The following is a 56174-nucleotide window of genomic DNA, read 5'->3' as shown; positions in this document are numbered from 1 at the left end:
TGGGCGAGACGTCAGTTGCCGGAGCCGGAGTGGGAGGCGGAGTCGGTCACCAGCTCGAGCCCCACGCTGCGGGCGGCTTCGAAGGAGTCGTCGACGGCGACCACCTCCCGGCCCGCCGCGTCCAGGAGGGACGCGGCGATCCCTGCGCGCATCCCGCCGGCGCAGTGCACCCACACCGCTCCGGCCGGAACCGCGGCCAGACGTTTGTGCAGCAGGTGGATCGGGATGTGCACCGAGCCCTTGATCCAGCCTTCGGCGCGCTCGGAGTCCCGCCGGACGTCCAGCACGATCCGGTGCTCGTACGGGTCCTGGGCTGCGAGATCGGCGAACGTGGCCCGCGGGAAGCCACGCAGTTCGCCACCGGCCGGTATCCACGCGGCGGGGTCGCCGGTGGCGGCGGCGGCCGGGCGGTCGATGCCCACGCGGGCCAGTTCGCGCTGCGCCTTCGCCAGCTGCTCGGGCGACTCGGCCAGGAGCGTGACGGGCTTGCCCCAGGGGATCATCCAGGCGAGGTAAGTGGCGATCTTGCCGTCTGCCTCGAAGTTGAAGGATCCGGCCACGTGACCCGCCGCGAACGCGATGCGGTTGCGCAGGTCCACCACCCATTCCCCGGCGGCCAGGCGGGCCGCGATGTCGGCGGAGTCCGCCACGGCGGGTGGGGTGAGGTCGATCGGCGTCGGTCCCGCGGCGTTGGTCGGTCCCATGTGGGCGTAGTAGGCAGGCACGTCCTCCAGTCCGGCGAGCAGGGACGCGACGAAGGTGTCGACGTCTTGGACGAGGGCGTCATTGCCCGCCTTCTCCTTGCCGATGGTGGTGGCGTCGCCGTCGGCCTGGGCGGAGGAACAGAAGCTGCCGAAGCCGTGGGTGGGCAACACCTCCGTTTCGTCGGGCAGCTCGGCGGCCAGTCGGTGCGCGGAGGCGTGCTGGGCGCGGGCCAGTTCCTCGGTCAGCCTCGGCTCGACGAGGTCGGGGCGTCCGACCGTACCGATCAGCAGGGACCCTCCGGTGAACGCCGCGACCACCGTGTCGTGCTCTTCGAGGACGTAGGAGGTGTGGTGCGGCGTGTGGCCGGGGGTGGCCAGGGCGCGCAACGTGATCCCCTCGTCCACCGTGACGGTGTCGCCGTCGTAGACGGGGGTGCGGGCGAAGGCCACCCGGGCGGCGGCCGGTACCAGGTAGGCGGCGCCGGTGACGCGGGCCAGGTGCAGGCCGCCGGTGACGTAGTCGTTGTGGATGTGGGTCTCCACGACGTGGGAGATCCGCACCCCCCGCCGAGCCGCCACGGCGAGCACCTGGTCGATGTCGCGGGGCGGATCCACCACCACTGCGGTGTGTGCGCCACCCGCCAGGTAACTGCGGTTGCCGAGCCCTTCCACTGCAAGGGTGTCGATGAAGAACACGCTGTCGCTCCGTCTCGGAAAATTACCCCCTGGGGTATACATACGAGCGTAGCATGGGTACCCCAGGGGGTATTTTCCGGCGTAACAGGAACCACGGAAGCCCCATGGCCAGCCCCTATCCGCGGGCCACGCCGCATCACGCACGAAAGGGACGCCCCATGCGCTACGACCGCACTGTCCGCCTCACCAGCGACTTCACCACCACCGTCGCCGCTGTCCGCGAGGCCCTGGCCGCACAAGGCTTCGGGATCCTCACCGAGATCGACGTCACCCACACGCTGAAGGCCAAGCTCGGTCACGACATGGAGGACTACGTCATCCTCGGGGCCTGCAACCCGCAGCTCGCCCACCGGGCACTGGACACCGACCGCACCATCGGCCTCCTCCTGCCCTGCAACGTCGTGGTCCGCGCCGAGGGCAGCGAGACCCTGGTCCAGGCCCTCGATCCGGACACCATGGTCACCCTCACCGGTCTGCCCGCACTGCAACCGATCGCCGAAGAAGCCGGCCGGCGACTGGACGCCGCACTGGCGGCCCTGACCGACCGCACCTGACCCCCGTTACGCCGACGTCACCGCCCGGCCCCGGCCATGACGGCCGGGGCCGGGCGGTGCAGAGTGTTCAGGCGGTCGCGGCAGGTGTACGGGCGAAGTGGCGCGCCGTGGGCACCAGCGCCGCGGCAGCCGGGACGAGGAAACAAGCGGCGGCGCACACCGCGAGTACGGGTGTGATCCCGAAGACGTCGATCGCCGGCGCGATGAGGGCAAGGCCGACTGGGGCCAAGCCGTAGGAGACCAGGAAGTCCAGCGAGGAGACGCGCGCCAGCTTGTCCGGTGCGACCTCTCGTTGCGCCGCGGTGAACCACGGCACGTTGAACAGCTCGATCCCGATGCCGGCGACGGCGTACGCGACGATCACCACGGCGGGGTGCACGGGCAGTGCGAGGCCGAGGGGCGCGAAGCCGTAGGAAGCAAGACCTGCGAACGCGGCCCAGCCCTGCGCGCGGGGCCGCCAGCGGGCGATGACCAGGGCTCCGGCGAGCGCACCGACGGTGTACGCGGTCATGGCGGCGGCCAGCACCCATTCCGTGCCGTAGCGGTCGCGGCTGACCAGGGGCAGGGCGACGCTGGTCGCGGAGTAGCCCAGCGCGATGACCGCCGTCAGCGCGCCGAGGCCCGCGAGGAACCACGGATGGCGCCGGGCCTCGCGTATGCCGTCCACGAATTCCGCGCGCAAGGAAGCCCGCGGGGCCGGTTCGCTGGCGGAGGCGGCCTCGGCGCCCCGGCCCGGCACGAGGGCGGCGACGAGCCAGAGCAGGCCGATGCCCAGCAGTAGCGTCCGGATGTCGAGGTGGGCGGCGAGCAGTGCGGCCAGGGCGGGGCCGGCCAGGGTGGAGCTGCGGACCGCCAGAGTCATGGCGGCATTGGCCTGCTGCCTGCGGTCCGGGGCGACGGTCTCGGCGGTGAGTGCCTGGAAGGCGGGTCGGCAGGCGCCTTGGCCGGCTCCCGCCAGGACGGCGGCCAAGGTCATCAGCGGTACGGACCGCCCCAGTCCGGCGGCGAGCAGCGGGGCGGCGACCGCGGCGGCCAGCGCCGCCCAGAGGACGACCGCCCGGCGGGAGTGACGGTCGGCGAGTACCCCGCCCACCGTGACGGAGGCGAGGAACCCGGCGGTCCGGGCGGCGAGGACCAGGCCGAGGCCGGCCGGGCTGAGCTCCCGGTGCAGCACGGCCAGGCCGAGGACGAAGGGCAGCGCCCAGGTGGCGAGCCCGGAGGCGGTGGTTCCAGACCACAGGCGCAGAAAGGCGAGGTCCCGCAGGACGGAACGCTTCGGGGGCGGAACCGTATCGGTCACGGTGGGCGCGGATGAAGTCGCCACGGGGTGGTGCTCCTTTGTTCAGGGGTCGGCGCGGTCGGCCCGCTCGGGGGTCGAACGACCATCGCCGCCAGGGCTGTTGGCACGGAACTCGTCGGCGTGCGCGCGGGCGTGCGGCTCGGTGAACTGCACCCCGGAAGTCGTTAATGAAAACGACAACCATTACAGTACCCTTCGAACGCGGCACTCCTGCCCGGTGCACGACAACACCCACGCCCTTTCAGACCGGAGAACCCATGCGTCATCCCGCCCGCTTCGGCATAGCCCTCGCCGTCGCCCTCGCGACCGCGGGCTGCTCGACGAGCACCAACGGATCCACTTCGGCCGACCAGTCCGCTGCATCGACCGCTAACAGCGCGAGGTCCGTCACCAGTTGCGGCCGACAGTTGTCCTTCGAGGACCCGCCCGAGCGCGCCGTGGCCCTGGACCAGACGTCGACCGAGATCCTGTTGGAACTCGGACTCCAGGACCGCATGGCCGGAACGGCCAACGTGAAGACGAAGATCCCCCCACAGTACGGGGCCGCCTACGCCAAGATCCCCGTCCTCGCCCCGAAGATCGTCACCAGCGAGCAACTGCGCGCCGCCACGCCTGACTTCGTCGTCGCCGGATCCGCCGACCTCTACACCAAGGACCGGGCGGGCACCCGAGAGGAGCTGGGCGCCCTCAAGGTCCCCACCTTCGTGAGTGCCGTCGACTGCCCGCAGCAGAACGAGGCCGGCAAGGGCCCCTTCGACCTGCTCTTCGCCGACTACGAGAACCTGGGCACGGTCTTCGGCGTCGAGGCACGCGCCGGAAGGCTCGCCGCCGAGCAGCGCACGGCGCTCGCGCGGGCCCGGGAGCACGGCTCGAAGGTCAAGGACCGGCCGACCGTCGTCTACCTCTACTCCGTCTTCAACGGCATGCCCTACGTCGCAGGCAAGACCGGTCTGCCCAGTGAGATGAGCCGGATCATCGGGGCGCAGAACGCCTTCGACGACCTAAGCGAGGACTGGCCGGAGGTTTCCTGGGAGGAAGTAGCCGAGCGCAACCCCGACGTCATCGTCATCGGCGACCTTTCCGAGCGGGGCCGGCCGGGTGACAGCGCCGCCGAGAAGCGCGCGGCGATGGCCGGACACCCGGTGATCTCCCAACTGGCCGCCGTACGCAGCAACAAGATCATCGAAGTCCCGGGAATCGAACTGGACCCGTCCGTACGCTCCGTGCACGCGCTGGACCTACTGGCGGCGGGAATGAAGGACCTCGGGTATGACCGCTGACCCGACCGCCCGTACGGGGCCCGTGGATCTGCTGCACCCGGCGGCGCGCCGGTCGGCGATGCTGACCGTGACGGCCGAGACGACGGACGCGAAGACGGACGCGACGGCTGCGGAGTCTCCGCCACCGCTCGCGCCCGGCCGGTCAGGACCCGCCCGGGCGGGCCTGCTCCTCCTTTCGGCGAGCGTGCTGGCCGCCTCGGTGGCCGCATCCGTACGGATCGGCACGACGCACGTGGGGTGGGCCGACCTCTCCAGGGTGCTCGGCGCCCGACTCGGCCTGGCCATACAGCCGTTGCCGCCGCTCGTGGACTCGCTCGTCTGGGACCTGCGGGTCCCGCGCGTACTGATGGCGGCCCTGGTCGGCGCGTCGCTCGCCGTGTGCGGCACCGTGCTCCAAGCCCTCACCCGCAACGCACTCGCCGACCCCTACCTCCTCGGCGTCTCCTCGGGCGCCTCCACCGGCGCCGTGACCGTCGTCGTCCTCGGCATCGGGGCGGGCACGCTCGGCATCACCGGTGGCGCACTGACCGGTGCACTGCTCTCCTTCGGACTGCTGATGCTGCTGCTGCACCGGACCGGGTTGGACTCGCACCGGATCGTGCTGACCGGTGTGGTCGTGGGCCAGCTCTTCACGGCACTGACCTCATTGGTCCTCATGGCCTCGGCGGACGCCGACACCACGCGCGCGGTCACCCACTGGTTGCTGGGCTCGATGGCCCCGGCCCGCTGGGACGCCGTCGTGGTCGCCGCGATCGTCACGCCGCTCGGGCTGGCAGTGGCCTGGAGCTGCTCGCACGCCCTCGACGGGCTCGCCTTCGGCGCCGACACCGCCGCGTCCCTCGGCATCGGCGTACGGCGCACCCGGCTGGTGCTGCTCGTGGTGACCGCCGTGCTGACCTCGGTGGCCGTCGCGACCGTGGGCGCCATCGGGTTCGTCGGACTGATCGTGCCCCACGGGGTGCGGTTCCTGATCGGCCCGCTGCACCGGCTGCTGCTCCCCCACGCGGCGCTCGCGGGCGCGGTCTTCCTGGTGTGGACGGACGCACTGGCGCGCGTCGCCTTCGCACCGCGCGAGGTGCCGGTGGGCGTGATCACAGCCCTGCTCGGTGTACCGCTCTTCCTCGTCGTGCTGCGCAGGAGGGGGGAGCTGTGAGGATCACCGCCGAACGGCTGAGCTGGTCGGTGGCGGGCAGCCGTCTAGTCCACGAGGTCACGCTGGACATAGCCCCCGGCGAGACCGTCGGGCTCCTCGGACCCAACGGGTCGGGGAAGTCGTCCCTGTTGCGCTGCCTGGCCGGCCTGCGCACCCCGGACGCGGGCACCGTTGCGTACGACGGCCAGTCCGTACGCGGGTGGGACGCCCGCCGCATCGCCCGGCACGTCGCCTTCGTCGAGCAGGACTCGGGCCCCGACAGCGATCTCCGCGTGGTCGACGTCGTGGGCCTGGGACGCACCCCCTTCCGGGACCGCTGGCGCGGCGCTGATGCCGCCGACCGGGCCGTCGTCGCCGCCGCCTTGGACCGCGTGGGACTCAGGGCGCTCGCCGGCCGTTCCTGGCGGGCCCTGTCGGGCGGCGAGCGGCAACGCGCCCACATCGCCCGCGCGCTGGCCCAGCAGCCGTACTGCCTGCTGCTCGACGAACCCACCAACCACCTCGACGTCAAACACCAGTTGGAACTGATGGAGCTGCTCGCCGGCACCGACCAAACGGTCCTGGTGGCGCTGCACGACCTGTCACTGGCAGCCCGGTACTGCGACCGGCTGCTGCTGATGCAGCACGGGCAGTTGGTCACCTCCGGCACCCCCGAGTCCGTACTCACCCCTGAGCGGCTCGCCGAGGTCTTCGAGGTCGATGCCGAGCTCGCAGCCGACGCTCTGGGCAACCTGACGGTCGCCTACAGACGCCCCGCACACACCTCCCCCGCCGAACCCAGCCCATGAGCGCCATGAGAACCACGGGTCCATGACGACTGCAACCACGACAACCCCTGCGACCTCTACGACCTCTACGACCTCTACGACAAGGAATCCTGCGATGAGCACATCCAACACCGCGGTACAGACCGTGGCATCCCTGACGGACTCCGTACTGGCCGGCGAGCACGGCCCGTTGCCCCGCGAACGCGTCGCGACGAGCGTGTTCTGGATCCACCACGGCACCCGGCTGGCCGGCGGCGACACCACCTACCTCAACCAGTACGTCCTGGTCCGCCTCGGTGGCTCCTTCGGCGGCTGTGCCTTCGAAGCCGGCGAGATCGACCCGGCCATCTGCCGGGAACACACCGGCGCCCCGCTCGACGTGCTGCTGCGCGAGGCACCCCGCCCCCTACGGATGGCGGCGCTCGACGCCTACCTCGCCGAGGTGCACCCGCACCGTGCCGCTGCCGAAGCGGGCGCGGCCGAGCAGGTCATCCTTCCGGCCGGGACCCCCGAGGTCCGCGCGACGGCCCGGGACGCGGCCATCGCCGGGTTGCTCGACATCGAGGAAGGTACGAAGGTCGGGCTCATCGGCGTCGTCAACCCGCTGGTCGCCGCGATCCGCGCGCGTGGCGGCGTACCGCTGCCCTGCGACTTCAACCTGAGGTCAACCCAGTGGGGCGACCCGGTCACGACGGACATGCACGAGGTCCTGGAGCGGGCGGAAGCCGTCGTCGCCACCGGAATGACGCTCAGCAACGGCTCGTTCGACACCATCCTCGAACGCTGCCGCACGCGCGGCATCCCGCTGGTCGTATACGCGCAGAGCGGCAGCGCCGTGGCCCGCGCCTTTCTGGGGGCGGGTGTGACCGCGCTCTCCGCAGAACCCTTCCCCTTCTCCCAGTTCAGCGCCGACCCGACCCCGCTGTACCGGTACCGGACGGCGGTGAACGGCGCGTGATCCCGGCCGCCCGTCGGGCCGTATCCGGTGCCGGTGCCGGTGTCCTTCCCACTGGTACCGGGTACGCCTCCTGCCACCACGGCGAGATCTTGCAGGGCGTCTTCCGCGACGCCGCCGGGCAGCGGTGCGCCGGGCTGGTCACGTTGCCGATGGCCGGACTGGGCAGCCGTGCCACGTTCGTACGCGATCAAAACGCGGCTGCGGAACAACTCGCCGTCCTGCCCACCGACCGCACGAAGGCCCGGCGGGCGGCGGCCCTGGCCGTCGAGGAATGCGCGCGGCAACGCCGGGAGCCGTCCTGTGGCGGAGTACTGCGACTGACGGGGGACGTACCCGTGGGGCTCGGCATGGGCAGCTCCACCAGTGACGTCATCGCCGCCATCCGCGCGGTCGCGGGGTCCTACGGCCTGTCCCTGGGCCCCGCTACGGTCGCCCGGCTGGCGGTGCGGGCCGAGCTGGCCTGCGATCCGCTGATGCTCGACGACCGCCCGGTGCTGTTCGCCCAACGCGAGGGGCGGGTCCTGGAGGTCCTCGGCCCCGCCCTGCCGGACCTCGTCATCGTGGGCTGTGCGCTCGGTGGGGGCGCGCCGGTGGACACCCTCTCGCTGCCCGTCCGGGTCCACGACGACCACGACGTACGCGCCTACGAACGGCTGCGCACGCTCCTACGGCGGGCCGTGGCCACCGGCGACGCCGTGCTCCTCGGCGAGGTCGCCACCGCCAGCGCCTGGCGGGGTCAGCAGATCCTGTGCCACCCGGAGTTCGAAACGCTCGCCGAAATCTCCCGCCGGGTGGGGGCGACGGGCGTGCAGATGGCCCACAGCGGCGCGGTCGCCGGCCTGATCTTCGATCCCGCAGCGCCGGGCCTGGAGCACCGCGTCCGCACGTGCGTACGCGCACTGGACAGCAATGGCATCCCCGCCACCCGGATCTTCACGACCTTCCCCACGAGCAAGGAGCTCCGAAATGGACCAGCACATCGCGGAGTCGATCGGCCGGCCGGACCTCGTACGTCTCGACGACCGACTCGTCTGCCTTCGCTTTGAAACCATGAAGGTGGTCTCCGCCCTGGCAGCGGTCCGTCACCTGCTCGACTCCGGAGCCGTCCGCCGCGGGGACACCCTGCTCGACAGTTCGAGCGGGATCTACGCCTACGCCCTCGCTCTGGCCTGCCACCGCTACGGGATGCGCTGCCACATCGTCGGCTCCTCGACCGTGGACCACACCCTGCGCACCCAACTCTGCGTGCTGGGGGCGACGCTGGAGCAGATGGAACCGTGCAGCGACCTCAAACTCGACCAGAAGCGCCGGGTCGAACGCATCCACGAGATCCTCGTCGCACACCCCGAGTACCACTGGATGCGCCAGTACCACGACGACATCCATTACCTCGGCTACCGCGCCGTTGCCGACCGCATCCGGCAGTCCACCGGCACCGAAGCCCTCACCCTCGTCGGCGGTGTCGGTTCAGGAGCCTCGACCGGAGCCCTCGCCCGCTACCTCCGGGAGGACTCCCCCGACGTCGAACTCGTCGGCGTGCAGCCGTACGGCAGCATCACCTTCGGGTCCGAGCACGTGGCCGACCCGGAGATCATCATCGCCGGCATCGGCAGCTCCATCCCCTTCGGGAACGTCGACCACGCGCTGTACGACACGCTCCACTGGATCTCCTTCGACGCCGCCCTCACCGGGGCCGTCGACCTGCTGCGCCGGCACGCCGTCTTCGCGGGGCTCTCCACCGGAGCCGGCTACCTCGCCGCCCGTTGGGAACACGACCGCGCCCCCGAGCGGACGGTCCTGTTCATCGCCGCCGACACCGGCCACCGCTACGTGGACACCGTCTACGCCCGCCACCGCGAGGCCGCTCGGCTCGAAGACCTGACCCCCCGCGCTGTGGCGACGCAGGCCGACCTCGTGCTCCCCTGGTCGCGCATGCACTGGAACCGCTCGCCGGCACCCGGCCCGGCACTCGCCGCGGCCCGTTGCCCTGGATGACGGCTCCTGCCCGGGACGGCCCGGCCGGCGGTGGCCGGGCCAGCACGGGGTCGGATCAGAACGCGAAGACGGCGTTGCCGTTCAGGGTCGCCGACATGACGCAGGCGTTGGAGAACGTGTGCTTCCACGCGACGCGGCTGCCCTGCCACACGCCGTCCGCGGTGATGGTGACGGGGTCGTAGTGCATCGGGCAGGCCCGGTCCGGGTTCGGGGCGGCCAGTAGGCGGTCGAAGGAGCCGCCGGTGGAGTTCAGGGCCGTACAGGCGGCCTCGGGGTCGGGGTGCGTCCCGAGGGCGGTCGGCATGCAGCTGAGGGTGGACGCCCGGACGACGGTGGCGGTCGCGGCGTCGTCCCCGTGGCCGAGGGTGAAGACCATGGCGGACGGGGCGTACAGACTCGTGGGCTTGGCCTCCGCGACCCCCGTGGCGCCGGCCAGGCAGAGGAGGGCAGCGGCAGAGACAGCGGCTAAGCGGTGACGCACGGCAAACTCTCTTTCGATTCAAAGGTTGAACGCGATTCTTGCTTGCACTATCGCGCCCTGACGCAGTGAATCCTGTCCGACTCGAAGGAGAGATGCATATCCATGGCCGTTTTACGGACACTGCGTTCGCATATCGGTGACCGAACGGTCGTCCGAGCAGCTCAAGCAGGGTGCGTTCCCTCCGTAACGGCACGCGCACGCGGGGCGATGGCGGTGCCGACGTGCCCCCTTGCGTCCGCTGACCTGCTGCCGGCTGCACGCGGTTCATCGAACGGCCACTCAGCTTGGCCGGATGAGCACGGTCGCCGCGCCGCGGGTAGCGGGCCCGTAGGCGGGACGGCCCGTCGTGGCCGCCCCGCCGTTCACCCGACACGGCACGGGCGCCCGGGGGGAGCTACGCGTCCAGGAGCCGCCGGCCTCGGCGGATGTGGACGGCCGAGGCCGCAACGGCGAGGACCGTGCCCAGGACCGCGTAGCCGGCGAGCACGCAGAGGGGCCGGGTGATGGCGTGGCCGGAGAAATAGACGGTGTTGCGTACGGCCGTGGTGCCGGCGCCCGGTGGCAGCCACTGGCCGATCCTGCTCCAGAACGGCGGCAGCAGCGCGCCGGGATAGGCGCCGCCGGCGCTGGGATTGCCGAGGATGACGAAGACGATGATCGTCACACCGATGCCGACGATGCCCCACAGCACCTGGAAGGCGACCGTGGTGGCGGCTGCGGCGAAGACGACGAGCGAACCCAGCGCCCACAGCTGTGCGAAGTGACCGCTCAGCGCACCCAGGACCGGGTCGACGATGACCGCACCGCCGAGGCCGGACAGGATCGCGTACACGGCCAGCGTGGCAAGGCGGATGACGGTGCGGTGCATGTTCGCCGGGCGTGCCCCAGCGGCAATGCCGAGGATGGCGGCGGCCAGGTAGCCGCCGACGATCCAGCCCAGGACGAGGTAGAACGAGGACATGCCGCGCCCGTCGCTGGCGTCGGGCGGCCTGATGTCCGTGACGGTCACCTGCCGGTGGCGCTCCGCCTCGATGCTCCGGGCGATCTGTTCGGCGGTGGAGGAGACCGCGGGCCCGCTGGCGGAAGCCACCAGCAGGGTGTCGGTGCTACTGGTGGGGTTGACGACGACCGCCGCGTCGACGGTGCGGTTCAGGATGAGGGTGCGGGCCTGCTTCTCGCTGGAGGCGGCCCGCGCGCTCAGCGGCTCGCCGTCGAGCCCGTTGAGCTGGTTGATTATCGTGGCCGAAGCCTGCGCGGGGGCGACGACCGCAACGGAGATGGCATGGGGCTTCGGTGCGTGGAAGGCACCGATGTAGGAGAGGACGAAGCCCAGCTGCAGGGCTAGCACACCGATGACCAGGACCACGCTGCGCGGGCTGACCGCATCACGGAGCTCGGCGACGAATCGCCGCCCCGTGCTCGCGGGCGCGGAGGCGGGAGCGGTGTCCGGCGGGGTGTCCGTAGAGGGCTGTGTCATGGGCAGTTCCTTCGTGCTCGTCGTGCAGGTCTGTGACAAAGAGGGCCGGTGAGGCGGCAGGTGTCCTCACGGCGATGGAGGGGTGCGCGGCGGGCTCCGCCGGCCGTCACCGTTCCTGGTCGCCCGTCCCGCTGCGCGGGGACAGGAGCGCCAGGAGCAGCTGCTTGAGCCACTGGCGTGCGTGTTCGGTGTCGCGATCCAGCAGTACCTGCGTGGTGACGCCGTCGTACACGGCGAGCACGGCACGGGCCGCGCCGTCAGCACCCCCGAGCACCGGCGGCAGCCCGCCGTGTTCGGCGACGGCGGTCAGCCGCTGCGCGATCGCCTCCTGTAGCCACTGCCGGTGCTGCAACAGCGCCTGGGCCACCTCCTCGCGCCGCGCGGCGTAGACCAGGAAGTCCGACTTCACCAGCAGCCAGTCGCGTTCCAGCAGCAGCGCTTCGGTCAACCGTTCCACCGCAGAGGCGAGGTCGAAGTCGGCCACGTGGGACGTCAGCGCCTCGGTGAGCTGCGTGGTGAGCAGTTCGGCCCGCGCCTGGTACAGCGCGAAGAACAGCCCTTCCAGGCTGTCGAAGTTCGAGTAGAACGCCCCGCGGCTGTAGCCGGCCGCATCGCACACTTCCTCGATCGAGACACGGCCGAACCCCTTCGCCGCGAACACCTCGAACGCCGCCGCGAGCAACCGGGCCTGCGTCTGCACGCGGCGCTTGGTGACCCGAGGCCCGGCACTTTCCCGTGCTGCCGCTCGCCGGTCAGACGGCGCAGGGTTCCCTCCGCTCGACATCCTGACCCTCCATTCACGATACACAGATGTATCCGATACATGAATGTATCAAATGGAAGCGCGATCCGCCGATCAGCGCCGGGCATCGACGGGCGTGCCGCGGTTGCCGGGCGCGGGAGGGCCGGGGGCGATCGAGGCGCCCGTCAGGAACGAAGGAGCCGCACCGCCGCAGCGCCGGGGAGGAGGACGCCCGCCGCCATGAGGGTCAGCAACCCCGTCGGGGTGCCCCACCTGGAGAGGGTGACGAGAGGGTGCTCTGTACCGCTCACGCGGAACCTCCGGTGGGTGCTGCCAGGAAGTGGTCGACGCCGTCGCGGAAGTAGGGCCAACTCTCGCTGAACTCGGCAAGGGCCGCCCTTCCGGATGCGGTGAGGGTGTAGTAGCGGCGCGCGGGGCCGGTGGCGGATTCACGCAGCTCGGTGTCCACGAGTTGCTCCCGGCGCAGCCGGGACAGCAGGGGGTAGATCGTCCCTTGACTGGTGGTCATGACGCTGACGGCAGCGAGCTCACTGAGGATTTCGACGCCGTAGCGCGGGCCGTCGCGCAGCAGTGCGAGGACGCAGTACTCCAGTACGCCCTTGCGCAGCTGGCTGGCGACCCTCCCGGTCGCTTCAAATCTTGCTTCACCAGGAACCATGCAATGCAAGGTACCTCCGCACAGCTCGCCGATCAACCACGCCGGACGGTGGCGCCGCCCACCGCGCATCGGCCCATGGCCGGGCAAGTCCAGTTCCCTCGAACGTCACTTCGCCTCGGAGGCGAGCTCGAACGGCGTCGCGGTGGCAGCCGTCGGCGGGCCCGGGCACGGCGGGCTGGGCGACCCGAGGACCGAAACGGACGTGCGGGACGCGCCGCGCGCAGTGACGAACAGCGTCGGGCCGTCGATGCGGCCCGGCCCACTCACATCACCGTACGGTCCACCGTGCTCGCGACCGCCCCCTTGATCACGTTCGCGTGATGGGCAGGGCGAGTGGCGCGGACGAGGCGCCGCACTCGGCGCAGGCTGCGATGCCGGCCGCTTCCGATACGGCCGCCACCGCGCCTTCCCATGGGGGTTGCGTCTCTTCCACGTGTCGGGACAGGACGTGCCTGAAGTGTTGTTGGCGCCGCAGCTCGCGGCTGTCCGTGTAGTGCATCCGGCCGACCCCTGACGACGTCCAGGCGGCGCAGCCCGTACCCAGTACGGCGCAGATCAACGCGATCCACAGGAAGGTGTCTGTCACGGCGGGTCCTCTTCGGTAATTGATGATCAGGGGCACTCGCAGCCGCTCACAGCCGGGCCCCCGGCGACACCTCGACATAACGCAAGGGCATATGCGGGGTTGCGCGCACTCCGCCGATTCAGCCATGCGCAGTATTCCGCCAGCCCGCCGAATTCTCATATGACTTAAGCAGAATCTCTGAACGCTCGGGCACATTCCGTCCGGACTGCCGAGCCGTGGGGCGCACAGTCTCGCGCGAGCGCCGGAGTACGGCCGAGTGCGCATGGTCGGGCAGCCGGGCGACCGTATGCCGGCAACCGGGGCGAGCCCACGGCGGACCCACCCTCGATCTCCTTTCGTCTTCCCCGCCTTGAGCTGGCAGGACTGCTTCACGAAAGGCGCGCGGCCACGCTTTCTCCGCCAGTGCAGAAACGATAAGGGACGCTGGTCAACCCTCGTCTACTTCGCCATCATCACCTGGATGGACCACACCCTCCCCCGCGTCCGGAGCGTTGGGTGGACTATGACAACACCAAAGCACTCAGCAATGTTCCCGCAGAGCGCAGAAATCGACGGCCACGACGTTCGCACGGGAGCTACAACGGTGGGGAATTGGACGTACACGGGCTGGACCCAGGACAAGAGCGCAACGCTGCTCCATGAGGGGCTGGAGGTCGATCTCCATTACACGTCCACGATCTTCGAGGACTTCCTGGAAGCGATGAGCCGCATCCAGAGCGACTTCAACCGACGGTCGCCGGAAGTCGGTCCGTTCAAGACGACGGTCGGCGAACCCACCGGGCAGATCTCCCGTGTTTGAGCAGTACGGTCTTCACGACACACACGGTTCCTACCCCCATCCGGACGCCTCCGCCGTGTGGCCTCACGACGCACACGCTTCCTACCCCCATCCAGACGCCTCCGCCGTGTGGCCGGGGACGGACCACGAGCCACCTGCTTCCCAACCGTTCATGGGTTTGGGCGAGGTGAACGGCCCGTGGGATGCGGCGGAGGAACTGGCGTACCTCCTCCAGGGCGCCATGGGGCCGAGACAGACGGAGACCTTCGACCCGGTCGGCTTCGATGAGCCCGGGGATACGGCCAGCCACGCCGGCCTGGTCACCGAACTGTCGCAGGGCTCTGACCAACGGGCGCACGGGCCCGCCCCCCATGGGCACCGTAGGAGCACGTCGAGATCGTCCGAGGCCTCCACGCTGTCCCTGCTCAGAACGGGCAGCCTCTTCACCGCCGTACTGGTCGCCGTCATCGCCGCCGTGGTGAGCATCTTCAGTGGCCTGGCCATCTGCGACACCCTGCGCCACAGCGCGGGACCGCGCACCGCACACGACGTGGTCAGCTGGTGGCCCCTGCTGATCTACGGACCCTGGATGGTCGCCTCCCTGTCCATCCTCCGGGCCGCCCTACACCAACGTCGCGCCGTCCACTCCTGGGCCATCGTCCTATTGTTCTCCACCCTCGCCACGCTTCTTTGCGTGGCCCAGGCGTCCCACACGTTCGCCGCACGGGCGGCGGCCACTCTTCCGCCGATCGCCGCGCTGGCCTGCTTCCAACAACTCGTCCGCCAGATCACGCTCACGCGCCCACCCCGCCAATCGACCCCACGACACCGCAACCGCGCCCCCTCCCCACTCCGACAGCCGGCCGCTACGAACAGCCCGGGCAAGGCACTTCCCGACTACTCGGCGCCCGATTACCCGGCGATGGAGCAAAGGGCCGCCCGCCCACCCACCCCCGCCCCCCGATTCCGCTACGGCTCGTGATGGTCGTACGGTCACGCGCCGGCCACAGCCGTGCGCTTCGCCGGACGAGTTCGTCGAACGCAAGCGTGAGCACCATGTCAGTTCGGCCCGCCGTCCCCTGCAAAGGGGTCGCCTGCGGCGGCGCCGCGGGAACGCGGCCCACCGCAGTCGGGCGTCACTAACTTCTCGGACACCTCGGTCCTTCCCAGAGTCAACGAGCGTGATCGCTTGCATCTCAGGAACGAAGATCGAAACCCATAGGTCACGGGCTGAACACGGTCTCAGTCCTACGGGTCCACACCGCTGACCGGCCACTCCCCGATAGGCCGTCCGCGCGACGCGGTCTCCGCGACGGCAGCCCCTGGCACCGGGACGCGGCCGTCGGCGCCCCCACCTGCGCGTGTTCGCGTTCAGATGATCCGATTCCGCTCCGGTGCGGTGCCACGGGACCTCCTGAGCAGCCCGGTGGTACGACCCGTGATGCCCCCGCCTCCTGGACCGGTCCGGACGACCGGTCCGCGGCGCGCTTCAGCACTTCGTTTCCCCACGTCTTTTACGACACGTCTCCTACGACACGTCTCCTACGAGAGGACAGCTCCATGCCCCACGACCCCGCCCAGGCAGAGCGCCTTCGCTATCAGCGGCGCCAGGACGCCGGGTACCGGGCCGGAGAGGAAGCCGTCACCAGCCTCCAGGCGGCACTCGCGCTCGCCGGCCTGACCCTGCCCTCTCTGTGCAACGACGGGCCGGTGGGCTGCCGTGGTTTCGTCCGGCTCGGGGGGTGCAGCGTAGACCTCGCCAATCAGCTCGCCGAGGTCATCGCCGCGGGTGCTCACGCCTTGCAGGAGCAGCGTTCGTGAGCACCCGGGCCGATCCGGAGGCATTCGAGTGGTGGCCCGACCGCACAGGGGCCGGAGAGGCGCACCGCAGCCTGTGCGGCTTCCTGTGTCTCGCCACAAGTGACCTGTTCGCGGAGGTGCTCACATGAAACCGTGGCGGGCTTCCTCACCTGCTCCCGGGGTGCCGCAGGCGGCGCTCGACCCCTACCGGTTCCCCGGCATGCGCCGCTTCGCGGAAGACGAGGAGACGAGCGGCGTAGACCCCGGGGCTCCGCGGCTCGACCCGCTCCGCGCCGCGCGTCGCCCGGCCGGGGTCCCGAGTCCCGCTGACCGGCGGCGTCTTGACCTGCACTCCTGTCTGACCGTCGCAGGCGTCCCCCCGCTCGCCGGCGACCTCCACGCCATCGACGTGCTCTCCACCGTCGACGAGACCACGTACGCGGCCGTCATACGTTGGATCACCCGTATTCACTGACCTCGTCGCCCTTCCCTGGCCGGGCTTCGCACCACGACGGCCGGCAGATACCGCTCACGCCCATGGGCTCTGGTGCCGCAGAACACCAGAGCCCGACCACTACACCACCGACATCCGCATTATCGGGGAGAACCACGCCCGGGGCCGGCCGGACTAGGCCGAACAGATGATGCTCGCCGTACGGATGCTGCTCGTGTCGGATCGGGTATGGAGAATGCGGCCTGCTCCAGACTCCCGCCCATGCGGCCGCGGTCATCGCGGAAACGATCCCTTGCCCCACGGCCGAACAGGACGCCGTCGGTCTCGACGTGCGCCTGCGGTGCCAGCACCGCGCACATCACCCCGCCCGGCCCTTCCGCTCATGGACCGTGCTGGACGAATCCGTACTGCACCGCATCGTCGGCGACCACGACGTGATGCGCGACCAACTTGAGCACCTGAACTCAGCGCCCGTCCCGCATTGAGTGGCTCTCGTGCTCTCGGAGGTGCCTGCCGGCGGAGCATGCCCGGGGCTCGCGCGTCCGGGCATGCAGATGCAGTGCGTCCGGCCGGCGTGTGGGATGGGAAGAGAAGTCGTGGGGCGGAGGCGGCGGCGCCGGGCCGCCGCGTCCTCCCCACCCGTGCCAGAGGCCATCGAGACCGAACCGGGAGCCAGCCATGGCGCCACCTGCGACACCGACACGACACCGCGCGAGCAGGGGTTGGGGATCCCTCGCCGCGTTCCTCGCCGTGACCTACGGGGTCGCGGCCGTGGGCGCGCTCGTCTCCCGCGACGCGGGCGCGGTCTATCGGTCCCTACAGCGTCCCGCCTGGGCTCCACCAGCCTGGCTCTTCGGCCCCGTCTGGACCGTCCTCTACGCCACCATCGCCATCGCGGCATGGCTGGTGTGGCGCCATCCGGATCGCCCAAGGGTGCGGCGGGCCCTCACCTGGTGGTCCGTACAGCTCGCCCTCAACCTGGTCTGGACCCCCCTGTTCTTCGGCGCCCGCGAGTACGGACTCGCCCTGCTGGACATCGCCCTGCTGCTGGCGGCGCTGGGCGTCACCCTGGTCCGCTTCTACCGCCTGAACCGTACGGCCGCGTTCCTGCTCGTCCCCTACCTGCTGTGGGTGGCGTTCGCGACCGCCCTCAACGCTGCCGTCTGGCAGCTCAACGGGTAGCGCCACTGGGAACGGAGCGGGTTCGCCCGGCGGTCCGTGCCTAGCCGACGGTGACGAACACGCTGTGCCAGCCGCTCGCCCCGTCGGGGATGGTTCGGACGCGCTGTTCGGTCTGTAGTTGACCGGTGCCGTCGGTGGCGCGAACGGTGACCGTATGGCCGCCCGGAGTCGTCTTCCAGGGGAAGGACCACTGGCGCCAGGTGTCGACGCCCGCCTGGGGAGCGAGGTCGGCCTCCTGCCAGGGGCCCTCGTCGACGCGTACCTCGACCCGCTGGATGCCACGGTGCTGGGCCCAGGCCACACCGGCGACGGTGACGGTTGCCGAGTCGGGGCGCGCGAACGGCTTGGGGGTGTCGATGCGGGCCAGTGTCTTGATCGGCGCCTTGCGGGCCCAGCTCCGCTTCACCCAGTACGGGTCGTAGGCGTCGAAGGTGGTGAGCTCGATGTCCTCGATCCACTTGCAGGCGGATACGTACCCGAACAGTCCGGGCACCAGCATCCGCACCGGGAACCCGTGCTCGAAGGGCAACGGCTCGCCGTTCATACCGACCGCGAGCATCGCGTCGCGGCCGTCGAGGACGTCCTCGACCGGGGAGCCCAGCGTCATCCCGTCCACCGAGCGGGCCACCAGCTGATCGGCGGGGCCGCCCTTGGACGGCGGTTCGACCCCGCATTCCCTCAGGAGGTCTGCGAGTCGTACGCCCAGCCAGCGGGCGTGCCCGACGTAGGGGCCTCCGACCTCGTTGGAGACGCAGGTCAAGGTGATGTCCCGCTCGATCAGCGGGCGCCCGAGCAGGTCCTGGAAGGTGTAGGTCCGAGGTCGGGTGACGCCCTTGCCGCGGACCCGCAGCCGCCACGTGTCCGCGTCGACCTTGGGTACCACCAGGGCGGTGTCAACGCGGTAGAAGTCCCGGTTCGACGTGGTGAAGGAACTGATCCCCGCCACCTTGAGCTGGGCACCGGCCGGCAGCGGCGGCGCCGGGGAAGCCGGTGCGGGCAGTTCGACCGCGGCCCGGGAGGCGACGGCACCCTCACCGCGTCGGCCGGTCAAGGCACGACCCACGGCCCCCACCCCGGTGGCGGCGACGGCGGTGGCCGAGACGGCCACCAGGAACCCGCGCCTCGACCACACCGAACCGACTACCGCGCCGTCGGCCGCGGCGGTACGGCCGGAGACGACGTTCCCGATCAGGACGTACAGGACCCCGGCGCCCGTCAGGGCCCCGGCCAACGAGGGCAGGGCGTCCGCCGGCCCCTGGGCGTCCGGGCGCGTCAGCGCGGCCGTCGCGCCGACGACACCGAACAGCAACACGCCCACCGCTGCGGAGCGCCGGCGGCGCAACGCCACCACACCCAGCACCACGGCGAGGAGGGTGATGGTGGCCAGGATCCCGGTCTGGAGGGCGAACTTGTCGTTCTCACCGAAGGTGCGGATCGCGTAGTCCTTCAGCGCGGCCGGTGTCCGGTCGACCGCCGCGCCGCCCACCACGGTCACGGGCCCCGCCTGCGGCCGGACCAGCGATGCGACGAACTCGGCCACTGCCAGAGCGGTGTACCCGGACAACAGTCCGGACAAGGCACCCGGTGCGCCGCGGAAGAGGTTCTTACGGAAGCTGCTCACGCCGGCTATTCGCCGTGCTCCGTCCTGCGGATGGGTGAGAGGAGGACGGGAGGACGGGAGGACGGGAGGACGGGAGGACGCTCGGGTCGTGGCCGCCGCCTCAGCGGGGCAGTGTCTGGGTGACGCGCCACAGGCGGCGGGGCAGGTCGCCCTCAACGGAACACCGCGGCGGCGTGCACGGCGGGGGCCGAGGGCTGTTCACCGTACATGCCCGGACGGGCGGTGTAGGTGCTCTGCCAGTGCTGCCACTGTGCAGCAGCCAACTCCTGCTCGTCCTCGCTCACGCGTCCGCACTCCCCGGTCCGGGCCGACGCCCCGACTCTGACTGCAACTGCCTCACCCGGGCGCGGAAGGTGCGCCAGCGCCTCTCGTTCTCGTGCACGAGCGTCGCCGACTGCACCATCAGGTCGGCCGCCCGGTCGAACAGTTCGGAAGACGAATACAGGTAGGCAGGGGTCCTCCGCTCACCCCGCAGGTCGGCCCGGAGCGCCGTTGGAGAGAAGTCGACCCTGGCCAGCAGGTCGAGGGCGCGGCGCAGCAGCCGAGCGACCAGGGCCTGCATGTCCGCCGATTGCCAGTCATTGGCGATGATCCGGTGCCGCTCCCCCAGCAGGTCGGCGAGGGCCGAATAGGCAGCCAAGGTCCCGGCGATCTCCCATGCCTGTTCCATGGACCGGGCCAGCCAAGCGGCGCCGCTCTCGGTCTCATCGGCAAGCGTGGCGACCTCGTGTTTCATCCGCTGGAGTTCGGCGGGCTCGCCCTCCCCTTCCATGAAGAGGATCCCCGACTCCGCTACGAGCCCGGGAGCGTTCAGGTCCTCCGTGCCGGCGAACGCGATCGTCGATGTCCGCTCACCGGCCTCGACGTCGCTCCACCGATCGGCCAGTGACTTCAGTGCCCGAGATCGTGCCTGGAGCTCGCCCGCCTGCCGCAGCGGCGCTTGCGCGTAGTACTCCTCGTGCTCCCGATGGAACCGCGCGAGGTTGTCGATCACCTGCAGCAGCGCATCCGGAGGGGCGGGCGGTGCCTCGTCCTCGGGCATGGGAGCAGTGTGCACCACGTCCCGCGTCCACGGCCTGGGGGCACGCCCACACGGGTGAACAAGGCGGCGGCCCGTGCCCCGGGATGCGACCGGGGCCGTTGTGGGGGGTGTGAACGCCGAAGCCGCAGCCCGCCCGGTCGCGTCGGGGACCGACGCTACGCGCCCCGCTCTGCCCCCGCGCGTGCGCGGACACGCGACCTCGGGCGTACACGTGACCACCCGTTCCTGCAGCGTCCTCGGACAGCAGGTGTTCCCCACGGCCCCGCGCCGGTTCGGGCGCGCACTGGCCGCCGCGGTCACCGGTGTGCTCGTCGCGGGCGTGCTCGCGGCGGCGCCGGCCGGGGCGGACGTGGCGGGCCCGGTGCTCGACCGGGACTTCCCCGATCCGGACGTCGTCAAGGTGGGCCGGACGTACCACGCCTACGCGACCCACGGCCAGGCGGTGAACATCCAGCACGCGACGTCGCCGGACTTGGTCCACTGGTCGCTGGTCGGCTCGGACGCCTTGCCCCACCTCGGGCAGTGGGCGGAGCCGACCCGCTCACTCGTATGGGCACCGGAGGTCTTCACCAACGGCCACGGGTTCACCATGCACTACACCGCTCGCGACCGTGCCAGCGGCAGGCAGTGCATCGGCGTCGCCCTGTCCTCCTCCCCGGACGGCCCGTTCCGGCCCACCGGGGAGGGTCCGTTGGTCTGCCCGGTCGATCAGGGCGGTGCGATCGACGCCGCGAGCTACACGGAGGACGGCCTGCGGTACCTGCTCTGGAAGAACGACGGCAACTGCTGCGAGTTGGCCACCCGGCTCTACCTCCAGCCGGTCTCGTGGGACGGCACCCGTACGACGGGGGAGCCCGTGGCACTGATCGGGCAGGACCGCGAGTGGGAGGGGAAGCTGGTCGAGGCGCCCACCCTCGTCCGGCGCGACGGACGCTACGTGCTGTTCTACTCGGCCGACTTCTACGGCGACCACACCTACAAGACCGGCTACGCGGTGGCCTCCGACCTCACCGGCCCGTACACCAAGGCTTCGACACCCCTGATGACCACCGACTCCTTCGGGAACACGGTCCGAGGCCCCGGCGGGCAGGACGTCGTGACCGGTCCCGACGGACGGGACCGCATCCTCTTCCACGGCTGGAGCCACGACGGCTCGCGACGCTCCCTGTACGCCGCCGACCTTGGCTTCGCGGACGGCCGTCCGGTCGTCCGCGGCAGCAAGGTGCTCCATCAGGCGGAGAACGCACGGGTGCAGCACGCGCTCGTCCGTGATGCCGCGGGTGCCTTCGAAGGCCGGGCAGTCGGCGGGATCGACCACCCCGACAGCTTCGTCGAATTCTCCGTCTTCGCCGCCTCCAGCGGCCCCCATGCCTTCTGGGTGCGCTACGCCAACGGGTCTCGGGACACGGCCGACCGGCCCGCGCCGGCCTCTCACGTCCTGACGGTCAACGGGCGGGCGACCACCCCGGGACGGGTGGAGTATCCGTACACGGGGTGGGACGCCTGGCAGAAGACGGAGGTGTCCGTCCCGCTGCACCAGGGGTGGAACACCGTACGTCTGGCCAAGGGCGAGCGCTACGCGGAACTCGACTGCGTCGAGGTGGCCTGAGCTTCCGGCCGCCCGCGTCAACCCCACTTCTGATGGTCCGAACCGTCGCAGGGCACGGCCCGCAGTCCTGCCTCGCCGTCGTCGAGACACGCTCCCGAGGCCCGGCTCTTGATCTCGACCGAGGCGTCGGTCCAGGCGGTGACCGCCCACTTCTGGGAGGGGGCCCTGGTGCAGGACACGCCGCGGAGCCCGGAGGCACTGCTGTCCAGGCAGGCGCCCGTCGCATGGTTGCGCAGCTCGCTGGTGCCGTCGGGGTAGGGGTGAACCGTCCACCGCTGGTAGCTCAATCCGTTGGGCTCGAAGGTGCGCAGGCCCTTGTCGAGGCTGTGATCCAGGCAGTTGCCCGTGACACGGTTGACGAAGATCCGGGTGACGTCCTGTAGCCGCGCCGCGCCCTGTGCGACGGCCCGACGGGGAGCCTGCGCATCCGGTGTGCCCCGCACCGGTGCGGGTGCCCCGGACGAGGGCAGGACGAAGCGGACCACCATGCCGCCGAGGAGCAGTCCGACGCACACGCCGCTGACGGCCCAGGCCCAGCGGCGCTGTACGAGCAGGCCGGGCATCCGCCGCGGTCCGCGCGGGCGGCGCCACCAGGACTGCGTACCGGTTGCCGGGGCTGCGGTCGGGTCTCCGGTCGGACCTGCCGTCGGATCTGCCGTCGGATCTGCGGTCGGGGCCGGGGCCGTGGCGGGGTCCGCGGACACGAACACCTTCGGCTGGCACCGGTCCGCCGCCTCCCACAGGGCCCGGTACTCCGAGGGGTCCGCGCCCAAGGCCCGACACAGATCGCGGACCGTCGCCCAGGGCGGAACCGTGCTGCCCCGTAAGTAGCGCGACAACGACGAGTCGCTGATCAGCACTTCGGATTCCAGCGACCGCAGCGTGCGACCGGACTTCTGCTGCAAAGCCCTGAGGGCACTTCCCAGTTGTTTATTCGGACTGGCGTGCTGCCCGTCGAGTCCTGTCATGGTCGACCCCTTCCGACGGCAGCGGGCCGATGCTCCGCCAGGCCGCGTCGTGTCCCGGGATGGTCATGTCCCAGCAGGTCAGAACCTTAGGGATCCCGACATCGCTGAAGCAACCGGGACAACATTGCAACGGCCGCCGCGCCGCCACAGACTCCTTCTCGTCCGGTCCCGCGGCCCGTCCGGACGCCGCCTCAGGTGTCCGCACCGACGGCACGGGTGTCGCGAGGGGCGTGCACGTCCGCTCCCCTGCGCCTCCAGGACTTCACAGCCCGCACCACCAGAACCGGTAGCTGCCCTGGCGCCCTCACCTGGCCGCACGAACCGGCGTACCCCGTACGCCCTCACGAGAAAATCGGAGTCCACCATGTCCGAGAACACCACCCGCCGCTGGGTCATGGCAGCGTTGACCACGGTCGTGTGCACGGGATCCCTCCTGCTGAGCGCACCGTCGGCGCCCGCTGCGCCCGCTGCGCGGCCGACCGCCGAGGTCAGCTCCCCCGTGTCCTGGGCCGAAGGGGCCGGGGCCGTGCAGGCGGCTCCCCGCGTCACCCGCGCCCAGGTACTGGCACGGGCGAAGACCTGGCTGACCGCCAACAACGGCCGGCCCGTGCCCTACAGCCAGACCAAGCGGTGGAAGAACGGCTACCGGCAGGACTGTTCCGGTTACGTCTCCATGACGCTGGGCCTGTCCAAGCCCGGTCCCAACACCGTCTCCCTGAAGAACGACGGGTTCACCCGCCGGATCGCGATGAAGGACCTCGCCCCCGGCGACCTGGTCATCAAGGCCAACAGCAATAGCCCGGACAACCGTCACGTCGTCATCTTCGACGGCTGGGCCAACGGTGCCCACACCGTCTACAAGTCCTACGAGCAGGCGGGCGGGGTCGGTACCCGCTGGAAGCAGCACTCCTACGGCGTGAACGGCCGTGACGGCTACCACGCCTACCGCCCCGTCAACATCGTGGGCTGATCCGCCCCGGATCGCCGCGCCGACTGCCGTACGAGGCCGCGCGGGCGGGCAACGCCCCTCCGCGCGGCCGTCCACAGAACCAGTTGCACCGATCGAGGAGAACGACAGCGAGTTCGGGGTCCGCACGTACAACTGCCTGGGCAACGACCACCAGAAGTGGAACGTCCACCAGTGGGCCGACGGTACCCGTGAGCTGCGCAACGTCAAGACCGGGCTGTGCCTGGACGACAGCCCCGCGCACCACCTCCGCACCTTCCCGTGCGGAACGCACAGCCAGAAGAGCCCGTACCAGACCTGGCGCTGAGCTGCTGGGGCCGTGGCCACGGCCACGGTCGCCGAACCAGCGCAGAGGGCCCCAGGCGAACCTGGGGCCCTCTGTGGTGCGAGCTCGCCCCGCCCCACCCCCGTGGAGGCAGAACGAGCCCGGTCATGGGTGCCCGGTCACGCGGTGAACGCGGGCGGTCGCACGGGCTCGGGGAGCCGTCGTGCCAGGTGCTTGGCCACGTCGATGACCGTGCGGTCGGCCAGGTGGGGGCCGATGATCTGGATGGCCAGGGGAAGGCCGTCCGCGGTCTTGCCCGCGGGCATGACGACGGCCGGGAGCCTGACGTGCCCGGCGATGTTCAGCCATGCCGTCTGGTCGAAGTACGGGCGTTTCTCCCCGTCGACGGTGATCCACCGGCCTGGGACGGGCGTGGCCGTCTGGTCTTCGACGGCTGCGGTCGGGGCGGCCGGAGTGATGAGGACGTCGTGGGTGGCGAAGTAAGCGGCCCAGTGGTCGCGCAGCTTCTCGCGTTCTTCGTTCGCGCGGAGCCAGTCCCGGTGTCGCATGGTGCGCGAGTGCAGGAAGAGACCGCTCGGATCGTCCGCGGGGATCTTGTCGGCGGCCGCGACGTCGTCGGCGAAACCTGCGTCGGTGGCGGTGGCGCTCGCCGTGGCGAACATGAGGCGCTGGAACAGCCTGTCACTGTCGGCCAGGTTCACGGGGCGGGTGGTGTCGTCGACGGTGGCACCGGCGGACCTGACGAGCTCGGTGACCCGGTCCAGGAGCTGGCGGGTGCTCCGGTCGACGTGGCAGCGGGGATCGTCCGGCCACACGCCGACGCGGTAGTCCGCCAGGCGGCTGTGCTTCGGCGCCGGAAGGTCGATCTTCCAGGCGGCGGCGTCGGCCGGGGACGGTGCGGCGAGCACGTCCAGCAGGACTTCGAGGTCTTCGGCGCTGCGGGCGACGGGGCCGAGCGTGAGCATGTCGGAGGAAGTGAGCCAGCCGGGCGGCCGGGGAACGTGACCACGGGTGGGGACGATGCCGGCGCTGGTGCGCAGGGCGTACACACCGCAGTAGGCGGCGGGGAGGCGCAGGGAGCCCGCGAGGTCGGAGCCGACTTCGAGGCTGGTGATGCCGGCGGCGACGGCGACGGCGGCGCCGCCCGAGGATCCGCCCGCGGTCCTGGTGCCGTCGTACGGGTTGTTGGTCGTGCCGAAGAGGGGGTTCGACGTCTGGATGTCCTGGCACATGACCGGGACGTTCGTCTTGCCGACGATGACTGCGCCGGCCGCGCGAAGGAGTGCGACGGCGTCCGCGTCCCGGTCGGGAACGTGTGCGCTGAGGTCGGGTGAGCCGCAGGTGGTACGGATTCCCCGGGTCTCCAGGGCGTCCTTCACGGTGATCGGCAGTCCGTGGAGCGCACCGAGCGGCTTGCCCGTTTCGGCCATGTGCCGGTCGGCGGCGTCAGCGGCGGCCCGGGCACCGTCGGCGTCGAGGGTGGCGACCGCGTTGAGGGCGGGGTTGGTCCTGGCGATGTGCTGGAGGTACTGCTCCAGCAGGTCCCGGCTGGTGACGGTGCGCCGGCGCAGCGCGGAGAGCTGTTCGCGTGCGGGTGCCAGGTGCAGTGACGCCGTGCCGGGGGTCTTCGTCGCGCCGGCGCGGGAACGCCCGGCCGCGGGCGTGGTGGCCATGGAGGCCGCGGCGGCGATGGCGGTACAGGCGACGAGCAGGGTGCGGCGGAGGATCACGAACGGGCTCCTGAGGTAATGCTGCGCAAGTCGGAAGCGTCGCGGGTCTCGGGCGTGGGCGGGGTGAAGTAGGAGGCGACGCGCTGGAGGTGGAGCAGTTCCTCTTCCGTGGTGGCGAGGGGCAGCTCCGCGTCGGCGTACTCGGCGGGGGCGTCGACGGGTTCCTGGGCCGCGTGCCGAACGAGGGCGGCGTGGATCTGGTCGGCGGTCACGGCCGCGGCGAGCTCGACGCCGATGAGCCCTTCGGCCCGCCGGTGGGCTTCGGCCTGCTCCCGGGCGGTCGGGTGCAGGTAGCGGCGCATCAGCTTCTGGCCCTGTCGGATCTCAACGCGGCGGCGCAGCAGGGGGAAGTGGGCGCTGCGGCCCCGCAGGACGTCCTGGCGTTGGCGCGCCGGGCGGCGCAGCGTGATGCCGGGGTCGGCCTGGTCGAGTGCCTGCCACAGCTGGGCCAGGCGCCGGTAACGGAGGTGTGCGGTGGTCCATTCGCGGGCGCTGTGGGTCCGCCGGGCCACGGTCGGGATGAGGTAGCCGATCTGCGTGAGGGTGGCTCCGATGTCCCCGCAGGCCCAGGCGAACTCGTTGAGCTTGCTGACGCTGAACCCGACCTCGGCCCCGATGATGCCGCTGATGCGTATGCCGCTGTAGCCGAGGGTGATGACGGCGCCGACCGTGACGAGGCGCAGGCTGAAGGCGATCGACGGGTTGGTGGCGGTGCGCGCGTACTTCCAACAGGACCGGGCGAGGTAGATCTCGGCGACGCTGTAGGTGCCGAAATACAGCAGCACGTAGGCCTGGAAGACCGGGTCGTGGGCGTAGTACAGGGAGAAGTCGGTGGGCCTGGTGGTGGCCGGGGTGAGCAGGGCGAACAGCACCGACATGGCGGCGATGGTCCCGGCGGCCGCGACGAGCAGGAGGCGGCTTCGTCTACGGGCTTGCGCGAGCGGCTTCGACCAGTGCGCCAGGACGGTGGCCTGGAGCGCGAGGACGAGGATCACGCAGCCCTGGGCGATCGGTACGACGATGTTGGGGACGCCGAGGAGACCGTCGACACGCACCCACACCCAGGTGAGGGAGACGGCGTAGCTGAGTGCGGAGAAGCCGTAGGTGAAGGCCAGGGCCACCAGTGCCGGATCGCGGCGGCTCTTGCCGAGGTCGCGCACCAGGATGAGGAAGCCCGTACCGGCGATCGCCAGGCACAGGGGGTGAAGTACGTCTTTCACTGGTCCCTCGTTCGGTCAGCGCAGCAGCGTGCGGGCTATGGGGTCGGCTTCCCGGGCATCCGAGGCACGGGAGGCGCCCAGGTGCTCCTGGAGGAGGGATCCGAGCATCTCGGCTTCGAACTCCTCCGGCTCGTTGTAGCGGGTGCGACCGAGCACGAGCTGCACCGTGGCGGGGTCGATGTCGGTGATCAGTCCGCCGAGGTTGCCCGCATCGAGGGGCGCGTTGCCCCGGTGGCGCTTGAGCATGTGGCCGAACTCGTGGCCGACGATGATTTCGGCGTGTGCCCGGCTGATGGCGGTGTCGTAGAACACGTAGTCCGTGTCCCCCGTGGCGAGCCACAGACCGCACGGCGCGGATGCGTCCAGGGAGTCGGGGTCCGTCGGGTCCGACGCGAACGGCATCAGTCGGATCGAGCGGTCGAAGTGCTCCTCCATGAACGGCACGAGGTCCAGGACGCTGTCGACCGCAGGAAGACCGAGGCTCTCGACGAACGCTCGGCTCCGGCGCTCGACCTCGTCGGCCTCGCGGTCGGTTCCGCGGTTACGACGACGGCTGAGCCACATCGAGCTTCCCCTTCTCGTCGGGACGCCGGACGCCGGTCACGACAGGTCCCCCTCGGGATCGTCGGACAGGCCTTCCTCTTTCCGTACGGCTTCGAGGGCCGCCAGGACCTTGCGCTGACCGGCGGCCGACACGCCCATCGCGCGCAGCGCGATCTGCTCGACGCCGTTCTCCTTCAGCTTGCGCAGGATCTCGAACTGGGTCGCGATCTTCCGCGTGACCTCGTCCTCGACGAAGTAGGCGGCCTCCACACCGAAGAACCGGGCGAGGAGCGGCACCATGGTGATGGTCGGCGTGCGCTTGCCCGCGCGCAGATAGCTGATGTGGGAGCGCGTGTAGCTGTCCTCGCCGTACGACGAGATGGTGCGCGCCACATGCGCGTTGCTGTACTCCTCGGCGCCCGGGGGACGCACCCGGTCGAACAGGAAGTTGAGACGGTCGCTGAAGGGAGCACCGGGGCCCGGGACCGGGACCGGGTTCGAAATCGGTCGAGGTGCGTCCGGCCCATCAGGTCGGTCTTCTGATTCCGCCACTGCGCGCTGCCCCCTTCCTCATGCGTAACTATAGTTGACGCCCGTTGCGCGTAACTATAGTTGACGTCCTGGCAGCTGGTCGCGGCCGGGCCCGCAGAAGTGCTGAACGTCTCTCGCCGAGAGCACGGCGCAGCATGCCGGGGCGCAGCCGGCGTTGACCCGTCCCCGTCCCCGTCCTCAGTCGCCGTGTGCCGCCTGCATGCGGTCCGCCAGAAGTGCGGCGCCTCCGAAGGCCGAGGCGCACCCGACGCTCACCAGCGGGAGGGCCGCGGCGCCCGTCAACGCAAAGGCCCCGACGGACGCCCCCAGCCAGCCCGTCGCCGCACCGACGGCGAACACGGACAGCCGGTCGAACCAGTTGGGGCGGCGGTCACCGCCGTCCGCCCGCCGCCAGCGAAGCAACTGCACGGGCAGCAGCAGGGCCAGTACGGAGAGCCACGTGATCAGCGGCGCGTGCAACACGCCCGGCAACGGTGGGCGGTAGCCCAGGGCCTGGATGGCGGCGAGCGCCATCAGTAGGGCGCCGACCACCGCGCCCTGGACGACGGTCGTCCGCTGCTGATGCAGGTGGAGACGCTGCTGCACGACCAGTGCCGTGGTGCGGGAGATCTCGTCGGCCTCCTGCTTGACCGATTCCGCGTGGGCGATGTCGTCGTCGAGGAGCGCGATCAGGCCCCGCCCCAGTTCCTGATCGCCGTCGACCTCCCCGCCGGGGCCAGGGCCGGGCGGCAGGATCCCGACCATCCTGTCGAGCGTGATCCGTACCGAGTGGCGCATCTCGCGGACGTCCCGCAGCGACTGGTTGAGTCCCTGGTCGCCGACGTACAGTGCGGCGGTCGCGGCTTCGGCCGCGAGGAGTTCGCCGGGCCCCGAACCGCCCGCGACCACGTCGCCGCACAGTGCGGCCAATCGTTCGGAGGCGGCCGACAGGCGCAGACATGCGGTCCGGAAGTCGTGCCGGTGGGTGCGGTGGACCGATGCCTGGTGGTACAGACGGGCGGCGCCCTCCACATAGGAGGCGAACGGGGCCGCCACCCCGGTGCGGTGGACGTGCCAGGTCCAGGAGTCGAAGGCGTCCTCCTGCGCGGCGGGTCCCACCACGACGGCCTCCTGTGTCGCTCCGTGCCCGGCTTCGGAAGGGTCGGAACGCAGGACCAGGTAGCCGTCGGGCGTACGCCGCCACCGGCTGCCGAACCGTGTCGGTGGGGGTACCGAGGCGAGGAGGCGCGCCAGGCGGTCCGCACGGCGGGCGGCTCGACCACCGTCGAGCGCGCGGTAGACGAAGGTCGTACCGAGGGCGATCCCGGCCGGCAGGGGCAGTACCGACGCCTCCCAACGGGAGCGCAGGTCACCCCAGGAGGCACCGGGGGACGGGAACAGCGCCGCGGTGACGCCGACGACGTCGTGGCGCAGGAAGGCGAAGGCCTGAGCTGCAGCCGGGCCCGCGCACTGGCGGGCCGCGAGCAACCGCGTCCCGGAGCCGGCGGGTGATTGCAGGAGGGTTGCCAGGGGCGGGAGTTCGGTGCGCCCGTAGTCGGGGACCGGGTCCGTCATGCCGAGCCGGTCGCCCAGCCGGGTCCACATCAGCCCGAGGGAGCCGGTGCCGTTCTCCTCGTCCTCGGCGGCCCGTTCCAGGTGCGCGAAGGTGTGGACGACCAGAGCGTGGCCCTCGAAGCGGTTACGCCGCATCGTCGTCGGCGGAACGGGCCGGGTCGGCGTCGGCATCGGCATCGCACGCGCCGGGTCCGCCGGAGGCGTCCGAACCCCCCGGTCCGGCCACGCGGATCCGGGCCACCAGCCGGTCCAGTCGGTCCGCGAGCGGAGGCGGAGCGGGCGTTCGGGAGTGCGGGTCGCCGAGCATCCGCATCCGTTCGCTCGCGACGGAGTCTTCGAGCTCGTAGAGGGCGCGCCGGAGGCGGTTCGTGTCCCCACCGTCCAGGGCGCGTTCGAGATCCGCGAGCCCGCTCTCCCACCCGGCCCACACGGCGGGCTCCGCGACGGCCCTCTCCGATAGGGCGGCGAGCACGAACTCCGCGTCCTCCAGGGCGTCCGACCAATCGCTCACGGGCTCCTCCTCAGACGTCCTCGCCCTGCGAACAGCATGTAACTATAAGGGGGTTGGGATAGATCATGCGCCTGATGCACCGGCGACAGGGGGCTGTCCATGACCGACCCGCTCGACCGCCCGACGACCCTGCAAACGATCCTTGAGACTGCCCTGTCGAGCTTCAACAGGTGGCAGACCCAGCGCGACCCCGAGGCGTTGCGGACCTCCCTCCACATGTGGTCCGTCCTGCTCGCGGAGCTGCCGGCCGGCTCGCCCCACCGGCCGTCGTGCCTGACGGAACTGGGGCGCGCGCTGCGCGGCTGGTTCGACCTGACCGGTGACGTCTGCGCACTCGACCGAGCGGTCGAGGTGAGCGCGGTCGCCGTGGCGGAGGGCCAGGCACTCGACGACCCGTTCCTGTCCGAGCAGTTGTCGAATCTCGCGCTGGCCCTCTGGACGCGTTTCCGGGCCGGCGGCCGGCTGACCGATCTCGACGAGGGCATCACGGCCGTACGCCGCAGCATCGCCACCGCCCCGCCCGGGCACGAAAGCCTTCCCGCTCGCCGCAGCAACCTCAGCCAGATGCTCATGCAGAGATGGGAAGGGGCCGAGGCGCCCGCCGATCTCGCGGAGGCCCTCACCGTCGTGCGCGAGGCCGTCGTGGACATGGATGCGGGCCACTCCCTCGCCGGTGTCGCCCACCTCAACCTGTCCGAGCTCCTTCAGCTGACGTACCGGGACACACACGCCGCCTCCGATCTCGAAGAGTCGATCGAGGCGGCCCGCGAGGCGGTCCGGCTGTCCCGACCCGGTGATCCAGTGCACGCCAAGGCCTGGGGAGGACTCGCCCGGAGGTTACTGCTGAGGATGCAGTCCGCTGGGCGGGACGGCATCGAATCGGGCACCCGCGTCGACACCGGCATCCGTACCGCTCTCGAAGAACTGGTCGGGGCTGCGCGGAACGCGGTCGACCTGGGCGACCCGGACGATCCGTACGGCCCCCTCGATCTCTTCTGCCTCGCCTCGGCACTACACCTAAGGGGTACGTACACGGACGTCAAGGAGGACCTCGACGAGGCGATCACCCTCTACGAGAACCTCCTCGCGGCACGTCGCGAGTCTCCTGACCGCACCCGCGTCGTCCAGGACCTGGCCCACGCCCTCGTGCTGCGCCACCAGTGGACGAACGACGCCCGGGACATCCACTCCGCCGTACAGCACTTGCGCCTCGCCGCTCGGGACATGCCTGACTCCGACCCCGAACTGCCCTCGGTGTTGCTCTCCCAGGCCATCGCCCTCTCGAGTCTCTACGACGAACACACGGCGGAAGCGGCAGAACTGGACGAGGCTGCCGACCTGGTGGCCAGGGCCATCTCGCTCAGCGCCGAAGGCAGTGACGAGATCTCCCTCCTGCGGGCTTCACTCGGCGAGCTCCTGATCCGGCGCTTCGAGGACCGCGGCGACGCCGCCGATCTGGAGGCAGCGACAGCGATGTCCCTGCGGGCGGTACGGGACACCCCCCTCGGTGCGGGCCATCGTCGGCCGGTCACCCACGCGGCCGTTGTGGTGCTGCGGGTGCGTGGTCTGCACACTGGTGTCCGGGCCGACTTCGACACCGCGGTCGCACTCGCCCGCGAAGCCGCCGAGGACACGGGGCCGGGGCAGCATGACCGGACCCTCGTACTGCTCGATCTGGGCAATGCCCTCCAGGCGCGCTACGAGCACGGTGGCGTGCTCGACGATCTGCACCGGGCCATCGACGCCAAACGCGGGGCGATCCCGTCGGGCCGGCTCTCCGCGACCCAACGGGCCCTGTGCCTCAGTGGGCTCGGACATTCCCTGCGGACCCGCTTCGAGGTCTCGGGCGACGTCGCGGACCTGACCGCCGCGGTCGCCGCCTGCGCGGAGGCCGTGGCAGCGGTGAAGGCCGACCACCCCTACCAGGACCGACTCCTCGCGAACTTGAGCCTCGCCCTGGAAGCGTCCTACCTGCGCCATGACCGCCGCAGCGATCTCGAACGGGCCGTCGTATGCGCACGGACGGCTGTCGGTGCGACCCCACCGCGATCGCACCGACTGCCGATGAACCTGTGCAATCTCGCGATCATCACCCAGCACCGCTTCTCCGAGTCGCAGGACCCCGGCGATCTCGAAGCAGCGATCACGGCCATCCGGAAAGCCATCGCGGTCGCCTCCGACGACCATTCCGACCAGGTGAAGTTCCTCTCCAACCTGTGCCGGATGCTGCATGTGCGGTACGACCTCCTCGGCCGGGAAGAGGATCTCACCGAGTCGGTCAACGTCGGCCGTCTCTCCGTCGAGCGGTGCCCCCGTGACCACGAGAGCCGCGGACGCTGCCTGGTGATCCTCGGAGAGTCCCTCAACCGTGCAGGTCTCGTCGCCGAGGCGATCGACACCTTCCGACAGGCCGCCCGGCTGTCCACCGGCATTCTGCACCTGCGGCTCGCCGCAGCGAGGAGCTGGGGTGTACTGGCCGCCACGCAGAAGGAATGGGAGGAGGCTCTGCGCGGCTACGCGTACGCCATCGAGCTGCTGCCCCAGGCCGCCTGGCACGGCCTGGAACGCACGGACCGCGAGCACTTCCTGTCCACGGCGCAAGGGCTCGCCTCGGACGCCGCGGCCGTCGCCATCGAGCAGGGCCGTCTCGCGCGCGCCGTGGAGCTCCTGGAACAGGGACGTGGCGTCCTGCTTGCGCAGGCCCTCGACGCGCGCACCGACCTGGACGAACTCCGGGCCCTGGACCCGGACCTGGCGGGGGCCATGGACGGGGTCCGAAACCGACTCGACCGGGCGGGCGATGCGGGAAGGGACCGCGAGACACGGAACCTGTCCGCTCATCAGGTGGCGCTGGATTCCCAGCACCGCCGGGAAGCGGCAGCCGAATGGGACCGACTTCTGGAACGGGCCAGGGCCCTGGTGCCGGACTTCCTGCGCCCACGCCCCTACCACCGGCTGCGCGAGGCCGCCCGGGGCGGTCCGGTCGTCATGGTCAACGTCAGCCGGTACCGCAGCGATGCCCTGGTGGTGACGGCCGGTAGCGCGTTGCCCCGTCTCATACGGCTGGAGCGGATCTCCCGACCCGTGGTCAACGGGTGGGCGCGCGAGCTCATCAGCGCCTTCCGGGGGCTTGAGGACACCACGGCACAGGATCGGAACGACACCGTCCGATCACTTCTCGCATCGCTGTGGACCGACATCGTGGATCCGGTCCTGACCGCGCTCGACTGGCCTTCGCAGCCCGCGGAGGGGGCGGAGCCCCGCCTGTGGTGGTGCCCCACCGGCGCCCTCACGATGCTTCCCCTCCACGCGGCGGGGTTCTGCCCCGCACCCGGTGACGAGCCGAACGACGACCCCCTGCCCGCACACACGAACCTCCTCGACCGCGCCGTCTGCTCGTACGCGCCGACCCTTCGCGCCCTCCTGGAGGCCGGCCGGCGACCGGCCGGCGCCACGACCGAGATGCTGGGCGTCGCCGTACCGAACGCAGACGGAATGGCGGAGCTGCGCCACGCGGTCCCGGAGGTCGGCTCCTTGCGCGAGCAGTTCCCCACGATGACGGCCGTCATCGGGCCGCAGGCGACCCGTGACACGGTCCTGGAACAACTGGTGTCCCACTCCTGGCTGCACTTCGCCGGCCACGGCTCGCAGTACTCCCTCGCCGGAGGCGCACTGCACTGCACGGACCACGTGATCAGCCTGCGGGAGGTGACCGCCCTCCGGCTGACCGCAGCGGAACTGGCGTTCCTGTCCGCCTGCGATACGGCAGGCGGAGTCGCCTCCCTGGCCGACGAGTTCGCCCACCTCGCGGGCGGGCTCCACCTCGCCGGCTTCCGTCACGTGATCGCGACGCAATGGTCGATCAGTGATCTACGGGCCCCCCAGGTCGCCCGGGACTTCTATCGAGCCCTGGGTACGGCCCCGTACTCCGCCGGCGGAACGCCGGATGCCGCCGCCGCTCTGCACGTTGCGGTTCGCCGACTCCGCCGCTCCCGCCCGGAGGCGCCCGCGCTCTGGGCGCCGTACCTGCACACCGGTCCGTGACCGCGTGCGCTCACGAGGTGGCGCGATCGGCACGGCGCCGCACGCCGGCCACGGGTCGGCTTTGGCATGATGCCGTGATGGTCACTTCGATAGCACCCGTGGTCCCGGCCGGCAGCATGGGCAACGGCGAGCAGCCGCACTTCCGCCTTGCGAGCGGCTTCGGGTTGCGGCCGTGGCAGCAAGAAGACGCCGAGGTACTGGTGGAGTCCTGCCACGACCCGGAGGTCCAGCACTGGAATCGGCCCGGGGACCTCTCGTTGGACGCGGCGCGCGAGAGGATCTCACGCTGGCGGCAGCGCTGGCAGGCGGAGGAGGCCGCGATCTGGGCGGTCTCCCGCCCTGTCGACGGCAAGGCCGTGGGACTGATCGGGCTGGGTGACCTGGACCTTCAAGGGGGTGACGCCGAGTTCCTGTACTGGCTCCTGCCGGCAGGCCGCGGTCACGGGGTCATGGCCGACGCAACGGTCCGGATCAGCCGGTGGGCGCTGGACGATCTGGGCCTGCACCGTCTCCGGATCACCCACTCCGTTGCCAACCCGCAGTCCTGCCGGGTCGCGACCGACGCGGGCTTCTCCCTGGAGGGAACCATGCGGAGCGCCCTGCTGCACGCCGACGGATGGCACGACGAACACCTGCACGCCCGCGTGCAGGGTGACCGCTGGCCGTCCGACGGCCCGGAGTGACGCAATCCCTTCGCTTTCCCTTCGGCATCCCTACGGCTTGCGGTCAAGGTGAAGAGGGGGCCTGAAGCCCGACGCAGACCCTTGCAGCCGTCGCGTCAGAGCTCCCAGTAGTCCCGCTCAGGGAGTTCGACCCAGATGTCGGGCGGCCCCACGACGGCGCGTGCGTCGGTCAGCCGAAGCCCTGCGAAGGCACACGCGTACGCCACCGCGTTGTACCGGTAGAGGTAGCAGGCCAGGACTTCCTCAGGGGTGTCGTCCAGGTCCGGGCCGCCGCCCGGATGGAGATCCCAGCCTTCGACGTCACCGTCGCGGAGGATGCGGCCCTGATTTCCGCTCTTCGGGTTGGCGTACAGGCCGTAGCAGACCGTACCGGCGGACAGCCGGGCCAGTACACCCGGCATCGACGGCGCGTACCCCCACGGCTGGGTGACGACGCAACCACCCGGCACGGTCGTCACGCCGACGATCCGTAGGCTCTCGTCGAGTTCGTACGCCCAGGGTTCGTCGAGGAGCGCCTCCGGTTCCTCGACGTCCGCCGGTGTCGCCTCCAGGCGGCGTACCGCTTCCTCGGCGTCGATCCCGGCGACGCAGGCCAAACCCGTTCCCTCGACATGGATGCTTCCCAGCGCGGCGACCAGCCGTCTGCCCTCCCGGGCCGCCGTGCGCTCCGCACCGCTCAGCCCGCGCTCCGCCCCGGGCGCCACGAACAGGTCCGGTGTCGGCCCGGCGAGGCTGAGCCGACCCGGTGACCAGCCGCCGATCAACGGCCGCCAGGGATCGGCTCCGGCAGCGGCGAGGGCGCGCGCGTTGTCGGGGCGGTCGGACAGCACGGCCTCCCACAGCGCGGTCGTACCGTCCTGGAGCGCGTCCACGTCGCCGACGCGTCGGGCCAGTTCCGTGACCACCTCCGGTGAGCCGAAGACCGCTGCCCGGTGCAGGGGACGCCCTGCGCTCCACACGTCTGGATCCGCACCCTGATCGAGGCGCCGTCGGACGTCGTCGTGGTCCCGCCAGCTCTCCCAACCCATTCCCGCCCAGCCGTGATCACGACCCGTCACCGTGCCCCCTCCGAAGCCGATCCGGACGGCTCTTGGCGCCGCCCGGTCCGTGCAGCATCGCAGTCGGGTCTGACAGTGCCGGGCGTCGGCCGCTGCCACGGAACACGACGGGGAAGCAAGGACCTTCCAGGTGACCCGTCGCGCCGGCGACCGTGTCCGCCGCGACCCCAACGACTGAGGTGGTGCCCGGACCGGGTCAGGTGCCCACCGGCGGCCGACCCTCACGGTCCGGCGACACGCCGAGGTCGTGACGCATGGCGGCCCGCATGGCGCGCAGCAGGTCCCAGACCTCGTACTGGGCCCGCGCCGCGGTCTCCATCGTCTCGCCCGGATCGGGCTCACCCCGTTCGAGGCGTTTGACCTGGCCGTAGGCCTTGTTCAAAGCTCGGTTGACGGCGCTCGCCCGCGCGAGCACCTCGTCGGGCGCCGTCATCTGCGCTTCGGAGTACTGGTCGCGGTGGGCGTTCTTGGCCGCTTCGAGCGCGTCCGTGTCCGCGTCGTCCACGCCGCGTTCCCTCATGACGTGCAGGTGGCGGTTGAGTGCCGTGGTGAACTGGCGGGCGTCTCGGTTGAGTTCCACGTAGCAGGAGCGTCGCAGGGAGAGGTTCTCGCGGATCTCCTCGTGGCCCCGGACGAGTTCTATCTCCCGGCGCTTGGCACGTTCCGATCCGCGTTGGGTGAGTACCGCCCCTCCCAGGGTTCCTGCGACTCCTGCCACTGCGATGATCACTGAACTGAGCTCCACCGACGCACTCCCGTGAACTTCCTCGGCCACGCGCCCCTCCGCCCGTGGCCCGAGCCGTCAAGTGTGCCGGGCGCCCTGACGTGCCGGAGCTCGCGCGGGCGGGGGGAACAGGGCGGGTAGGGGCGGGCGAGCGCGCCAGCGCGTGCGGGGCCCCCGGAGTGCCGCATCACCGCGAGGCGGTCGATGAGTGCATCCGTGGCGGGCCCCGCGCGCGAAGGTCATTGTGAAGGCCGGGCAGCACAGGAGATCGACATGCGGGCCGTAGGCAGCGTGTGTGGAGAGTGAGGAACCGCCGATGCGACAGACCTCTTCGTCGGGTGACTGCGGGTCGAGCAGCTCGCTCGCCACCCCCGTCCTCACCCTCGACCTCGACCTCAACCGCGTACTGGGCATGGCGACCGCCCTCTACGGCGTCGGGATCGCGCTGCGGCCCCGGTGGTTGGCAGCTCCTTGCGGGCTGCCGATGCGGGCCGACGGCAGTGTCCCGCCCGCCACCCGGGTGCTCGTCGCCGCTCTGGGCGCCCGCGACGCGGCCATCGGGGCGGCCATGGTCGCGGCCCGGGACGCACGGTCCCGCCGCCTGGTCACGGCGTGCCGGATCGCCTCGGACCTCTCGGATGCGCTCGTCTTCGGCACCATGCCGGCGGGCGACCGGGCCTCCCGTACCAAGGCGGCTGCCATCGCGCTGAGCTGGGGCGCCCTGTGCGCGTGGAGTCTGCGGACACCGCCGACTGCGGTCGCCACGGCCGGGGGCGGCATCACGGACGGCACCGGGACGGCCGTGAGGAGGTGCCGATGAGCGGCGGACGCAGCGGGCGCCCGGGTGTCCTCGTCGTGGGGGCGGGGCTGGCCGGACTCACCTGCGCCGCCGATCTGGCCCGGGCCGGGGTACGCGTACGGGTTCTGGAGGCGTCCGATGCGGTGGGCGGGCGCATGCGCACCGACCGCCGGGACGGATTCCTCGTGGACCGTGGATTCCAGGTGTTCAACACCTCTTACCCGCAGGTGAAGCGCCGGCTCGACCGAGCCGCACTGCGCCTGAGGCCGTTCACGCCCGGAGCGTTGGTGCACCCGAGCGGGGGCGGGGACCCGGTCCGGTTGGCGGATCCGACCCGGCGTCCGGCCGAAGCGGCCGGGATGCTCACCGGTCGGGGCACGTCTCCGCTCGGGCGCGTGACACCGCTCGGGCTGGCGGCACTGGGCGCGTTGACGGCGTTCGACGCGCTCGCCCCCGCTCGCGCCCTCAAGAGGATTCCGGAACGCACCACCCTCCAGGAGCTGTCGCGTTGGGGCGTCGACGATGCCCTCCTCGACGGATTCCTGCGCCCCTTCCTGTCCGGCGTCTTCCTCGACGATGCTCTGGAGACCTCCAGCCGGATGTTCCACCTGACGTGGCGGAGCCTGATCCGGGGCAGTCTCACGCTCCCGTCGGCGGGGATCGGCGCGGTCCCTGCGCAGCTCGCGGGCACCCTGCCGCCCGACTGCGTGGAGTTCGGCGCTCCGGTGGCCGCCGTCACCGGTACGGGGGTCGCCCTGGCCGACGGTACGTGGCGCGACGCCGAGGCCGTCGTGGTCGCCACGGACACCGATTCCGCCTCGACGCTGGTCCCCGCGCTCGGCCGGACCGCCACGCGTACCGTGACGACGTACTACCACGCGAGTCCCCACTCGCCGCTCGGTGAACCGACCCTGCTCCTCGACGCGGAACAACGCTTCCTCAACAGCTGCGTCCTCACGGAGGTCGCTCCGGAATACTCCAGCGACGGGCGGGCGCTGGTGTCCACGTCGGTCCTCGGCAGGGACGTCCCCGGGCGGGAGGCCCCGCTGCGCGCGGTCCTGTCCGAGGCCTACGGAGCGGACGCGGGCGGGTGGCAGCTGGTGGCGGCCGTCACCGTGCCCGGCGCGCTGCCCGCCATGGTGCCGCCGTGGCCGCTCAGCCGGACCAGCCGGTTCGGCGACGGCCTGTACGTGTGCGGGGACCACCGTGCCACCGGCTCCGTACAGGGGGCCATGGCCTCCGGGACCCGGGCGGCCCGCGAGCTCCTCACCGACCGCGCAGCACGGTGACGCCGCCTCCCGCGGGCTCCGGGCCCGCGGAAGGGCTCACGGTCCGGGCCTGCTGACGGCACGCGGGCCCGTCCGGCGCCCACGCTCCCGCCGCCCGGCGGGACGGGTCGGGTCAGACCGCTTCCCGATCCCCGACGGCCTCCGTCATCCTGGTTGCCCGTTCGTCCCCGCCGGCGGGGACGAACACGATCCGGGCCCCGGATCGCGTCGGGGATTCCCAGGCGGCCTCCACATCGGCCATCGCAACGGCCACCACCTCGGTGGTCGGCGTCAGGGCCGGTAGCCGGGCGAGCAGCTCGCGCAGGGCGGCATCGCGGCGGGCGCCCGAGATCGAGCCCAGCCCGCTGCCGCAGACGCTCACGTCCGCCTTGCGCAGCCACGCAGAAGGCAGGGTCATGTCGGCCCCGGCCGCGGAGCCCACCTGTACCCACCGCAAGGGCCGGGCGAGATCGGCACGGTGGCGCAGGATTCCGTCGAGGGCCAGCTCGGCAGGCCGGTCCCACAGGTAGTCGAGCACGATGTCCACGTCGGCGGCTGCCGCGCCGAAGGCGTCCGCGACCTCCTGGTCCGGGCCGCCGAGGGTCACCGTACGGTGGGCGCCCAGCGCTGTCGCGGCCCGGAGCGCCAGTGGATCGCGCCCTGCCGCCACGACTGAGCCCGCTCCTTGGTCGAGGGCCAGTTGGATGGCGGCCCGCCCGGCGTTGCCCGTGGCCCCGAGGACGAGCACCGACTCCCCCCGGCGGAGCCGGCCGCGCTCGCGCAGCGCGATCCACGCGGAGGATGCGGGGTTCATGACGGCGGCGACAACAACCGGGTCGAGCCCCTCCGGTACGGGCATGAGCGCGGCCGGCGGTACGGCGACGCGCTCGGCCATCGTGCCGTGCGGGGGCTCCAGCCCCGAGACGTAGACGAGTTCGCCCTGCGGGGTACGGCCCACACCGTCGAACCCGGGGATCAGCGGCAGCGCGGCGCCTCCCGTGTAGTGGCCGCCCGACGCGAACGAGCGCACCAACGGGTACAGCGCGGCCGCCAGCACCTCGACGACCACTTCGCCGGCCGCAGGAGCGGGCTCGGGCACGGACTCGTACCGGGGCGGCTGCCCCAGGGCGTGGACCACGGCTGCATACATGAATTATCCCCCAAATGGGTGATAAGGCGGCATGACGGACCGTCCGATTGTGACGGCTCCCGGCCGGGCACGGCGGCTGCGCCACGCGGGTGGACTTGCACGGGGACGGCGGCGCGCCGGGCACGGCGGGGCAGGGCAGGGATTCGACTCTTCATCGGCCCGAGGTGACGGGGCGGTGCGCTCCGGCCGAGTGGACGAAGTCCGTCAGGGAGACGGTGTAGTCCCCCTCCTGGGGGCGGTACGCGGTGCAGTACCGGGTGGGGTACCAGCCGGGGGTCCGCCAGGCCGCCGGCTGGGGAACGTCCTCGCAGGTGCGGTGGGCGGGGGCAGTGCGGTGCCTTTGGAGGAAGTCCCTGGTGAGCATGGGTTCCATGAAGATGAGATCGCCCGCGTACGCACCGTAGATGAAGGTCTGGCCGCTGAGCGTGCCGGTGGACGGAGGCCGGCTGTCCAGGTGTGCGCCCATGGCGCCCTCGGCGGTCTGCGGGCTGCTCGCCGGGTAGCCAGCGGGCAGGTAGGCGGCCGGGACGGGTCGGGCGGCGGCGGCCAGTTGGTCGCAGGCGATGAGCAGGGCGCACCCGCCGGCCTTGATTCCCGCCCGAACCTCCTGGGGAACGAGATAGAAGTGCACGTCGAAGTGGGCGACGTCGTAGCGGCCGTGGGGGTTGTGCCCGTGCGGGTTCCAGTTGAACAGCACCCACCGGAAGGGCAGCCCGGACGGGACGGCCGGAGCGGCTGGCAGCGCGAGTTCGAGACCGTGGCCGCCGACGCACTCGTGACCGGGGTCGATGCGCCCGTCGGCGTCCGCGTCGAAGCAGTGTCTGCCGTCGGTGACCGCGGTGGGCAGCCCGGTGAGGGCGGAGGCGGTCAGCGAGATCCCCAGGGTCCTGGGCGTGCGGCCCTGGAACTCGCTGTACGTCCGGACCGTCCCGCCACCCAGTCGGGCGGCGGGACCGTACCGCGAGCAGATCGCGTGGCCGGTGCTGGTGACGGTGCCGCAGTCGGGCAGGCGGGCGGCGGAGCCGGAGGGCGGCGCTGGGGGAGGCGTCCGTCCGGTGGTGGACAGCAGCGCCGCCAGCAGTGCGCCGGAGGCCAGTGCCGCGGAGGCGGTGGTACGTATGCGGGAGCTGTTCATACGGGGACGCTCCAGGAGGTGCGCGCGTTGAGCGCTGTGGCGTCCACGCCGGTGACCTGGCGCGTACAGGACTTGATGCCGTCCAGCCTGTCCTCCGGCAGGACGTGGCGAATGTCGAGGAAGCCGTTCGGGGCAAGGGCTTCCACCTGTCGGAGCACCGGGTCGGGTTCCAGACGGCGGTGCGCCGCGAGGAGGCGCGTGGCCTGCGGACGGCGGGTCGCTTCGTACCGCGCCAGGGCCTCGTCAACGCCGTGGTGGGCGAGTTCGTAGGCCAGCACGCGGGCGTCCACGATGGCCTGCGAGGCGCCGTTGGATCCGGTCGGGTACACGGGGTGGGCAGCGTCACCGAGCAGGACCACGCGGCCGTCCGTCCACGCCGGCAGCGGGTCGCGGTCGATCATCGGGTACCGGACGATGCGCGGCGCCCCGGCGACGATGTCGTGGAGGTCGAGGAAGTCGCTGCGCCAGCCTTCGACGTGCTCCAGCACGTCCTGCGGCGGTACCGCGCGGTCCCAGTCGGCACCGCCTCGCAGGTCCTCTTCCTCCGGGGCGCCGTCCGGGCCTTCATCGGTGCGGGCTTCCACCACCCAGTTGAGCAGGCACCGCCCGCCGTCCTCGGCACGGGAGACCGGATACACCACGGCCTTCACCCTTGCGTTGCAGCCGATGATGACCATCGTGCGCCCGTCGAGGAAGGGCCGGCCCTCGGTCACCCCGCGCCACATGGATATCCCGTTCCCGAGCGGCGGACCTTCGTGCGGGTACATGGTCGCGCGCACGGCCGAGTTGATTCCGTCCGCGCCGATGAGCAGGTCGCAGGAGAACGGGGCGGACTGTTCCGCCCCGTACGCCCGTACGGTGTTCCGGCCCCGCTCCCGGCCCTGTTCGTACCGGAGCAGGCGGCGTCCGGTGACCAACGCCTCGGGGCCGAGCCGGTCCCGGACCGCCGACAGCAGCAGTTCCTGCAGCCGGGCCCGGTGCACCGAGTACTGCGGCCAGTTGTAACCGGCGCCGCGCCCGCGCGGCTCCGACCAGATCAGCCCCCCGTAGCGGTGGTGGTACTCCAGCCGGGAGGTCGCCACGGCCACCTCGTCGAGCGCCTGCGCCAAACCGAGTTCGGTCAGCTCGCGTACGGCAGCGGGCTGGAGGTTGATCCCCGCGCCGACGGCGCGCAGGTTCGGGCACGCTTCCACGACGAGCACGTCGTCCAGTCCGGCCGCATGAAGGCTCAAGGCCGTGGTCAATCCGCCAATTCCGGCGCCGGCGATCAAGATGCGCGGAGATTTCTTTCGACCGTACGGAGACATGCCCTTCTACCTCCTGGGAAATGACCCCCTCCACGGAAAGCGGTTGTTCGTCGGGGAGCGCAACCGCTTTCGAAAGAGGCAGCCGGCAGAGATCGAGATATACAGGTCAGACAGCACCGTTCACCCAATCAGACTACGGCCAAGTGCCACCTGATGGGCGGCAAGGCTTTAATCAGGTGTCGGCAACAGAAAGGCTGCGACATGCATCACGTGACGTTTGAACCGTGCGACGTCCAGCGCCTCCAGCATGCTGTTGACTACGCCATCCACGCTTCCGATAAATCACTCGAAGCTCTCCTGCCACCCTGGATACCCGGCGATCTCAAACGGGAAATCAAGAACGGGTGCGTTGTTTCGCATTGTGCGACGCTCCTGTTCCCGGAGACGGTGGAATCCGCTCTCGCGTACTTCGAGGAAAACGGCTGGCCGGCCTCGACCACCATACCGAGCGTGCTGGTGAAGCGCCGTCTGGTGGAGCGTCACTGGCTCCCCGACGATGCGGACGTACGGGTGACGCGGCTGCGCGTCACGACCGGCTTGGCACCGGAGGTGGAGGTCTTCCTCTTCCCGCGGTCCAGCCCGGGGTACACGAAGGAAGTGGGGACGGAGGAGCGCGTCCACGGATTCGAGAACCACGTCGGTCTCTTCATGGACACGCCCAACGAGAGCGCGCTCACCCGCCTGGCGGACCGGCTGGAGACCACCGGCCGAATGGTGTACGAGGGTTCCGCGCACAACCCCCACGAGAACACCACCATGCTCTACTTCGCCCCCAGCGCCTCCGTGGCCACGGCCCGACGCCGCTTCCCGCGATGGGAACTCCAGTGCGCGGGTGACCTGACGGCCTTCGCCGACCGGCGGCCCGTCCGGACTCAGGCGCTGTGCAGCGCGTACGCGGCGCTCAGGGCGAACCACAGGGACGCCGGCTCGACGCGGTTCGCCCACCGGCCCGTGGCGGTGTCGGTCGCGGAGGGCTGACCACCGGGTGCTTCGCGGGCTCCCCGCCCCGCCCCGGACCGAAACCGGGTGCACACGCGCGAGACCCCCGTGCCTGTCGAGAAGCTCGCCAGGTACGGGGGTCCGGTGCTGGAGGGGGCTGGGGAATCAGGCGGGGGTGATGTTCTCCGCCTGCGGCCCCTTCTGGCCCTGGGTGACGTCGAACGTCACGGTCTGGCCCTCCTGGAGCTCACGGTAGCCCGAGGCGTTGATCGCGGAGTAGTGGGCGAAGACGTCCGGACCGCCACCGTCCTGCGCGATGAAGCCGAAGCCCTTTTCAGCGTTGAACCACTTCACGGTTCCCGTAGCCATACTGATGCCTCCCAGTCGAGTTCGCCTCCCGCACGTCACGGAAAGCGGAGGTGATCGCCCTGGTCCTTCGTCAGCACAGCAAACCGCCCACACCACCGGTGCAGGCGAGGGCACTTCGAACCACGACAGCTGGGCATGACGCTACACGGCAACACCCCCGTACCACCACAGGAAACGATCAGCCGTCGAGAAAGGCACGCGCGAGGACGACGTACGGTCGGCGGAACCGGCCGGAGACGGAGCACCCCCGGAGGCCGCCGGAGGCCGCCGGAGGCCTCGGGACGCCGGCCGGTGCCTCGGCGGTTCGGGGCCGCGGACGGCGCCCCCGGTCCGCCGGGGCGCCGTCCGCCGAACGGCGTGACGCGACGCGCCGCCCGCTCGCCGACCCGCTCAGCTGACCTGAATGCCGATCACGCAGGTGTCGTCGTCCGTGTCGGACCGGCTCTCGGACAGGAGGTGGTCCAGTTGCCGGTCCAGGTCTCCGGCGCCGGCGGCTGCCGCGTTCATGAGGTGGCCGAGCGAGTCCTGCACCGAAGAGTCCCGCCGCTCCACCAGGCCGTCCGTGAACATCAGCAAGGTGTCGTCCGGTTCGAGCTGCACCTCCCGCTCGACGTACGTGACGTCGGGCAGGGCGCCGAGCAGCAGGCCTTCGATGAGCGGAAAGGCACCGGCCTCGCCGCCGCGGACGAGTACGGGCGGCAGGTGACCGGCGCGCGCCCAACGCATCACCCTGGTGCTCGGGTCGAAGAGGCCGCAGACGGCGGTCGCCGTCACGTGCTTGGCCAGGTGGTGGGTGACCGTGTTGAGCCAGGAGAGCAGTTGGGCGGGACCCGCGCCGGTGACGGCGAGGCCGCGCAGGGCGTTGCGCAGCACGACCATGCCGGTGGCCGCCTCGATGCCGTGTCCGGCGACGTCGCCCACGGACAACATGATGAGCCCGGAGGGCAGGACCACGGTGTCGTACCAGTCCCCACCGACGAGCGACTCGGTTTCCGCCGGCCGGTAGCGAACGGCGACCCGCAGTCCCGGGGCCTCGATGGCCGGCGGAGTGGGGGGCATGATGGCGTGCTGGAGCTGGAGGGCGAGCCGGTTGCGTTCGGCGGACTCGGCCTCGGTGTGGGCGAGCTGGTCCCTGGTCGCGGCCAGCGCGACCTCGGTCCAGTGCTGGGCAGAGATGTCCTGGTAGGCGCCGCGCACGGCGTGCAGCCGCTGGTTCGAGTCGAGGACGGGCTCGGCGACGACCCTGATGTGCCGGGTGATCCCGTCGGGTCGCCGGAGGCGTAGGTCTACGGAGGCGGGCCTGCGGTAGCGCAGCACCGCCCGCAGGAAGCGGCCGAGGGCGGCGGAGTCGTCGGGATGGGCGTAGCCGGGCAGTTCTCGCAGCGGTACGGGGGGTGCGCTGGCCGGGAGGCCGTGAAGGGCGTAGAGCTGTGCGTTCCAGGTGACCTCGCCGGTGGCGAGGTTCTCCTCGAAGCCGCCGATGCGGCCGAGGCGCTGGGCGTGCTGGAGGAGGTTGGCGAGTCGGGCCGTCTCGTCCTCGATCCGCCAGATCAGCAGGACGGCGGCGCCGTGCCGGCTGACGCTGATGTCCGCGACCGAGGTGAGCGGGATCTGGTCGACGAGCGCGGTCAGGCTCATGCGTTCGGCCCGGAAGGGCTCGCCGGTCGCGTGCACGCGTTCGATGATGTCGAACAGTCCGCTCTCGCCGCCGGCCATGGGATAGGCCTCCAGCAGCAGCGCACCGTTCACGTCGCCGCGCGAGCGTCCCAAGGGGTCGACGAACCGACTGCCGGCGTGGCGTATGCGGAAGTCGGTGAGTCGTCCTTCGGGATCGAGGACCGGGGTGAGCACCATGGCGGGGTCCTGGAGCCCCTCGGCGAGGTCGATCAGCTCCGAGACGTCCGGGAGCACCGCTTCGGCGGTCGTGAGGTCGCGCGGTGGCGAGGCGTCCATGGTGCGGGCGCACAGCTCGGCCAGGGCCTCGACCTGGCGTTCGATCTGCGGTGGCTGCGGTGCCAGGGGTTGCGGCCAGCAGATTTCGAGGACGCCGTGGATCCGTCCGCCCGTCCCCGCCGGTACGGCCATGCGTCCGCCGTCGGGCCACTGGAGGTGGCCTATCGAGGGCAACCCTTCGTGTTTCAGGCGGGCGAGGGTGACCAGGCGGCGCTCGCGCAGCGCCAGGCCGGCAACGGTGGAGACCCCCGGGGGGACGTGACGCCAGCGCGCGGCCTCCCTGGGCGGGAACCCGGCGTGGCCCGCGAGGGACAGCGAGCCGTCGGGCACGGCGGTCCACACGGCGACGGCGGTCGCCCCGAGGGGCTCCAGCGCGTGCGTCAGGAGGGACTCGGCCACGGCCTGGGTGTCGTCGGCGGCGGCCAGCACGCCGCTCTCGGCGGTACGCAGGCGTACCGCCACCGTGGAGTGCCGTGCGCAGGACGGGTCGGCCGTACCGGTCCGTTCGACGAATTCGGCGGCGATCTCACTGACGTGGTCGCGGGACGCCTGGTTGACGATGTCCGCGGCGAGTTCGAGCGGGGACAGCCCGCTCTCGCGGCACAGCAGGTCGAGCTGGCGTGCCGCCGCGGCCGGGGTGCAGTGCAGCTGCCCGATCAGGATGCCCTTGGCCAGTTCGACCAGGGCCCGGCCGTCCGCGGCCGCGTGCGCCTCCTGCACCTCGCGGCGCAGCCGTTCGACGGTGGCGACGAGGCGTCCCAAAGGAGTCGCGGCCTGGTGCGGGACGGTGTTCCCGGCCGGTCCGCCGATCACGGACGGGTCGTCGTGCGGGTGCGTGTCGGCGGTCATCGCGTCAGCCAGTGCCGGACGCGGCCGATCAGGTCGTCGGTGTCCACCGGCTTGGTCACGTAGTCGCTGGCGCCCGCGGCGAGGCTCTTCTCCCGGTCCCCCGGCATCGCCTTCGCGGTGACCGCGATGATGGGCAGGTCCGCGTAGGCGGCCATCCGCCGGATCTCCGCGGTGGCGGCGTAGCCGTCGAGTTCGGGCATCATCACGTCCATCAGGATGAGGTCCACACCGGCGTGGCGGGTGAGTGTGTCGATGCCCTTGCGGCCGTCCTCCGCGTGCAGCACGCGCATGCCGTGGAGTTCGAGGACCCCGCTGAGGGCGTACAGATTGCGTGCGTCGTCGTCGACGACGAGGACGGTGCGTCCGGCGAGGCCGTCGTCCCGCCCGGCGGCGGCCGGCCGCCGCCGGGCGTCGCCGGGCACGAGTGGCAGGACGTCACCGGGCTGATCGGCGGACAGGTGCAGCACTATGCGTTCCCGCAGCTCGTCCAGGCTCGACAGCAGTTCGAAGTGGCGTGACGCGGACCTTTCCCGCAGGGCTTCCTCCTGACCGGTCTTCACCCGCGGATTGCTGTGGGCGAGGACCGGAAGGGAGGAGAGGGCGGGGTCTCCTTCGAGCGCGTCGAGGAAGCGCAGGGCTTCGCCGTCGGGCAGGTCGAGTTCCAGGACGACGCAGTGGAACGCGTCGGAGGCGAGGGCGGCGGCGGCCTCCCTGGAACTCGTGGCGTTGACCACCTGGATGCCGCCGTACTCCCGCGTCGCCCGATCGCCGGGGGCGAGATCACGGTCGGCGCTCTCGGCGACGAGGGAGAGCAGGCCGTTCGGCCGTTCCTCGATCACCAGGAGGCGGCGGGGCCGTTGCTGCGCCGGGAGGGCGGGCGTGCCCGGTCGGTCCGCACCGGTGGTCGCGGACGCGTCGCCGTGCGGCACCGGGGCAGGGGCGTCCGCGAGGGGGGCCTCGTCGTCCGCCCGGCCGACCGGCAGGTAGAGGGTGAAGGTGCTGCCCTGGCCCGGGGTGCTCTCCGCGGTGACGGCGCCGCCGAGGAGCTGGGCGATCTCCCGGCTGATGGAGAGGCCGAGGCCGGTGCCCCCGTACTTGCGGCTGGTGGTGCCGTCGGCCTGCTGGAAGGCCCCGAACACGGACTCCAGCTGCTGCTCGGGGATGCCGATGCCCGTGTCGCGCACCCGGAAGGCCACCATGGCCCCGCGTCGCGGGAATCCGGTGGGCAGTTCGGAACCGGTCGCCGGTTCGATACGGAGTTCCACGCCGCCGCGCTCGGTGAACTTGACGGCGTTCGACAGCAGGTTGCGCAGGATCTGACGCAGCCGCGAGTCGTCGGTGAACAGGTCGTCGGGGGCATCGGGGGCGGTGGTGACGGTGAAGTCGAGGCTCTTTTGCGTGGTCATCGGCCGGAAGGTGGCGTCGACGTAGTCGAGCAGCTGCGGCAGGTTCACCCGCTCGGGGTTGACGTCCATCTTTCCCGCCTCGACCTTCGACAGGTCGAGGATGTCGTTGATCAGCTGGAGCAGGTCCGAGCCCGCCGAGTGGATGATGCCCGCGTACTCGACCTGCTTCGGGGTGAGGTTGCGGGTGGGGTTCTGGGCGAGCAGCTGGGCGAGGATGAGCAGGCTGTTGAGCGGTGTCCGCAGCTCGTGGCTCATGTTGGCCAGGAACTCGGACTTGTACGTCGAAGCCAGCGACAACTGCTGTGCGCGGGCCTCCAGTTCCTGGCGGGCCTGTTCGATCTCCAGGTTCTTGGCCTCGATGTCGCTGTTCTGGCTGGCGAGGAGCGCGGCCTTCTCCTCCAGTTCCGCGTTGGAGCGCTGGAGTTCCTCCTGCTGGACCTGGAGTTCCTCCGAGCGGGCCTGGAGTTCGCCGGTGAGGCGCTGGGACTCGCCGAGGAGCTCGTCGGTCCGGGCGTTCGCGACGATCGTGTTGACGTTGACGCCGATCGTCTCCATCAACTGGGCGAGGAAGTCGCGGTGCACGGGTGTGAAGGCGGTGAAGGAGGCGAGTTCGATCACACCGAGGACCTGGTCGTCCACCACGATCGGCAGGATGATCAGACTGCCCGGGGTGGTGTGGCCGAGCCCGGAGGAGATGACGTACTCCCCGGGAACCTGGTCGGTGGCGATGATCCGGCGGCTGCGGGCCGCCTGCCCGACGAGGGACTCGCCGAGGGCGAAGCCGGTGCCCTCCACGGCACCCGCGGGACGGCCGTAGGAGCCGACCAGGGTCAGGACGGTGCCGTCGGCACCGTCCTCGGCGAGGTAGAAGGCTCCGTACTGGGCGGCGACCAGCGGCGTCAGTTCGTCCATGACGAGCTCGGCGACGGCCGCGAGGTCGCGGTGGCCCTGCATCAGGCCGGAGATCCGGGCGAGGTTGGACTTCAGCCAGTCCTGCTCCTCGTTGGCGCGGGTGCTCTCCCGCAGCGAACCGACCATCGAGTTGATGTTGTCCTTGAGTTCGGCGACCTCGCCCGAGGCGTCGACCGTGATCGAGCGGGTCAGGTCGCCCTCCGCGACCGCGCTGGCGACCTCGGCGATGGCTCTGACCTGGCGGGTCAGGTTGCCGGCGAGCTCGTTGACGTTCTCGGTCAGGCGCTTCCAGGTGCCGGAGACGCCCTCGACCTCGGCCTGGCCGCCGAGCCGGCCCTCGCTGCCGACCTCGCGGGCGACGCGCGTGACTTCGGCGGCGAAGGAGGAGAGTTGGTCGACCATCGTGTTGATGGTGGTCTTCAGCTCCAGGATCTCCCCGCGGGCATCCACGTCGATCTTCTTGGACAGGTCGCCGTTGGCGACGGCCGTTGTGACGAGGGCGATGTTGCGGACCTGGCCGGTGAGGTTGTTCGCCATCGAGTTGACGTTGTCGGTGAGGTCTTTCCAGGTGCCCGCCACGTTGGGAACCCGTGCCTGCCCGCCGAGGCGTCCCTCGGTGCCGACCTCGCGGGCCACCCGGGTGACCTCGTCCGCGAACGCCGACAGCGTGTCGACCATCGTGTTGATGACCCCGGCCAGGGCCGCGACCTCACCCTTCGCCTCAACCGTGATCTTCTGCGAGAGGTCGCCGCGGGCGACGGCGGTGGCCACCTGCGCGATGGACCTCACCTGACCGGTCAGGTTGGACGCCATGACGTTGACGTTGTCGGTGAGGTCCTTCCACGTGCCGGAAACCCCTCGGACCGTGGCCTGGCCGCCCAGGTTGCCCTCGGTACCGACCTCACGGGCGACGCGCGTGACCTCGTCCGCGAACGCCGACAGTTGGTCGACCATCGTATTGATGGTCTCCTTCAGCTCCAGGATCTCCCCGCGCGCATCGACCCTGATCTTCTGCGTCAGGTCGCCCTGGGCCACGGCGGTGGTGACCTCGGCGATGGAGCGCACCTGGGCGGTCAGGTTGTCGGCCATGACGTTGACCGATTCCGTCAGGTCCTTCCACGTGCCCGAGACGCCCTTGACGTCCGCTTGCCCGCCGAGCCGGCCCTCGGTACCGACCTCGCGGGCCACCCGGGTGACCTCGCCGGCGAATCCGGAGAGCTGGTCGACCATGGTGTTGATGGTCTCCTTCAGCTCCAGGATCTCCCCGCGCGCGGTGACGGTGATCTTCTGGGAGAGGTCGCCCCGGGCCACGGCCGTCGCGACCTGGGCGATGGAGCGCACCTGGGCCGTGAGGTTTCCGGCCATGAAATTGACCGAATCCGTAAGGTCCAGCCAGGCTCCCCCGACCCCCGGTACGTCCGCCTGACCCCCCAGGGTCCCCTCGGTGCCCACCTCGCGGGCCACGCGTGTCACCTCGGACGTGAACAACGCCAGCTGGTTGACCATCCCGTTGAAGACCGTGGCGATCTCGCCGAGTAGCCCGTCCCCCGCATCGGGCAGCCGTGTACGGAAGTCCCCGTCGCGCACGGCCGTCAGCCCGGCCAGCAACTGGCGCAGCTCCGACTCGCCGATCCCGCCCGCACTGCCACTCCCGCTCGGGAACGCCGGCGCCCCGCCCAGTGGATCCGTATCCGCCCGCTCGGCCATCAACCAACCTCACTCTCGCTACAAGCCGCGCCGGTGCACGGACGGCCCTGACACACCGAGGCACGGCGGAGCGCCCGGCCTGCCGAGATCCGCCAGCGCCGCAGCACCGGTCGGTGAAGGCTAACGCCGCCGGAGGGACGAGGGGACACGACCGATCACGTCCGGGGCCGGGCGGCTGTGACCACTGCCCGGCCTCGTCCTACCCGAACCCTCGTTCGCGCATCATGCTTGCTCACGGCCGGGGTGCTCGCCCGGGCTCCGGGTAGACGTACCGGTGTCGAACACACGACGGCAGAATTCAGGTGAGGGCATTGGCGGTCAGGGCCGTGGGCTGGGCACGATCGTTCCCCGTGTCGGAGGGCGTCCGCGCGGCGCGCGAGTGGACCGCGGGCCACCTGGCGTCCCTGCCGTGGAACGGCTCGGCAGCCGACACGGTGCACTCCGTCCTGCTCAGCGTCTCCGAACTCGTCACCAACGCGCACCTGCACGCCGCCGCCACCGCCCACCTGGTGCTGACCTGGGACGGCCACTGCCTGCACGTGAGCGTCGCCGACGCCGATCCGCGGCTGCCGGGCTCCCGCGAGCCCGACGCCGACGAGGGCGCCACGTCCGGCCGCGGCCTGGGGATCGTCACCGCTCTGGCCGATTCCCTGGACGTCCACACATGCCACGGCGGCAAGGCGATCACCGCCTGCTTCCGCCCGACCGGTGGGCCGGACCCGCACGACGGCTGACGTGCGCACGGCCTCACGTGCGTACGGGCTGACCTCCCACGCCGCGCTCACGACCCGAGGGCGTCCTCCACGCTCGGGTACAGCGAGAGGACGGTGTCGGCGCCGGTCAGGGCGAACAGGCGCCTCAGCTGCTCGCCGGGGGCCGCGATGCGCAGGGCGGTGAGGTGGTGTACCCGCAGCAGCAGGTTCAGGAAGGAGGAGTCGCCGAAGGTGATGGAGCCGGCATCCAGCACCACCAGTCCGTGCTGATCGGCGGCGGAGACGAGCGCCTCCTCCAGCGGGGCCAGCGTGTCCTGATCCACCTCCCCGCGGGCCGCCACCACCCACCCGGGTCCCGCCGGGTAGCTGTCCCCCACCACTCCCTCGTGGTGCGCGTCGCTTGCTCCGGTCATGTCCGCCTCCCCGGATCGTCACCTGTGCGGTCTCCGCAAGGGAGTATGCCTGCTCGTACCACCGGCGGGGACGTCACGCCGCGCGGCGCCGGCGCCCGTCGGCGACACGGCCGACAGGAGGGGCGGAAAAACCAGTCGGGCGAACGCCGTGTAGGTCCGCGAAGTCGGGGCATGAGCGCCCGGGCAGCCGTAAGTCAATCGGGAGGGAACGGCCACCATGTCTCGCTTCGCCGCCGTCGTGAGTCCCATGCATGCAACAGACGTGCAGGTACCGGCTCGTCACCGAGCCGTGGACGGAGCACCAACGCCGGACGTGGCACTGCCCCAGGTGGAGAACGCGCGGGAGATGGCGCCCGCTGACGCACGTCAGCTGTCGAAGCTCTTCTTCGGGAGGCTGCGCCGCCTGGAGGAGGGGACGCGCGCTTACCAGTACGCCCGCAACACCCTGATCGAGATGAACCTCTCCCTCGTGCAGTTCGCCGCACGCCGGTTCCGGGCCCGCGTACTGGGCGGCGGCCTCGACATGGACGACATCATCCAGGTGGGCACCATCGGCCTTATCAAGGCCATCGACCGCTACGACCCCGAGCGCGAGGTCGAGTTCTCCACCCTCGCCCTCCCGTACATCACCGGTGAGATCAAGCGCTACTTCCGCGACACCACCTGGGCCGTACACGTCCCCCGTCGCCTACAGGAACTGCGGACGGAGCTCGCCAAGGCACAGGAAGCGCTGACCGACGTGCTGGGCAGGGCCCCGACGGTCAGGGAGGTCGCCGAGCACCTCGAACTGTCCGAGGAAGAGGTCCTCGACGGGCTGGTGGCCGCGAACGGCTACACGAGCGGTTCCCTGGACACGGCCGGCTCCGACAGCGACGTGCCGTCCACGACGAGCCGGACGACGCGCCCGCTGGCGGAACGGATCGGCGACGTCGACCCCGCCATGGAACTCTTCGAGGACTTCCACACCCTGGCCCCGCTGTTGGAGCAGTTGGACGAACGCGATCGGCTCATCCTGCAGATGCGCTTCGGCCAGGAGAAGACCCAGGCCGAGATCGGCGGCGAACTCGGCATCTCCCAGATGCAGGTCTCCCGCATCCTGTCCCGTACTCTGGCCCGGCTGCGCGCCGGAATGCTCACCGTGTAGGCCGCGGCCATGTCCACGCCCCACCGACACGACCGGTCCGTCCCGGCCCTGACCGCCCTGCCGTTGCGGGACCGCCCCGGCACGCGCCTGAGCGGCAGCTGCGACCTCGACACCCGGCAGGTCCTGTCCGCCGCGCTCGGCGTCGTGGCCCGGATTCCCGGACCGGTCGTCCATCTCGATCTGTCGGCGGTGGCGTTCCTCGACGCGGCGGCCGTCGCCGCCCTGGTGCAGGCGTCGACCACCCTCAACGGGCAGGGTCGGCGCCTGTTGCTCCACCACCCTCCCTACTCGCTCCGCAAGGTTGTGGAGATGTTCCCGGACGAATGCGCCGCGCTGGAGGTCGCAGCATGATCACCGTTCCTGCGCCCGCCGGGCCCGGGGCCTTCGTCCATCCCGCCCTCTTCTACCAGGACCTCACGGAGTACCTGGTCGGCGTGGGCGACTTCGTACGCGGCGCACTGGCGGCCGACGAACCGGTCCTGGTCGCCGTGCCCGGCCCCCACTTGGACGTCCTGCGCGAGAGCCTCGACCCGGCCCCGGCCGGTGCGGAGATCGCCTGGACGGACATGGCGGAGCTGGGCCGTAATCCGGGCCGCATCCTGGCCGCCTTGCAGGACTTCGCCGACCGGCACGCGGGGCGGGCGTCCCGGATCGTCGGTGAGCCGATCTGGCCCGGCCGCTCCCGGGCGGAGGTGCTGGAGGCGACCCGTCACGAGGCCCTCATCAACACGGCCTTCGCGGGCCGGCCGGCCACCGTCCTGTGTCCGTACGACGTACGGGGGCTGCCGCCCTCGGTGGTGGCCGACGCCCGCCGCACGCACCCCACGGTGATCGAGAGCGGCCGGGTCCTGCTCAGCCCGAGTCACACCGACGCGCCGACGGTCTGCGCCGACTGCGATCGTCCGCTGCCCGAACACGACGGCTCGGTACTGCGGTTCGAGTACGCCCACGGAGGGCTGGCCGAGCTGCGCGAGTACGCCGCGGCCTGGGCCCGCAGCACTCCCCTCGCCCCGGCGCGGCGCGGCGATCTCGTGCTCGCCATCAGCGAAGCGGCGGCCAATTCCCTCTCCCACGGAGGCGGGAGGGGCACGCTCCGCCTGTGGACCGCCACCGGGAAGGGCGTCGTCGCCGAGATCCACGACGCCGGTCGCCTGGTCGACCCACTGGCGGGGCGCCGCCGCCCTTCCCTGACATCGGCCAACGGCGGACGCGGCCTGTGGATGATCCACCAGCTCTGCGATCTGGTCGAGGTGCGCGCCTCGGACGACGGGCTCACGTTGAGGCTCCACATGGCCACCCCCTGACACGAGCGGTCCCCTACACTGTCACGGCAACCAGAGACCAAAGGCGAAGACCGAAGACCAAAGACTGCAGATCCAAGAGCAGCGTCGAGGTGGGGGTGAGAGACCACAGTGGAGACCATCGGACCCGAGACCGGCGGTCCCGTGCGCACCGGTCTTCCCCTCGGAGGGCAGCGCCGTCGGCTCTCCCTGGCGGGTGTCCGCGGCCACGTGGCCAAGGGGCGCGACTTCACGCGCCACGCCCTGCGGGACTGGGGCTGGGACGGGACCGAGACCGCCGAGGACACCCTGCTCCTCGTGTCCGAGCTGCTGACCAACGCGTCACTGCACGCGGGCGGCTGCCTCGAACTCGTGCTCACGGGCGGCGACGTCCTGCGGGTCGAGGTGTTCGACGGCACGACGGTGCTGCCCCGCCGCCATCCGGCCCCGCAACGCGGTGTCCCGGGCGGCCACGGCCTGTACATCGTCGAGCGTCTGTCGGATCGCTGGGGTGCGCACACCCACCAGCACGGCAAGGCCGTCTGGGCCGAGATCGAGATTGCCCGACTGACCTCAGGCAGGCCCGCAGGGCGGTGAACCGTGCCCGCCCCGCTCACCCTCCCGTAGGCCCTCGCCCGGCGCCGGTGGCATCAGCGGCTACGACGCCCTGGGCGAGCAGGGCGTCACCGTGAAGCCGTCATCGGCGCTGGTCGCGCTCGCTTGTGCCCACGGGCCCGGCGTCGCCGGTTCCGGCGGCGGATGAAGGTCCCAACGGACCCGGACCCGGACCCGGACCCGGACCCGGACCCAGGATGATGCGCGGCAGGGCGTCCGGATGCTTCTCCGCGAGCCAGGCGATCAGCCGCTCACGTACGGCGCAACGCACCGTCCACAGGTCGTCGGCGTCCTTGGCCGTGACGACGGCGCGCACCACGATGGTGGAGGGCGTCGTCTCCGTGACGGCGAGGTCCCAGCCACGGCCGTCCCACTCCCGGCAGTCGTGCAGTATCTCGTGGACCTTCTCGCGCATCAGGTCGACGGGCGCACAGGGGTCGCAGTGGAGGAAGACGGTACCGGTCATCTGGACTCCGCCGCGGGACCAGTTCTCGAAGGGGCGCGTGGTGAAGTACGAGACCGGCATGGTGATCCGACGCTCGTCCCAGGTACGGACGGCGAGGAACGTGAGGGTGACCTCCTCCACCACTCCCCACTCGCCCGCCACCACGACCGTGTCGCCGATGCGCACCATGTCACCGAAGGCGATCTGGAAGCCCGCGAAGAGGTTTCCGAGGGTGGACTGGGCCGCGACACCGGCCACGATGCCGACGATCCCGGCGGAGGCGAGCAAGGACGTGCCGAGCGCGCGGAAGCTGGGGAACGTGAGGAGCATGGCCGCGGCCGCCACGACGGCCACGACGGCCGTCACGACCCTCATGATCAGGGTGACCTGGGTGCGGACCCGGCGCACCCGGGCCGGGTCACGGGTGCCCGTGGCGTAGCGGGCGTAGGCCGACTCGACGAGGGCGGAGGCCACGCCCACGATCAGCCAGGCGCCCGCGCCGATCAGGGCGAGCGTGAGGATCCGACCCGCGGCGGCTGCGTTGTCCTGCACCGGTCTCCATGCCGTCTGTTGCTGGGCCCCCCTGAGCAGCGCAGCGAGCAGCACGATCTGCTGGGCGGGGCGACAGCGGCGCAGCAGGTTCCACAGGGGTGTTTCGGGGTGGCGCGCGTCGGCCCGGCGGAGCAGCAGGTCGACGACCCATCCGGCCGCGACGGTGAGGAGGATCGAGCCTCCCAGGACGGTCAGCAAGCGAAGAGCGGTGCTCATGTCACCTCGGCGGAGGTAGGCGGCGTGGACCCTCACGCGCCTGCCCACCGGGAGGGAGCTGACACGGGGCCGACACAAGACCCGACTGCTCCGCCGACGGCCGGCGGTAGTTCCTCCATACAAGTGAATCCCTCGTCCGCCGCCGGTGCGGAAGCGCCGATGACACGCGAGGGGTCCCTCCTGCCCCTTCGGTCGGTGGTCCGTGCCCTCTGATGCTCCTATTGGCAGTCAAGGGCTGCTGAGAACCTGAGGGTGGCCCGGTCAGGTTTGGTTGGGGTGCAGGGCGACACTGTCCGATCCGACG

The 56174-nt window shown here is 71.1% G+C and carries 54 protein-coding genes; 27 read left to right on the top strand and 27 right to left on the bottom strand.

Annotated features, from left to right (window positions below; translation table 11 throughout):
- Positions 1-11: 11 nt before the first annotated feature.
- Positions 12-1400 carry an MBL fold metallo-hydrolase gene (locus ABZZ20_RS30350; RefSeq protein WP_356875063.1) on the bottom strand — a complete coding sequence of 463 codons (1389 nt, stop codon included), beginning with the start codon at positions 1398-1400 and terminating at the stop codon, positions 12-14.
- A 158-nt stretch (positions 1401-1558) separates the two neighbouring features.
- On the opposite strand from ABZZ20_RS30350, the gene ABZZ20_RS30345 reads away from it, so the two are divergent.
- On the top strand, positions 1559-1954 hold the full coding sequence (locus ABZZ20_RS30345) for a DUF302 domain-containing protein (RefSeq protein WP_356875061.1): 396 nt from the start codon (positions 1559-1561) through the stop codon (positions 1952-1954).
- Between the two features lie 67 nt (positions 1955-2021).
- On the opposite strand, the gene ABZZ20_RS30340 is transcribed toward ABZZ20_RS30345, so the two are convergent.
- On the bottom strand, positions 2022-3278 hold the full coding sequence (locus tag ABZZ20_RS30340) for an MFS transporter (protein ID WP_356875059.1): 1257 nt from the start codon (positions 3276-3278) through the stop codon (positions 2022-2024).
- A 233-nt stretch (positions 3279-3511) separates the two neighbouring features.
- Between ABZZ20_RS30340 and ABZZ20_RS30335 the strand changes: the two genes are divergently transcribed.
- From ABZZ20_RS30335 to ABZZ20_RS30310, 6 genes are all read left to right on the top strand, one after another.
- A complete protein-coding gene (locus tag ABZZ20_RS30335) occupies positions 3512-4534 on the top strand; it encodes an ABC transporter substrate-binding protein (protein WP_356875057.1) in 1023 nt (340 codons plus the stop codon).
- A complete protein-coding gene (locus ABZZ20_RS30330) occupies positions 4524-5687 on the top strand; it encodes an iron ABC transporter permease (RefSeq protein WP_356875055.1) in 1164 nt (387 codons plus the stop codon). Before ABZZ20_RS30335 ends, ABZZ20_RS30330 begins: the two co-directional genes overlap by 11 nt.
- A complete protein-coding gene (locus ABZZ20_RS30325; RefSeq protein ID WP_356875053.1) occupies positions 5684-6475 on the top strand; it encodes an ABC transporter ATP-binding protein in 792 nt (263 codons plus the stop codon). The genes ABZZ20_RS30330 and ABZZ20_RS30325 overlap by 4 nt, the downstream gene beginning before the upstream one ends.
- Before the next feature lie 94 nt (positions 6476-6569).
- Entirely contained in the window at positions 6570-7412 is an 843-nt protein-coding gene (locus tag ABZZ20_RS30320) for a DUF364 domain-containing protein (RefSeq protein WP_356875051.1), read from the top strand.
- 89 nt (positions 7413-7501) lie between these two features.
- Entirely contained in the window at positions 7502-8458 is a 957-nt protein-coding gene (locus ABZZ20_RS30315) for a GHMP kinase (protein ID WP_356875049.1), read from the top strand.
- On the top strand, positions 8379-9407 hold the full coding sequence (locus ABZZ20_RS30310; protein ID WP_356875047.1) for a pyridoxal-phosphate dependent enzyme: 1029 nt from the start codon (positions 8379-8381) through the stop codon (positions 9405-9407). The genes ABZZ20_RS30315 and ABZZ20_RS30310 overlap by 80 nt, the downstream gene beginning before the upstream one ends.
- Before the next feature lie 55 nt (positions 9408-9462).
- Here the strand turns inward: ABZZ20_RS30310 and ABZZ20_RS30305 are convergent, their stop codons facing one another.
- The 5 genes from ABZZ20_RS30305 to ABZZ20_RS30285 form a co-directional block, all read right to left on the bottom strand.
- Positions 9463-9888 (bottom strand): subtilase-type protease inhibitor, encoded by a 426-nt coding sequence (locus ABZZ20_RS30305; RefSeq protein ID WP_356875045.1) that lies wholly within the window; start codon positions 9886-9888, stop codon positions 9463-9465.
- A 394-nt stretch (positions 9889-10282) separates the two neighbouring features.
- Positions 10283-11365, bottom strand: coding sequence for a DUF3533 domain-containing protein (locus ABZZ20_RS30300; RefSeq protein ID WP_356875043.1), 1083 nt, complete (start codon positions 11363-11365; stop codon positions 10283-10285).
- A 106-nt stretch (positions 11366-11471) separates the two neighbouring features.
- A complete protein-coding gene (locus ABZZ20_RS30295) occupies positions 11472-12065 on the bottom strand; it encodes a TetR/AcrR family transcriptional regulator (protein ID WP_356875041.1) in 594 nt (197 codons plus the stop codon).
- Positions 12066-12414: 349 nt separating this feature from the next.
- Positions 12415-12786, bottom strand: coding sequence for a PadR family transcriptional regulator (locus ABZZ20_RS30290; RefSeq protein WP_356875039.1), 372 nt, complete (start codon positions 12784-12786; stop codon positions 12415-12417).
- 307 nt (positions 12787-13093) lie between these two features.
- Positions 13094-13372 carry a hypothetical protein gene (locus ABZZ20_RS30285; protein WP_356875037.1) on the bottom strand — a complete coding sequence of 93 codons (279 nt, stop codon included), beginning with the start codon at positions 13370-13372 and terminating at the stop codon, positions 13094-13096.
- A 583-nt stretch (positions 13373-13955) separates the two neighbouring features.
- On the opposite strand from ABZZ20_RS30285, the gene ABZZ20_RS30280 reads away from it, so the two are divergent.
- The 7 genes from ABZZ20_RS30280 (at position 13956) to ABZZ20_RS30250 (ending at position 17586) form a co-directional block, all read left to right on the top strand.
- Positions 13956-14171, top strand: a complete 216-nt coding sequence (locus ABZZ20_RS30280; protein ID WP_356875035.1) for a hypothetical protein — start codon at positions 13956-13958, stop codon at positions 14169-14171.
- 151 nt (positions 14172-14322) lie between these two features.
- Positions 14323-15132 (top strand): hypothetical protein, encoded by an 810-nt coding sequence (locus tag ABZZ20_RS30275; protein WP_356875033.1) that lies wholly within the window; start codon positions 14323-14325, stop codon positions 15130-15132.
- Positions 15133-15710: 578 nt separating this feature from the next.
- The gene (locus ABZZ20_RS30270) at positions 15711-15971 is read left to right on the top strand and encodes a hypothetical protein (protein WP_356875032.1); all 261 of its coding nucleotides are present in this window, start codon (positions 15711-15713) and stop codon (positions 15969-15971) included.
- On the top strand, positions 15968-16099 hold the full coding sequence (locus ABZZ20_RS30265) for a hypothetical protein (RefSeq protein ID WP_356875030.1): 132 nt from the start codon (positions 15968-15970) through the stop codon (positions 16097-16099). Before ABZZ20_RS30270 ends, ABZZ20_RS30265 begins: the two co-directional genes overlap by 4 nt.
- Positions 16096-16425, top strand: a complete 330-nt coding sequence (locus tag ABZZ20_RS30260; protein ID WP_356875028.1) for a hypothetical protein — start codon at positions 16096-16098, stop codon at positions 16423-16425. The genes ABZZ20_RS30265 and ABZZ20_RS30260 overlap by 4 nt, the downstream gene beginning before the upstream one ends.
- Positions 16426-16625: 200 nt before the next feature.
- A complete protein-coding gene (locus ABZZ20_RS30255; protein ID WP_356875105.1) occupies positions 16626-16889 on the top strand; it encodes a Scr1 family TA system antitoxin-like transcriptional regulator in 264 nt (87 codons plus the stop codon).
- 193 nt (positions 16890-17082) lie between these two features.
- The gene (locus ABZZ20_RS30250; RefSeq protein ID WP_356875026.1) at positions 17083-17586 is read left to right on the top strand and encodes a TspO/MBR family protein; all 504 of its coding nucleotides are present in this window, start codon (positions 17083-17085) and stop codon (positions 17584-17586) included.
- 40 nt (positions 17587-17626) lie between these two features.
- Here ABZZ20_RS30250 and ABZZ20_RS30245 read toward each other — a convergent pair whose 3' ends face one another.
- The 3 genes from ABZZ20_RS30245 to ABZZ20_RS30235 form a co-directional block, all read right to left on the bottom strand.
- The gene (locus tag ABZZ20_RS30245; protein ID WP_356875103.1) at positions 17627-19216 is read right to left on the bottom strand and encodes a molybdopterin-dependent oxidoreductase; all 1590 of its coding nucleotides are present in this window, start codon (positions 19214-19216) and stop codon (positions 17627-17629) included.
- Between the two features lie 143 nt (positions 19217-19359).
- The gene (locus ABZZ20_RS30240) at positions 19360-19491 is read right to left on the bottom strand and encodes a hypothetical protein (protein WP_356875024.1); all 132 of its coding nucleotides are present in this window, start codon (positions 19489-19491) and stop codon (positions 19360-19362) included.
- On the bottom strand, positions 19488-20249 hold the full coding sequence (locus ABZZ20_RS30235; protein ID WP_356875022.1) for a hypothetical protein: 762 nt from the start codon (positions 20247-20249) through the stop codon (positions 19488-19490). Before ABZZ20_RS30235 ends, ABZZ20_RS30240 begins: the two co-directional genes overlap by 4 nt.
- 211 nt (positions 20250-20460) lie before the next feature.
- Here ABZZ20_RS30235 and ABZZ20_RS30230 point away from each other — a divergent pair, with 211 nt between their 5' ends.
- Positions 20461-21858 carry a family 43 glycosylhydrolase gene (locus tag ABZZ20_RS30230; RefSeq protein ID WP_356875020.1) on the top strand — a complete coding sequence of 466 codons (1398 nt, stop codon included), beginning with the start codon at positions 20461-20463 and terminating at the stop codon, positions 21856-21858.
- 17 nt (positions 21859-21875) lie between these two features.
- Here the strand turns inward: ABZZ20_RS30230 and ABZZ20_RS30225 are convergent, their stop codons facing one another.
- Entirely contained in the window at positions 21876-22826 is a 951-nt protein-coding gene (locus ABZZ20_RS30225) for a helix-turn-helix domain-containing protein (RefSeq protein ID WP_356875018.1), read from the bottom strand.
- Between the two features lie 364 nt (positions 22827-23190).
- Here ABZZ20_RS30225 and ABZZ20_RS30220 point away from each other — a divergent pair, with 364 nt between their 5' ends.
- Positions 23191-23796, top strand: coding sequence for a hypothetical protein (locus tag ABZZ20_RS30220; protein ID WP_356875016.1), 606 nt, complete (start codon positions 23191-23193; stop codon positions 23794-23796).
- Positions 23753-24100, top strand: coding sequence for an RICIN domain-containing protein (locus ABZZ20_RS30215; protein ID WP_356875014.1), 348 nt, complete (start codon positions 23753-23755; stop codon positions 24098-24100). The genes ABZZ20_RS30220 and ABZZ20_RS30215 overlap by 44 nt, the downstream gene beginning before the upstream one ends.
- Before the next feature lie 137 nt (positions 24101-24237).
- Here the strand turns inward: ABZZ20_RS30215 and ABZZ20_RS30210 are convergent, their stop codons facing one another.
- The 6 genes from ABZZ20_RS30210 to ABZZ20_RS30185 form a co-directional block, all read right to left on the bottom strand.
- Positions 24238-25809, bottom strand: a complete 1572-nt coding sequence (locus tag ABZZ20_RS30210) for an amidase (RefSeq protein WP_356875012.1) — start codon at positions 25807-25809, stop codon at positions 24238-24240.
- On the bottom strand, positions 25806-27029 hold the full coding sequence (locus ABZZ20_RS30205) for an MAB_1171c family putative transporter (protein ID WP_356875010.1): 1224 nt from the start codon (positions 27027-27029) through the stop codon (positions 25806-25808). Before ABZZ20_RS30205 ends, ABZZ20_RS30210 begins: the two co-directional genes overlap by 4 nt.
- Positions 27030-27044: 15 nt before the next feature.
- Positions 27045-27593, bottom strand: a complete 549-nt coding sequence (locus ABZZ20_RS30200) for a hypothetical protein (RefSeq protein ID WP_356875008.1) — start codon at positions 27591-27593, stop codon at positions 27045-27047.
- Between the two features lie 36 nt (positions 27594-27629).
- The gene (locus ABZZ20_RS30195) at positions 27630-28004 is read right to left on the bottom strand and encodes a helix-turn-helix transcriptional regulator (RefSeq protein WP_356875006.1); all 375 of its coding nucleotides are present in this window, start codon (positions 28002-28004) and stop codon (positions 27630-27632) included.
- A 297-nt stretch (positions 28005-28301) separates the two neighbouring features.
- Positions 28302-29813: a CATRA conflict system CASPASE/TPR repeat-associated protein gene (locus ABZZ20_RS30190; protein ID WP_356875004.1), complete on the bottom strand. Its 1512-nt coding sequence runs from the start codon at positions 29811-29813 to the stop codon at positions 28302-28304.
- Positions 29803-30189: a CATRA system-associated protein gene (locus tag ABZZ20_RS30185; RefSeq protein WP_356875002.1), complete on the bottom strand. Its 387-nt coding sequence runs from the start codon at positions 30187-30189 to the stop codon at positions 29803-29805. The genes ABZZ20_RS30190 and ABZZ20_RS30185 overlap by 11 nt, the downstream gene beginning before the upstream one ends.
- Positions 30190-30288: 99 nt before the next feature.
- Between ABZZ20_RS30185 and ABZZ20_RS30180 the strand changes: the two genes are divergently transcribed.
- Together ABZZ20_RS30180 and ABZZ20_RS30175 are read left to right on the top strand one after the other, a co-directional pair.
- Entirely contained in the window at positions 30289-34233 is a 3945-nt protein-coding gene (locus ABZZ20_RS30180; protein WP_356875000.1) for a CHAT domain-containing protein, read from the top strand.
- 77 nt (positions 34234-34310) lie between these two features.
- Positions 34311-34916, top strand: coding sequence for a GNAT family N-acetyltransferase (locus ABZZ20_RS30175; protein ID WP_356874998.1), 606 nt, complete (start codon positions 34311-34313; stop codon positions 34914-34916).
- A 95-nt stretch (positions 34917-35011) separates the two neighbouring features.
- On the opposite strand, the gene ABZZ20_RS30170 is transcribed toward ABZZ20_RS30175, so the two are convergent.
- Together ABZZ20_RS30170 and ABZZ20_RS30165 are read right to left on the bottom strand one after the other, a co-directional pair.
- Positions 35012-35944 carry an ankyrin repeat domain-containing protein gene (locus ABZZ20_RS30170; RefSeq protein WP_356875101.1) on the bottom strand — a complete coding sequence of 311 codons (933 nt, stop codon included), beginning with the start codon at positions 35942-35944 and terminating at the stop codon, positions 35012-35014.
- Positions 35945-36170: 226 nt separating this feature from the next.
- Positions 36171-36719: a hypothetical protein gene (locus ABZZ20_RS30165; RefSeq protein WP_356874996.1), complete on the bottom strand. Its 549-nt coding sequence runs from the start codon at positions 36717-36719 to the stop codon at positions 36171-36173.
- Positions 36720-37014: 295 nt separating this feature from the next.
- Between ABZZ20_RS30165 and ABZZ20_RS30160 the strand changes: the two genes are divergently transcribed.
- A complete protein-coding gene (locus ABZZ20_RS30160) occupies positions 37015-37518 on the top strand; it encodes a hypothetical protein (RefSeq protein ID WP_356874994.1) in 504 nt (167 codons plus the stop codon).
- Positions 37515-38786: an NAD(P)/FAD-dependent oxidoreductase gene (locus ABZZ20_RS30155; protein WP_356874992.1), complete on the top strand. Its 1272-nt coding sequence runs from the start codon at positions 37515-37517 to the stop codon at positions 38784-38786. The genes ABZZ20_RS30160 and ABZZ20_RS30155 overlap by 4 nt, the downstream gene beginning before the upstream one ends.
- A 112-nt stretch (positions 38787-38898) precedes the next feature.
- On the opposite strand, the gene ABZZ20_RS30150 is transcribed toward ABZZ20_RS30155, so the two are convergent.
- The 3 genes from ABZZ20_RS30150 to ABZZ20_RS30140 form a co-directional block, all read right to left on the bottom strand.
- Entirely contained in the window at positions 38899-39915 is a 1017-nt protein-coding gene (locus ABZZ20_RS30150; RefSeq protein WP_356874990.1) for a zinc-binding alcohol dehydrogenase family protein, read from the bottom strand.
- A gap of 151 nt (positions 39916-40066) precedes the next feature.
- Entirely contained in the window at positions 40067-41050 is a 984-nt protein-coding gene (locus ABZZ20_RS30145) for a hypothetical protein (RefSeq protein ID WP_356874988.1), read from the bottom strand.
- Entirely contained in the window at positions 41047-42357 is a 1311-nt protein-coding gene (locus tag ABZZ20_RS30140) for a flavin-dependent oxidoreductase (RefSeq protein ID WP_356874986.1), read from the bottom strand. The genes ABZZ20_RS30145 and ABZZ20_RS30140 overlap by 4 nt, the downstream gene beginning before the upstream one ends.
- A gap of 387 nt (positions 42358-42744) precedes the next feature.
- Between ABZZ20_RS30140 and ABZZ20_RS30135 the strand changes: the two genes are divergently transcribed.
- Positions 42745-43335, top strand: a complete 591-nt coding sequence (locus tag ABZZ20_RS30135; RefSeq protein WP_356874984.1) for a hypothetical protein — start codon at positions 42745-42747, stop codon at positions 43333-43335.
- Positions 43336-43461: 126 nt separating this feature from the next.
- Here the strand turns inward: ABZZ20_RS30135 and ABZZ20_RS30130 are convergent, their stop codons facing one another.
- The 3 genes from ABZZ20_RS30130 to ABZZ20_RS30120 form a co-directional block, all read right to left on the bottom strand.
- Entirely contained in the window at positions 43462-43665 is a 204-nt protein-coding gene (locus ABZZ20_RS30130) for a cold-shock protein (RefSeq protein ID WP_356874982.1), read from the bottom strand.
- 390 nt (positions 43666-44055) lie between these two features.
- Entirely contained in the window at positions 44056-46467 is a 2412-nt protein-coding gene (locus tag ABZZ20_RS30125; protein WP_356874980.1) for a SpoIIE family protein phosphatase, read from the bottom strand.
- Positions 46464-50492, bottom strand: coding sequence for a HAMP domain-containing protein (locus ABZZ20_RS30120; protein ID WP_356874978.1), 4029 nt, complete (start codon positions 50490-50492; stop codon positions 46464-46466). Before ABZZ20_RS30120 ends, ABZZ20_RS30125 begins: the two co-directional genes overlap by 4 nt.
- Before the next feature lie 311 nt (positions 50493-50803).
- On the opposite strand from ABZZ20_RS30120, the gene ABZZ20_RS30115 reads away from it, so the two are divergent.
- Entirely contained in the window at positions 50804-51226 is a 423-nt protein-coding gene (locus ABZZ20_RS30115) for an ATP-binding protein (protein WP_356874976.1), read from the top strand.
- Between the two features lie 47 nt (positions 51227-51273).
- On the opposite strand, the gene ABZZ20_RS30110 is transcribed toward ABZZ20_RS30115, so the two are convergent.
- Positions 51274-51618 (bottom strand): STAS domain-containing protein, encoded by a 345-nt coding sequence (locus tag ABZZ20_RS30110; protein ID WP_356874974.1) that lies wholly within the window; start codon positions 51616-51618, stop codon positions 51274-51276.
- A 346-nt stretch (positions 51619-51964) separates the two neighbouring features.
- Between ABZZ20_RS30110 and ABZZ20_RS30105 the strand changes: the two genes are divergently transcribed.
- From ABZZ20_RS30105 to ABZZ20_RS30090, 4 genes are all read left to right on the top strand, one after another.
- The gene (locus tag ABZZ20_RS30105) at positions 51965-52762 is read left to right on the top strand and encodes a SigB/SigF/SigG family RNA polymerase sigma factor (protein WP_356875099.1); all 798 of its coding nucleotides are present in this window, start codon (positions 51965-51967) and stop codon (positions 52760-52762) included.
- Positions 52763-52771: 9 nt separating this feature from the next.
- Positions 52772-53113 (top strand): STAS domain-containing protein, encoded by a 342-nt coding sequence (locus tag ABZZ20_RS30100; RefSeq protein WP_356874972.1) that lies wholly within the window; start codon positions 52772-52774, stop codon positions 53111-53113.
- Positions 53110-54066: a sensor histidine kinase gene (locus tag ABZZ20_RS30095; RefSeq protein ID WP_356874970.1), complete on the top strand. Its 957-nt coding sequence runs from the start codon at positions 53110-53112 to the stop codon at positions 54064-54066. The genes ABZZ20_RS30100 and ABZZ20_RS30095 overlap by 4 nt, the downstream gene beginning before the upstream one ends.
- Before the next feature lie 108 nt (positions 54067-54174).
- On the top strand, positions 54175-54639 hold the full coding sequence (locus ABZZ20_RS30090; RefSeq protein ID WP_356874968.1) for an ATP-binding protein: 465 nt from the start codon (positions 54175-54177) through the stop codon (positions 54637-54639).
- 100 nt (positions 54640-54739) lie between these two features.
- Here the strand turns inward: ABZZ20_RS30090 and ABZZ20_RS30085 are convergent, their stop codons facing one another.
- Positions 54740-55870, bottom strand: coding sequence for a mechanosensitive ion channel domain-containing protein (locus tag ABZZ20_RS30085; RefSeq protein ID WP_356874966.1), 1131 nt, complete (start codon positions 55868-55870; stop codon positions 54740-54742).
- Between the last annotated feature and the right edge of the window lie 304 nt (positions 55871-56174).

Source organism: Streptomyces sp. NPDC006430 (genome assembly GCF_040612395.1).
GTDB lineage: Bacteria > Actinomycetota > Actinomycetes > Streptomycetales > Streptomycetaceae > Streptomyces.
The sequence above is the reverse complement of the archived record's forward strand: the minus strand, read 5'-3'. Positions and strand labels throughout refer to the sequence as shown.

Coding starts and splice junctions, on each gene's coding strand:
- ABZZ20_RS30345 (WP_356875061.1), top strand. CDS start 1,559: ATGCGCTACGACCGCACTGTCCGCCTCACCAGCGACTTCACCACCACC.
- ABZZ20_RS30335 (WP_356875057.1), top strand. CDS start 3,512: ATGCGTCATCCCGCCCGCTTCGGCATAGCCCTCGCCGTCGCCCTCGCG.
- ABZZ20_RS30330 (WP_356875055.1), top strand. CDS start 4,524: ATGACCGCTGACCCGACCGCCCGTACGGGGCCCGTGGATCTGCTGCAC.
- ABZZ20_RS30320 (WP_356875051.1), top strand. CDS start 6,570: ATGAGCACATCCAACACCGCGGTACAGACCGTGGCATCCCTGACGGAC.
- ABZZ20_RS30310 (WP_356875047.1), top strand. CDS start 8,379: ATGGACCAGCACATCGCGGAGTCGATCGGCCGGCCGGACCTCGTACGT.
- ABZZ20_RS30300 (WP_356875043.1), bottom strand. CDS start 11,365: ATGACACAGCCCTCTACGGACACCCCGCCGGACACCGCTCCCGCCTCC.
- ABZZ20_RS30290 (WP_356875039.1), bottom strand. CDS start 12,786: ATGGTTCCTGGTGAAGCAAGATTTGAAGCGACCGGGAGGGTCGCCAGC.
- ABZZ20_RS30275 (WP_356875033.1), top strand. CDS start 14,323: ATGGGTTTGGGCGAGGTGAACGGCCCGTGGGATGCGGCGGAGGAACTG.
- ABZZ20_RS30270 (WP_356875032.1), top strand. CDS start 15,711: ATGCCCCACGACCCCGCCCAGGCAGAGCGCCTTCGCTATCAGCGGCGC.
- ABZZ20_RS30260 (WP_356875028.1), top strand. CDS start 16,096: ATGAAACCGTGGCGGGCTTCCTCACCTGCTCCCGGGGTGCCGCAGGCG.
- ABZZ20_RS30250 (WP_356875026.1), top strand. CDS start 17,083: ATGGCGCCACCTGCGACACCGACACGACACCGCGCGAGCAGGGGTTGG.
- ABZZ20_RS30235 (WP_356875022.1), bottom strand. CDS start 20,249: ATGCCCGAGGACGAGGCACCGCCCGCCCCTCCGGATGCGCTGCTGCAG.
- ABZZ20_RS30225 (WP_356875018.1), bottom strand. CDS start 22,826: ATGACAGGACTCGACGGGCAGCACGCCAGTCCGAATAAACAACTGGGA.
- ABZZ20_RS30220 (WP_356875016.1), top strand. CDS start 23,191: ATGTCCGAGAACACCACCCGCCGCTGGGTCATGGCAGCGTTGACCACG.
- ABZZ20_RS30200 (WP_356875008.1), bottom strand. CDS start 27,593: ATGTGGCTCAGCCGTCGTCGTAACCGCGGAACCGACCGCGAGGCCGAC.
- ABZZ20_RS30190 (WP_356875004.1), bottom strand. CDS start 29,813: ATGCGGCGTAACCGCTTCGAGGGCCACGCTCTGGTCGTCCACACCTTC.
- ABZZ20_RS30180 (WP_356875000.1), top strand. CDS start 30,289: ATGACCGACCCGCTCGACCGCCCGACGACCCTGCAAACGATCCTTGAG.
- ABZZ20_RS30175 (WP_356874998.1), top strand. CDS start 34,311: ATGGTCACTTCGATAGCACCCGTGGTCCCGGCCGGCAGCATGGGCAAC.
- ABZZ20_RS30170 (WP_356875101.1), bottom strand. CDS start 35,944: ATGGGTTGGGAGAGCTGGCGGGACCACGACGACGTCCGACGGCGCCTC.
- ABZZ20_RS30160 (WP_356874994.1), top strand. CDS start 37,015: ATGCGACAGACCTCTTCGTCGGGTGACTGCGGGTCGAGCAGCTCGCTC.
- ABZZ20_RS30155 (WP_356874992.1), top strand. CDS start 37,515: ATGAGCGGCGGACGCAGCGGGCGCCCGGGTGTCCTCGTCGTGGGGGCG.
- ABZZ20_RS30150 (WP_356874990.1), bottom strand. CDS start 39,915: ATGTATGCAGCCGTGGTCCACGCCCTGGGGCAGCCGCCCCGGTACGAG.
- ABZZ20_RS30145 (WP_356874988.1), bottom strand. CDS start 41,050: ATGAACAGCTCCCGCATACGTACCACCGCCTCCGCGGCACTGGCCTCC.
- ABZZ20_RS30140 (WP_356874986.1), bottom strand. CDS start 42,357: ATGTCTCCGTACGGTCGAAAGAAATCTCCGCGCATCTTGATCGCCGGC.
- ABZZ20_RS30130 (WP_356874982.1), bottom strand. CDS start 43,665: ATGGCTACGGGAACCGTGAAGTGGTTCAACGCTGAAAAGGGCTTCGGC.
- ABZZ20_RS30125 (WP_356874980.1), bottom strand. CDS start 46,467: ATGACCGCCGACACGCACCCGCACGACGACCCGTCCGTGATCGGCGGA.
- ABZZ20_RS30120 (WP_356874978.1), bottom strand. CDS start 50,492: ATGGCCGAGCGGGCGGATACGGATCCACTGGGCGGGGCGCCGGCGTTC.
- ABZZ20_RS30110 (WP_356874974.1), bottom strand. CDS start 51,618: ATGACCGGAGCAAGCGACGCGCACCACGAGGGAGTGGTGGGGGACAGC.
- ABZZ20_RS30105 (WP_356875099.1), top strand. CDS start 51,965: ATGGCGCCCGCTGACGCACGTCAGCTGTCGAAGCTCTTCTTCGGGAGG.
- ABZZ20_RS30100 (WP_356874972.1), top strand. CDS start 52,772: ATGTCCACGCCCCACCGACACGACCGGTCCGTCCCGGCCCTGACCGCC.
- ABZZ20_RS30095 (WP_356874970.1), top strand. CDS start 53,110: ATGATCACCGTTCCTGCGCCCGCCGGGCCCGGGGCCTTCGTCCATCCC.
- ABZZ20_RS30085 (WP_356874966.1), bottom strand. CDS start 55,870: ATGAGCACCGCTCTTCGCTTGCTGACCGTCCTGGGAGGCTCGATCCTC.